Source organism: Arthrobacter sp. A2-55 (genome assembly GCF_025548615.1).
Classification (GTDB): domain Bacteria; phylum Actinomycetota; class Actinomycetes; order Actinomycetales; family Micrococcaceae; genus Specibacter; species Specibacter silviterrae.
Genome location: NZ_JAJLOZ010000025.1, coordinates 1 through 52907, shown reverse-complemented (window position 1 = coordinate 52907; position 52907 = coordinate 1). Strand labels below are relative to the sequence as shown.

Sequence of the window (52907 nt, the reverse complement as noted above, 5' to 3'; positions counted from 1 at the left end):
CACAACCAGCTGTCCCCCTTTGCCAACGGCCCCACAGAAAACGACGCCGCGGAGCACGGGGCCGACACCGGCATCCCCATCCCGTCACGCTTTGGCGCTCCGCTGGCCCGCATCCTGCCCATTCCCACCCGGCAGGGGCACCCGCTGCCGTCCACCTCCGGCGCAGCGGCGGGTCCGGGGGGCCCGGCAGCGGGCTCGGCCGTCCTGGCAGCGGGCTCGCAGGCCGACGCGGCGGGCCCTGTGGTGGCACCTGCGGCCCCGTCCGATGCATCAGCCCAGGGTGGTGAAGCCGGTGCCGTCGACGAGTCCGCCTACGCCGACACGTTCTACGGCCAGATCGGCGGCCACGCCACCTTTGAAAAGATCATCCACGTCTTCTACGAGGGCATCGCTGCCGATCCGCTGCTGCGCGCCATGTACCACGAGGAGGACCTGGGGCCGGCGGAGCGGCGCATGCTGATGTTCATGGAGCAGTACTGGGGCGGGCCGCGCACGTACCTGGAAGAGCGCGGGCATCCCCGCCTGCGCATGCGCCATGTGCCGTTCGCCGTCACGCCCGAGGCCCGCGACCGCTGGCTTGCCGCCATGCGCAAGGGCGTGGACGCCGTGGAGCTGTCGCCGCTGCACGAAGCCACACTCTGGGATTACCTCGAGCGGGCCGCGGCGTCCCTGGTCAACTCACCTTCGGACCCGTCCCAGCGCGCCTGACGGGTCCCGGCCCCAGCAGACGATCCTGTCCGGGGGCGACGGGTCCCGGCGGGCGCCCACTTTCGCCCGTTGGACAGCTATGGCGGGCCAGGCCGGTGCCCGGTCGCCATTGCTGTACTGTCGACGCCGCAGCCACGCAACAACCCGCATTAAGTGTGTTGTCGATGCCTTGGCGGCCCGGCCCGTCCCCGTGGGCCGGCCCTAAAGGACAGCCTTCGGGCGGACCAGGATGTGGCCGCGGGCCGTGCTTAGGCGCATCCACCGGTTGGAGCGGAACACTTCGCCCGTCTCCCCCGGTGCCACGAACCCCAGCGTGTACGCGGCAAAGGCGGCACCGCCTGGCAGTTCGCCGGGCACCCCGTCCATGGGGCGGCCCCATACGGCGGCCCGCGCATTGTTGACAATCAGGGCGCCGGGGTTGACGGGAATGATCTGGCCGATCTCCTGGACGCCGTCGCGAGCCACCTTGATCACATCATCCGCCGACACCACGCCCAGCTGCTCCCAGGCGCCGCGCGGCGCAGTGACGCCAGCCCATGACTCGTTCACCGTCATGGGGGGCACGGGCAGCACCACGTCGCCGTCGTCCATGCGGGCCAGGCGGTCGGCCACGGAGGCCAGGCTCACCGTCACGTCCAGCGTTGCCGGGGCACCAAGGGCCATGGTGCGCAGCCCCAAAATCGTGGGCGTTCCCTCGCCCAGCAGCTTGGCGCGCATCACGCAGACGTACGCGGCGAGCACGTTTCCGGCCCCCTGGAGACGGATGCCGCCGTCGTCCGCGGCCCGGGCCCGGGTCACAAAGGTGCGCAAGTCGGCAACGGTGCCGGCGTCGGCCAGCTGGAGTTCATCGGTGTGGGTTGCGGTGGGCATCAGAGCGCTCCTTGTGTGGCGAGTGTTGCGGCAGCGGGATCCACGGGGCGGCGCCGGAACACCACGGGGCCGCCGCGCCAGGTTTGCAGGGCGTTGCGCTGGGCTTCCGTGAGCCGGACAGGCCGGCCGGTGGTGCGCGAAACCAGCACCATGGACGTGGCTGCCTGGGCGAAAACAACTGAGGTGTCGGCGTCGGTGATGGTGTAGCCAAAGTCGAAGCTGGAGCCGCCCACATGGGTGACCCAAATGTTCACGAAAACGGGTTCCGTGCGGAAGGCGATGGGCGCCAGGTATTCAATCTCGTTGCGGCTCACCAGGGTGAAAAGCCCGTCGCCGATGAGGTCGTTGAAACTGGTGCCGGGCGATTCCGGCGTGCCGAGCGGGGTGTGGATCAGCCGGATGCGGGCGTCCTCCAAATACTGCAGGTAGACAACGTTGTTGACGTGGTTGTACGCGTCAATGTCGCCGAAGCGGACTTGGAGGGAAATTTGGATTGCCTGGGCCATAGGGCCATCATCCCAAATACGCGGCCCGGCACCCAACAGATGCGACCCAGCTCACCTGTTTCATGCCGTGAACCCCATTTGTTCCGGCACGGGACGACATATAGTGTCACGTTTATGAACTCCACGCCGCAAAACGCCACTCCCCTGGACCAGCTGCTGCACATCCTGGACCTGTCCGATGCCGGCGGCGCCCAAACCGATGAGGACATTTTCGTGGGCCCGGGCGAGGCAAATCCCGTCCGGCCGCGGCTGTTTGGCGGGCAGGTGCTGGCCCAGTCGATCATGGCGGCCTCGCGCACCGTGGATGGGGACAGGCTGGTGCACTCCATGCACGGATACTTCCTGCGCCCCGGAGACGCCTCCGCCCCCATCACCTTCGGCGTGGAGCGCCTGCGCGACGGGCGTTCCTTTTCGGCTCGCCGCGCGCACGCCTACCAGGGGGGCGCGCCCATCCTGTCACTGATCGCTTCCTTCCAGGTGCCCGACGGCGGCCTGGAACACCAGGAGCCCATGCCTGCCGGGGTGCCCGGCCCCGAAACACTGCCGACGGCGGCAGACTTGCTGGGCGGCATAGACCACCCGGTGGCGCAGGCCTGGGCCTTCGACCGCCCCTTCGACATCCGCCACGTGGACCCTGACATCTATTTTCAGGCCCCTGCGAGCCATGTGGCCCAACAGGCCGTCTGGATCAAGACGATGGGCCCCATGCCCGACGACCAGAGCCTGCACCGGGCGGCGCTCGCCTATGTCAGCGACTACACGCTGCTGGAGCCGGTGCTGCGCCGGCACGGGCTCAGCTGGGCCACCCCTGGGATGAGTGTGGCCAGCCTGGACCATGCCATGTGGTGGCACCGCCCGCTGCGCGTGGACGACTGGCTGCTCTACGTGGCCGACTCCCCCAGCGCGTCCGGCGCCCGCGGCCTGAGCCACGGCCGGTTTTACAACCGCGACGGCGAACTGGTCGCGTCGGTGGCGCAGGAAGGGATGATCCGGCTGCCGGAGGGCACGCCGGTGGTTGACTGACTTGCCACGTGCCCTAAAACAGCCGTTGAGCCCGGCTTAAACAGTTGAAGGCCGGTCCCTTGGGCAAGGGACCGGCCTTTTCGCTGCTGGTTGCGAGCTAGTCGCGGGTCAGTCGCGTGCTAGTCGCGGGTCAGGCGGCGGTGGGTGACGCGGTGCGGACGGGCTGCGTCAACGCCGAGGCGGGCCACCTTGTCAACCTCGTAGGAATCGAAGTTGCCCTCAAACCAGTGCCAGTTGGCCGGGTTTTCCTCGGTGCCTTCGTAGGCCAGGATGTGGGTGGCCACCCGGTCCAGGAACCAGCGGTCGTGGGAGACCACCACGGCGCAGCCGGGGAATTCGAGCAGCGCGTTTTCCAGGCTGCCGAGGGTTTCAACGTCGAGGTCGTTGGTGGGCTCATCGAGGAGCAGCAAGTTGCCGCCCTGCTTGAGCGTCAGTGCCAGGTTGAGGCGGTTGCGCTCACCGCCGGAAAGCACCCCGGCCTTCTTCTGCTGGTCCGGGCCCTTGAAACCGAAGGCGGCAACGTAGGCGCGGGAGGGCATTTCAACGTTGCCGACCTGGATGTAGTCCAGCCCGTCGGAAACCACTTCCCAAAGGGTCTTGTCGGGGTCGATGCCGCCGCGGCTCTGGTCGGCGTAGGAGATCTTGACGGTCTCGCCCACCTTGAGGGAGCCGCCGTCGAGCTCTTCCAGGCCAACGATGGTCTTGAAGAGCGTGGACTTGCCGACGCCGTTGGGGCCGATGACGCCGACAATGCCGTTGCGCGGCAGGGTGAAGGAGAGTCCGTCGATCAGGACGCGGTCGCCGAAGCCCTTTTGGAGGTTGTTGGCCTCCAGCACCACGCTGCCCAAGCGCGGTCCCGGTGGAATCTGGATTTCCTCGAAGTCGAGCTTGCGGGTGCGGTCGGCCTCTGCTGCCATTTCCTCGTAGCGGGCCAGGCGGGCCTTGGACTTGGTCTGGCGGCCCTTGGCGTTGGAGCGGACCCACTCGAGTTCCTCGGTGAGGCGCCTGGCCAGTTTGGCGTCCTTCTTGCCCTGGACTTCCAGGCGGGCGCGCTTCTTCTCCAGGTACGTGGAGTAGTTGCCCTCGTAGGGGTACAGGTGGCCGCGGTCCACTTCGGCAATCCATTCGGCCACGTGGTCCAGGAAGTAACGGTCGTGGGTGACGGCCAGGACGGCGCCGGCGTAGCTCTTCAGGTGCTGTTCCAGCCAGTTGACGGACTCGGCGTCAAGGTGGTTGGTGGGCTCATCGAGGAGCAGCAGGTCCGGCTTTTGGAGGAGGAGCTTGCACAGGGCAACCCTGCGGCGCTCACCGCCGGAGAGGACGGTGACGTCGGAGTCGCCCGGGGGGCACTGGAGTGCGTCCATGGCCTGCTCGAGCTGGGAGTCAATGTCCCAGGCGTCGGCGGCGTCGATGGCTTCCTGCAGCTTGCCCATCTCTTCAAGGAGGGTGTCAAAGTCAGCGTCGGGGCTGGCCATTTCCTCGGAGATCTCGTTGTAGCGTTGGATCTTGCCGTAGATCTCGCCAACGCCTTCCTGGACGTTGCCCAGGACTGTCTTTTCCTCGTTCAGTGGCGGCTCCTGGAGCAGGATGCCCACGGAGTAGCCGGCACTGAGCCTGGCCTCGCCGTTTGAGGGGGTGTCCAGTCCGGCCATGATCTTCAGGATGGTGGATTTTCCGGCACCATTGGGTCCCACAACGCCAATCTTGGCACCCGGGAAGAAGGACATGCTTACGTTGTCAAGAATGAGTTTGTCGCCAACTGCCTTGCGGGCGTTGGACATCGTGTAAATAAATTCCGCCATACCCCTAAGGCTAATGGGTACCTGCCCTTAACTCACATTCAGGGGCGGCCCGGCTGGCGGGTTAGTGCTGGTCGCCCACGAAGCACATGCCGGTGGCGAGGATGGGCAGGACTGCCACGGAAGCCTTGCCGTCGCGAACCTGCCCGATGACGCACTGCTTGCCGATGGGTGCCGCCGCCTCGATGGCGTCGACGGCCAGGCCCGTTGGCGTTTTGTCGATGGAGATTTCGAGCTTCTCCGATGCGGCGCCGGCCTCCACCATGGCGGCCTTCATCTGGTCTCTGTTGGGGCCGGACGTGGTGCTGCCCAGCTTGGTGAGTGATGCCTTTACCTTGGCGGCCAAGGCATCCGCGGCCGACGGCGGTTCCGTGGCTTTGGCCGTGACTGCCGGCGTCTGGGTGGCTCCGGCCGAATTTGTCGGTGCCGGCTGGCCTCCGGTTGGGACCTGGGAGGCTGCGGCTCCGGCCGAGGAGCCAACAGTGTCGCCAGGGGTTGATTTCCCCGGAAGGAGTGAGCATCCTGTGGTGGCCAGGCTCCCCAGCAGCAACAGAGCGACCATGGCGGCACGAAGACGCCTGCTGGCGTGCTTCATAGATGGGCGGCTGGTTGCAATATCCTCGGTCACTCCGCCATTCTTCCACGGTGCGCCACCACCAGCGGCCAGGCGCTCAGAACGGGGAATCCTCCTGGATTACCTCCCCGGTGGCCTCATCCACCGTCTCGCCATCAGTCATTCCGCTGGTCTGGTCGTCCTGGGCTTCCGGATCGTCTTGATGCTCAGGAGCATCCTGGCCGGCCATGGCAACGGAAACTTCCAGCTTGGCCACCTCAGCGTCAACTTCTTCTGGTGTACCTCCCGGCTGGGAGGCAGGGGTTCCAGCGCGGCCGGTTCCGGTACGCGAATAGTACGCCATGCCAAACTGCAGGTCCGGCCCGATCGTTTCCGCATCAATCTCGACGCTTAGCCCCGGAGTGCCATCCTTGCGAAGGAAGTTCGTCACGTGGAGCTTCCCCATGACGATGATGCGGTCGCCCTTGTGAATGCTGGAAACGGAGTTCTGGGCCAGGGATCGGAAGACATTGATGCGAAACCAATTGGTGTCGCCGTCCACCCACTCGTTGGTGATGGGATCCTGCTTGCGGTGGGTGGAACCCATGCGGAAGTTGCCAAGGACCAGGCCCGTCTGCGTGGTGCGGGTTTCCACGGTGGAGCATACAAAGCCGCGAATGGTGATGGTGTTTGCCATGGGACTGCCTTTCACTGGGCCGCTGCTGCGGCGTTGTTGGTTGGTTCCAGCAAACGCCCCGCTAGAGGCGGGGACCAGTGGGTGCGCACGATTTGTGGACAACACTGCCCTGGTTTGCACCTGTGGAGGAAGAGATACGCAGATAAACCTGATAATTTAGTGGAGGTTCACTCCTGTGGGCCACGCCTCGGTAGCTCAGCGGATAGAGCAGGAGCCTTCTAATCTCTTGGTCGTGGGTTCAATTCCCGCCCGGGGCACCCAAAAGGGCCTCTGACCTGCGGTTATGTTCCGCAGGTCAGAGGCGCTTAAGGCCAAAAACGGGCCAAGTCACGTTTTACTCACGTTTTTGAACGAAAAGTTGGTCACGTTTTTGGCTTGCTTTCGGGGGAAATAGGTTCAATTTCTAGTCACGTTATTGATTTCCCATTGACCATCTCGACTGTTTGTGACTGACATTCCAGACACCATCATTTTGCGCCAAACTTGACCGCCGGCCCGCTCCAAATCCCCTCGTTTCCGTAGCCGATCCACTCCCTGGTACCGCTTTGGTGCTGCCAAAATTGTCACGAATCGGTTGGTCACCCCGCAAGCTGGATGCCGGCGCTTGGGTATCCGAATGTTCCCATCCTGGAGGAGAAATCATGGGGTTTGAATCACCCAATTTCCATGCTTCAACATGGACGCTGATGAGTCGGACACCGTGCGGCGGCATCCGCCGCATCGAGTCAAATCCGTGACGACAGCTGGCGCACTCAGAGTTTGTCTGCTCAATGGCATCTCTCTCGATGGACTCCATAACGCCGCCAATCTTCATGCCGCCAACGATTGGCCACTCTGCAATGTATGTTCTATGTCTGATGGCCAGCGCATACTTGGGCCCCCAAAATCGTGACTTTCGAATGCGGACACGGAGCTCATACTCATGGGGTCGTTTAGGTAGCCGAGGATTTCTAATGGTGGCCAGCAACCTGTACACCATGAAAAATCCGGATTATATGCATCCCTAACCAAATAGTCTTCCGCACCCCTGGATGCGAGAGACTGGTCTAATCCAGCACTTGCTCGTAGAGCGTGCCGTGTTTGCTTGTCATCGTGGACTCGACTGACTTGGCCAGCGCGGAGTCGTGAACCAGAAGACCGAACTCTATGTTGCGGTTTTCTGCGCTGAAGGAGAAGTTGGCGCTGGTCAAGAGCAGGATTTCGTGGTCGATGATGATGAACTTTGCGTGGCTGACGACCTGTTTGCCGGTCGGCAAGATGGCCGATCTGTAGACCGTCGCTCGCTCGAGTTGCGCTTTGATGTTCAGACTGTCGGCCTTGTCACCGTCCACGTAGACGGTGACCGTCACGCCGGGGTGAGCGGTACTTTCCCGGAGCGCGGCCCACATCTGCGAGGTCTTCTCAAAGTTATACGTTGCGCAGGTCACGGACTGCCGGGCGGAGCTTATGAGCCGATGGAACTCACCCGTAAGGCGCCCGTTCTTGGCTTCGTTGCCGGGCATGGTCCAGACAGGAGTAAGATCCCGATGGACGGCCTTGGCTCCAGCCACAGCCTGTAGGACGGCAACCGACCGCTCAACGTCTGTGTGCCCCAGGCCGGCGGCTGCAAGAAGCGCTCCGGCTCGTTCACGGCGGGAGTTGCTGACCGCTCCGAGCGCTTTGGTGATGTGCTGGCCCGCGGCGAGCTGAACGGCAAGTCCCTCGGCTTCGGCAGCTGTGAGGAACTCGCCGAGCGCCGCGAAAGGGTCAGAAGGCATCCACGCTCCCAAAGAAACCGGGGACGGTTGGGCCCATGATGGTCGGCAGGTTGAGCAGGAAGCGCCGATCCAGGAACCGGTTCGACTTCTCGCATGAGGTCTCCGAGACAAAGGTGCAACAGTGGCAAGCGGCGCCATGGAGGAAGTCCTCAGGGTCGCTGGGAGTGCGCACCGCACAAACGGGGTCCGATGAACACCGCGACGCCCTGCGCAGAGCCGAGATAACGAGGCCCTCCAAGCGCGCGGGCTCGGACAATGCGACGAGCCCACCGAGAGTTCCCTCACTGTCAGAGGCTGTGGTGCAGATGAGCAGTCCTGCCGCCGCCTCGCGCTGCGGCCCCGAAGGCCATCCGTATATGCGTTCCGTGAGGCTGGCAGCGCCGTAGCCGCAGGACATTGCCATCTCGCGAATGAGCGTATGGGCGAAGGTGTGCAGGAGCCAGTAGCGCGGGCCAGGCAGCCGGGTGTCGGGGTTTACTGAGGCGGCGGTCTCCGAGAAGCGGCGGGAGAAATTCAGTCGGTGCGCCTGCTTGTGAGCCGTCCATAGCGGGGAGTTGAGGATCTTCTTTTCCCACTCGTCCACAGCTTCCAAGTCGAGCTGGAGGAAGATTCCCTCGCCGCGGTCTTCGGTGGCCGGAACCCAGGCGGGCCTGCCTTTGCGCGTCAGTTTGACGAGGCGGCTGGCAAGATCGTTCACCCTGTCCATCTCGTCAAGCCGGGTAAACCCGAGAACGGCGTTGATCTTTTTCATCCGGTTGACGGCCACGACCCGCTTAACGCGCGGGTGCAGGTTCTGCCCTCGTTGCATCTCAGTGACCATCAGGCCGCTGGAGTTTTGCTGCTGCGGGAACAGGGCCGGCTTTTGCAGGTACCGCCACTCCGGTACAAGCAGCTCCGCCGGGTCCCAGGTGGCGAGCTTCTCCTGGCGTACCTCCTCCGGATCGACGGGCGCGAGCACGTCTGCGACGGCGGCGGCAAGGCTCTGGTCAGAAATATCCTTGAGGTCGATCTTTCCGTCTGCCACGTCCTTGAGGGTGTCCAGATCGGAGGCGTACTTGACGATCTTCTCGATTCCCACCGCAGCGCGTAATTGGTCAGCGAGGGCTTCGGCTTCTTCAGCGTCGGTACGGGGCATGACAATGACCGACTGGGTGGAGGAGAACCAGAGGTTGGATGCCCCCATCATGATCAGGGTGGGACGGGCGCCGCATTCGGCGTCGAAGGCGTTCAAGTGCGGGTGTCGTCCACGGCATTTCTGCGGGAGTTTGTCGCGCCCGGCCGCGCCCTGGGCCTCGGCCATGCCACGGGATGCGCCGCAGGAGGCGCAGCTAATGATAGAGCCGATGCTCTGGCCGATGTTCGCGTCCCGCATCTTCAAGTCAGGCAGCTCGGATTTCGGGCAGGATCCGCCGCGGTGCACCCACAACGTATAAGGGAACTCGTCGAGGTGGCCGTTGGTACAGGTCAGCAGGTGCGGGGCGGGAACGGCGGGGCTCTGGCGCTTCCGTCCGGTTGACACGGCCCGGTTCCTGCCGCGGCCCGGACAGCTCTCGTGAGTGAACTGAGCGAGGTCCGGACGGAAAGGGTGGGTGTTCGTGTAACTGAAACGCGGCAGGGGCCCGAGGTAGTCACAGCCGGTGCAGCGGAACCACTGAGGGAAGGCGCGCGCCGGAACACCGAGGTCGGATCCTTCCTTGGACATCGCGCCCTTCTTCGGCTGCCACGGGAATGGGCGCAGCGAGTCGACCTGAGGTCCCAGGTGGAGGCGTACGACGTTCAGCAGCCGCGGTTCGACGACGGTCGGGATGAACTCCCGGCGCTTCCAGATTGGTTCCCAGTCATCGAGCCCGGCAGGCATGACCGAGAAGCCCGGAAGGTCCATGATGGCGCCGGGGCCATAGGTGTACAACAGCGAAGATGGCCGGGCGGTGCCGACCTTTGCACGGTTCTTGACCGCACTCTCCTCGGCGTCAGTCAGCGGGTCGAGCGCCTGCCCGGGATCGTGGAGCATAGCGGGGATATCGGTCAGATCCGGGTCGTCGGGGGTAATCGTTTCGACCATCATCAGTCGTCCTCTCCCATAGGCAGGGCCCACTGCGGGGCTCCGTTAGGTGCCCGCGCGAACATTCGCTCTGGTAGCGGGCTGACCAGCACGTTGATCTCCGGCTGCACCTCGCGCATGGAGTTGGCAATAACAAAAGGCGCCTCGGAAGACCCGGCCGCCGATGCTCTGGCATTCTCGGGGCTGATGATCAACGGCAGGTACTTGTCGCCATCTCCGGTGCGTTCATACACCAGGGTTTTGCTCATCTCCGCGGCTCGCTTCGCACGCTGGTTCCAGCGGTCGATGCGGTTCACGAGCAGATCGTTTGCGCGCTTGGCAGTGTCCTCGTCCTGCGCAGCGGCCGCGATTCGTGTTTTCAGCCGCTCCGCCAGTGCTTCGAGCGCCTCTGGCTGCTCCTTGATCCGCCAGGCGCTACGTTCCGGAGAGAGCCCGTCAGCGACGGGAGCCTGGAGCACCCGGGCAACACTGACCAGCAACCCGTCGATACCGCGCTCCAGCGATGTCGGCGAATACGGGGTCACCGAGAGCGCCTCGACTTGAGCGTAGAACGTGTCGTGGTAGTTCCGGAACTGCTCGAAATGAGCCAAGTCACGCGGGCGGGCCCAGTTCCCGAGGGCGACCACGAGACCGGGCCGGTCAGAGGGATCGCGGCCGACGCGTGAGGATGCCTGGATGTACTCTGCGGTGTTCTTCGGCTGCCCGACCACGAGCATGAGCCCCAGTCGCTGAACGTCCACTCCGACTTGGAGCATGGAGGTCGCCAGGACGACGTCGAATGGTGAATCTTTCCTGCCGGGAGCTTTCTTGTTGTCGCGGATGGCGGCTATACGGGCTTGGACAGCTGTTGTTGTGTCGAAGTTAGAGTCGAACTCCAATCCGAGCCGGTCCAGCGTTCTGCCGATCTCGGCCGAGGCGATCCGGGATGTTAGCTCGGCGGTGTGCAGGTTGCCGAAAGCTGCGCCATATCGGCGCGGGAAGCCCGAGTCCTTGCGTGGGTTGCTGACCCTGTTCGCCACATCGTCGGCGACGTACCGGGCCATGCCCGCGAGTTCACGGGTGGCGTTGAAGTAGCCGACCAGCGTCATGTACGGGTCCGCAGCGCTTCCGGCCCGATCGAAAAGGAGCTGGCCCGCAAGTAGGAGTACCTCGGCGAGCCGGATTTCTGCGCTCGACAGACGCACACCTTGGGCACTGACACCCAGGTACCGCCGCCCCGGGCTGTCCCGGCTGATCGGAACTTCCTGGGAGAAGTAGGTATCGGCGACATCGAGTACCTGCGGGGGGAAGATCTCGACCTGCCGTCCGTATAGTCCCCGCACCTGATCCTGGGCGTTGCGCACGGTCGCTGTTGAGGCCACGATCAGGGGTCTCACTGGTTTTCCATCCAGTGTTTCCCATGAGGACAGGGTCTCTACTGCGACTTCGAACAGACCGACAGCTGTGCCGAGGGCACCGGTAATCAGGTGCAGCTCGTCTTGGATGATCAGGTCCGGCGGACGAAGCCGGTTGACGGTACGTACGGTCGCCGCAGGGTGCCCGTCCTTGCTCACCGGGTGGGTCGTAGTGATGTCGCAATTGGAGTAGTCCGGGTGGACGTACCCGTGACGTCCGCAGCGGCGGCTAACGTACCCGAAAAGTGCGGCTGCCTCGCCCTCACGGGCAAGCCGGGCGAACTTGTCCACCGTCGCGATCACAAAAGCGGGGGTGAGGCGGTAAATCTCCTCATCGACGGTGAGTACCGGCAGCCCTTCGTCGACAAGGCCGCCCTTGGAGAAGGGGCAGCGAGCTAGGTCGTCGGCGCAGTAAACGAATACCCGACGGACTGTCGCATCGGTCTTGACCTGGGCCGCGGTAATGGGCGTGCCACACCAGGGGCACCGCTGAATTTGGAGGACAGTCAGCCGGTGGGAACCGTATTCGTTGGCCTTGGTAAGCTGCTCGTCCGCTTCCTCGAACCGTTTCGGGCTCACGTCGGTCCCTACCCACAGCCCGATGCGGAATTGCTCGGCTCCCCAAATCTCTTCATTTTCGCGGCGCGCCAGCTCGGCCGCGCACATCAAGGTCGTTGCCCGCTGGAACTGCTGGGCGGTCAGCAGCCGCAGGGTGTACCGCATGAGAACCGCAACGCCATCGCGCCCGTCGAGCTGGCCGTCAGTCGAGGAGACCAGGCCCTGGCGGCGACGGATCGCGAACGTGTAGGCGGCAAGGCCGAGATAGGCCTCGGTCTTGCCACCACCAGTGGGGAAGAACAGCAGCTCAACGCGAGCAAGGTGGTCGGCGCTGCGGGCTTGAGCTGTCGGGTCGGTCAGTGCCCCTAGCTGCATGAGGATGAACGCAAGCTGGAACGGACGCCAGGATGCTGCGCCCGGACCCTTTGCGGCAATTGCTGCCTGTGCCTGCTCGATCGTCACTGTTGGATCAGATGCTCGCAGGGCTGCTACCTGGGAGGCGATGCGCTGATCGTGCATCACGCGGTTCATGAACTGGAAACAGCGCAGCGCTTCAGGATCGCTGGCGATGTGTTCGAGGCCGTCGGCAAGCCGTTGGCGCGCCTGGGCCGCATCCCACAGAACCGCCTCGGCGGTCTCCTGAAGATGCGCCGGAAGGTTCATCGCTGTGGCTTTTTGTTCGTCGAGCCACGCACGGTAGCCGGAAACCAGAGGAGCCAGGCCCGCCGTCAGCCCCTCTGGTGTCACTGTCGAAAGCGCATCCATGGACAGCAGCGCATCTTTTACCGATCGTGCGCGTGTCTGCGGCGTTTCAGCGACAGGAAGCCACGTCGTAGAAACCTCAGCTGCCCGCCGTGAACCAGTGCGCGCCACCCAATCCACTGAGCAGGTGCGACCGATCGCGAATTCCAGGCGGTTGCGGTACTGGAGCTTCAACCGCTTGACCTCGTCGTCATGCTCCGGCCAGTCCTGCTCCAGCGCATCCCGCACCGGGAGAAACACCTCCGCCCCGCCGGCGTTCACGCGGAGCTGGGTTTGGAACAGCCACATGTTCACCGGGATCGGCATCGGCGTCTCCCGGTCATTGCACAGTGCAATCTCCACGAGCACCCGGCCGAACTGCGGATCGTCGTACCGGTCCACCCGCAGGCAGATCGAATCCCGCAATGTTATCGTGGCAGTTTTCCCCGGCGTCAGGTCGGCGAGTCTGATCGTGCGTGGTTCTTCGACGGGAGTGCGCTGGTAGTGGCGGATGGGGCGGCCGGCTTTGGTGGTCTGGTCGGTCTCGACCGTCGAGTACGTACCCCATGATGCGGTGACTGTGAACGAGGCCAGGTCTGCTGGCAGCTGGAATCGCAGGCCCATTGACGCCGGGATCATCAGTCCCTGCTTCGGGCTGCGGTCCTCCGGGTCGTCGTCTTCCGCATCCGCAGTTGTCTCGTCGGCTGCGAATGCCGGAACGCCGCGCTGCTCGCGCGCAGCGTCATCATCCATGCGGGCCTCGACGATGTGCCCGCGCTCCGGGGCGTCTTCGGATGCGCCATCTTTCAAGGCCTTGCCTGTGAGCTTCACTGGCGCGATGTGGCCCACCAGGTACTGAGAACGGGGGCTAATCGACAGAACCTCTTCGGGTCCGTGGATCGGCCCGAGCAGTTCCCGCTCCAGAATGTCGGCCAGGTTCTCGCGCACCATGAATGACGAACCATCGAGCTCATGGTTGAGCTCGTACGGCTTCTGCGGTGGTCGCGTGGTCGTGGTTTCGCTCATGAGAACAGTGTCTCCATTCCCTCGGACGCTGACTTCGTTTTTCTGCCCCTAGTGGTTTTCTTCGGACTTGCAGCCGCCTCTTCAGCCGCTCGCCGATGATTCTCCTCCAACAACCGACGCCTCATTTCATTGCGCTGAGCGGAATCACACGTAAAGCGCACAACGCCTGCCAATTCGTGGAATCCGTGGTGAATATCGAGATCGTTCCACCCATAGCTGGATACGACAGCGGCATCGAGAGCCATCTGCGCCTCTCGAAGACGAGAGATTGAGTACCCGTTCACACTCGGGTCATCGAGCTGGTTGTATAGCTTCGTCGGCGAAGTGATCACTGACAAAGCCTCGTCCCGCGCCGCAATGAATTCGTCCGCAGCTACTAAGAGATTCAGATTCTCGAGATCGGGAAAGGGGAACGTGCGAAGGCACCGTGACACAACATAGTTGCTTGTGGTACCGCGCCCAGTGCGGGTGCGCTCGAACCAGGCGGAATGTAGGCTCGATGAGAGAACGCCCAAGGCCGAAGCCGAAGCTGAGGCGATCACTACGACCTTGTGCGAGAGGACCGGACGGTGATCGTGCATGAACAGGAATACCGGAACGCGTGTGTCTCCCGCCAGCGCTATGAACCGATCCATTTTTTCAGTCTCCTGGAAGAGTTCTTCCCGTTTATCCCAGAATGCCCAGTAACGGTGCTCGTGCACCTGGCTTGTGATTGCATCCCTGGCGGGCTTAACCGTCAAGCGAAGATGCTCGAACAGATTCGGCATGTCCATGCGAAGTAAATCTTCATCAACGTAGGCCCCAACATCGATTACCTTCCGTCCCGATGGAACGCCTGACATTAACGTCTGCCCATTGACGAAGGGTCTCAATGCAAGTTGCTCCGCCTCATTGAGATTTGCCAAAATCGGGGCGTCTGCATCAAGAACGAATCCCTCACCATATGCGTAAATGCCCGCACCGGCAAGGAAAGGAAGCTTCAGTGGCGAGGCCGTAGTAACATTTGCCTCCCCTGCATCATCAAGTGACGGGGATAGCGCCGAGACGACACGGCCATCAAGGATTGGTGACATTGCTGAGTAATCGGAACTTTTTTTCCACGCCCAGATAATCGCGGCACCCGTTGAAGCTTGCCCTGGCCAACGAAATGCCGACACCGCTCGATAAAGCGTGCCTTCTTCCACCAAAATCTGTGTGCTCATCAAAGCAGTGTCGCCCTGCCCAATTCGATCAGTGGCTATAAGCCCGAGAGATCCACCTTCAACGAGAAGTAGCCAAGCTCGGCGAATGAAATGTGCGCTTATGTCTGCCGCACCTTTCAAACCGTTCAAATCTGCCTTGACCCAGGTTTCAATGTTCGAGCCATTTGCGGTTGCGATCTTCTTCCCCGCGAGGAACGGGGGATTCCCGATGACGGCATCGAAGCCGCCGTGACCGACCATGACGTCGGGGGCCTCTAGCACCCAATGCAACGGCTGCCACCGGCGGTAATCGGTCTCCACGGTAGGTGTGAGTCCGTTGTCGATGATCGCGTCGAGCCACGTGCTGTCAGCTTCCTGGTCAAGGGTTCCCTGGTGCGCTTTCTTCACAGCTGCCCGCAGGTTCTCGTATGCCTCATCTAGCGCCCTGCTTGGTTTGCCTCCGTGGGGCAGCCCAGCGGCTATCACACCGTCCGCTATCGCCCGCAAGGATGCGGTGACTTCGTGCAGCTCTCGCAGCTGCCGGCGCTTCGCCGCACTGCTGCGGGCGGGGTCGTCTTCATCGATCTCGGTGGCGAGGCGTTCGCGCAGAGCCACTGCCTTGCGGAGGATGATGTCGATGTCGATGTGGAAGATGTGGAGCATATCGCCGGGAATGACGCGTTTGGTATCGAAGTGGAGTCTACGGAGCTGATCAATATTTGTGAGCCCGAGCAGGGAGTTGCCGAGGAATACTTTGTCGTCGACGAAGGAGAACGGCAGGTCTCGGTCGAGGGATACGAGCCAGAGAGAGAGCTTGCACATCTCAACAGCCATGTCGTTGATGTCGGCGCCGTAGAGACAGTTCGCAACCACCTGCCGGATGGCACGTACGTAAAGGCCCTTACGTTGGGAGTTCGCTAGGTCTTCCTCGGTCCATGCCTCTACCACGCGGTCAGCGAGGTAGCGGGCGGCGGCAACGAGGAACGCTCCTGACCCACAGGCGATATCTGCGATCTTGAGTCCGAGCAGCTCGTCGGAAGACTTCAGCTTCCACTGCTCACTTTCGGCAGTCTGGTGCGGGCCAGGCGAGTAGCACAGCGGCTGTAGGGCACGGAGCACGACCTCTTCCGCCAAGGACTTCGGTGTGTAGTGGGCGCCGGCGTTCCTGCGCGACGGGGTTTCTTTCATCACCAGCCCGCCGGCCACCACAACGAACGGGTGGCCCCGCAAGTCGGGCCGGATGAGGCCAAGCCAGGGCTTGATGCGGTCTCGTAGCGTGTTGTCGTCGCCGACGGTCTGGGTGAGGGCGCTGATTACACTGGGGTCGGCTTTGGCGATGATGGCCTTGGTGATGGCTGCTGCTGAAGACGGGCTCGCGGAGGGCTGGCCCTTCGCGACCCAATCCCTAATCGCGACGGCAAGCTTCTTCGGCTCCGGGTATGTCACGGAGAGTTCTTCGAGTATGGCCAGCGGGATCTCGGGCTCGGCTCCTGTGGTTCCGATAATGCCGAGGGTGGGCTCACTCACACGTGTCGCTGTATAGCCGAGCAGGCCTTCATAGATGTAGCCGATCTGCTCGACGTCGATGTCCCGGAAGGAGATCTGGCGCGCTTCCGCTTTTACCTCGGCCTTTTGCACGGAGCGCAGCACGTGTAGCATCACCCGGTCCGAGACCGTGACGGCGAGGGCGCCCTGCTCAGTTGTATCTGTGAGGAATAAGAACCGTGCCGGGTCGAACAGCGATCCTCCGTAGGCGGGCATGCGCAGGTTCTCGAATGATGCCCCCTTGTAGAGAGCCTGGCTGGTTGCGAGCAGCCGGTGCCAGGTCAGCGAGGTGGCGTCGAGAGCTTCCTCGCTCTCGTCGTTCTCCCGGGCAGTGAGCCGATCGAGTTCACCGGCGATGCCGTAGCCCTGCTCAAACAGCTCCCCGGAAGGAAGAAGGCCTCGTTCCTCGGCGAACAGCAGAAACACTGTCCTCATCATCACGGTGACGGCAGCCTCGTAGGTGTCGTGGTTCCGATCCGGGAGCGGGTCGGGCAGGCCACGGCGTTTAGCCTCGGCAGCGGACTCTGAGAACGACTGAATGAGCAGTTCGACGGCTCGGCGCACCTGCGCGCCGAGGGCCTCTGTGATCTCCTCGGCAGCGGCGATGGATTCTTCGAAAAGAACGGGTAGACGTTCGGCGGGGTCGCCGCCGATGATGTGCTGCCTCCTGATCAGAGTGAGAAACGCGTCGCGGGCGCGGGGCTCCTCAACCCAGGTGAGCGAATCCACGATGCCGGAGGCGGCCATGCTGCCCTCACGGGCACAGACCAGGCCCCACCAGCGACCGTCGGTGACGATTCCGATCTCGACCCTGTTTTCGCGCAACAGTGCCTCACAGCGGTCGACCGGAGTTGCGGCCCACAGGTCGCTGGGGGTCTGCCGCAGTGAGTCCGTCGGGTCGACGACGAGCACAAGAGCGCCAATACCCCCCACGCTGACAAGGGCCCCTTGCGCGGCGACGGTGACCGCGCGGTTGGGCGACTGGACCTCTACGCCGGGGACGATGCCCCATTCCAGTGATTCACCCCAGCCGACGACGTCCCGCAGCACGGTCTCGACCCACTTGTCGCGCTCCGTTCGGTAGCCGCCGAGTCGTATGTCACTGTCGGAGTCCCGGTCAAGGGTTTCCCAGGAGTTCTCAAACGCCTTGCGGGCTTCTACCAGAGTCTCGAATTGGTCTAGGTGAGTAGCCCGGAAGTCGGGGATGCCGTTGGGCCAAACCCTTTTGAGCGGCGGGATGGCGAGAAAGGGCCCGTCTGTGTCGACGAGTTGGAGCCAGGCCCGGTGCAGATCTGTAGCGTTGGTCTTCAGACCAGCGGCCTTCCTGGGTCGCGCCATCAGATCGTCCATCCTTCTGCGTCATCACGGGTGAGGGCGAACACGACCGCCGCGGCCGTGGTGTGAGGCTTGACGTCGGCGTACCGCTCCTTGATTGCGTCAATCTCACGGGCTTCTTCGTCGTCGAGTTCGTCCAGACGGCGTTCCATCGCTTCGATGTCGCGACGGCGCTGGCGCTGCTGTTCGTCGGGCAGGAGCATTGCCGCGGCCTCTTCGTCGGCTCGCCGCAAACGGGCGAGTGATTCGCGGAGGTTCACCCGGAAGGCGGCGAAGATTTCTCCTGCCCGCTGGACATCGGCTTCCTGGCGGCGCGTGAGCTGTTCAAGGACCATATCGTGACGTCGGCCGGCGCGAGCCTGCATAGATTCCTCGAGCCGGACGCGCAGCGGGGCGTCGGGCACGTTCCACAGGTCGCAGAGCTGGTCACGCACGCGCTCGTCCGCCAGAGAGATCTTCTCGAGGTCGAGTGCGTGGTCAAGGGCAGCCTCAGCCTTCTCCTCTGCCATCGCGCGGCGCCCATGCAGGCGGACACCGGCCAAGAACACCTCCTCGTGCAGGCGAATGCCGCCACGCCCGACGAGGACCATACGGGTGACGGCGGCCACGAATGATTCTGGCAGGTCGTCGACCACGACGGCGGTCACGCGGCTGAGCGGTGAGTCGACGCTCCACAGCGAGCGGCGCAAGAGGCGCTGTGCCTTCTGCACGATCGGGTGCCCGAGGTGCACGTACACTAGGTTGCTGCGTCCCTCGGCGGCGTGGGGGTCGAAGGTGATCGGGCGGAAAACCTCCGGTTTCAGGCGTGTCGGCAGACCTTTAAGGGTCGCGCTCCATCCCGCCGAAAGGCTTGGCACATCGAACACATCGGCGTCGGTGTCATGGGCGAAGTCGTGGTTCGGCCTGAGCGGCTGCTGATGGTTGATACGTAAGGCGGTGTCAACCACTCGGCGCAAGTTGGCCGGATCAAGGTGCATTTCGGTGCGTGAGGCGTCATAGCCTTGTTCAAGCTGTGTCAGCCGCGCGTTGAGCTCCATGCCACCGGCCAGGGCTGTGTTGATAGCTTCGTTCGTATCCACGCCCTTCGCCTTCGAGCGCACAGGTGCGCGCTTGCCAAAGTGGCGCTGAATCTCGTCGCCGATGACCTGGTTGACCGAGCCGAGGTCCTGCTCGACGGTTGCGACTTTCTTCGCGATTCGCGCCATGAAGGAAGCGTCGGCCGCGTAGACGGAGGAGTCAGCGGCGGGGGCCAAATGGAAGACCAACGGTTCCTGTTTCTGGCCGTACCGGTCGATGCGGCCGATGCGCTGTTCCAAGCGGGACGGGTTGAACGGGATGTCGAAGTTCACCAGTCGGTGGCAGTGCGTCTGGAGATCGATGCCCTCGCCGGCGGCATCCGTGGCGAGCAGAACCCGCACCGGTTCCTTGGATGGGTCCTCGGTGAACTGCGAACGAATGTACTCGCGGTCCTCAGGCGGGGTGGAGCCTTGGATCACCGCGAGTCTGTCCTTGTATCCGCGCTGGGTCAACACGCGGGTGAGCCAGTCGACAGTATGGGCGTACTCGGTAAACACAACGACGCGCTCGTTTGTCCAGTGCAGGCCGTCCGGACGACAAACTGCGTCAAGGAACCTAAGCAACTCGTCGAGCCGGGAGTCTGCGCGGGACTCGAAGCCCAGTCCCCATTCTATGAGTGCGTTCAGCTGCTGGGGTTCGGCGGCCACCAGCGGATCGGAGCCTTTAGACTGGCGCAGCCGCTCGGCTTCGCCCTGCTCCCAGAGCCCCTCTTCTTCATCCGACTGCCCCTCGCCGAAGACGTCATCGTAGTCGTCATCGGACAGTCCTCGGCCGGCCTTGGCACTGACGTAGCGCGTGAGGGTCTGTCCAAACGCGAATGGGCTGGACAAGAACCGCTTCTTCAGCAGCATGGTGACAATGTCACCGCTCGGCTTGGTGCCGTTGGCCTTGGCGCTCTTGACGACGATCTGGTCCAGGAGCGCGAACATCTCCTGCTCGTCCTCGCGCGGGGTGTAGGGCAGCGCACTTACCTTGCGCTTCTTGAAGTCCTTGCCGGTCAGATCGCTCTTGAGACGGCGGACTGTCACATCCTTCAGTGCCTTGGAATCCAGAAGCGCGCCGCGGGAAAAGCGCCGGGGGTCGATCATCTCCATCAGTGCGGTGAACGATTCAGGGTGCCCATTGTGCGGGGTCGCGGACAGGAAGAGCCGGTGTTCGCACCTTTCCGCAAGCTCCCTCACCGCAATGGTGCGCTGAGTGTCAACCGCATAACCGCGGCCCCCTGCGATCGCCGGAGGTCCGGAAGGGGCAACATGGTGAGCTTCGTCGACGACGAGGATGTCGAATGCGAAGCGTTTCGCCGTCTTTGGACTTTTCACTTGGGAATACACATCACGCAGCAGCCGCTGGGAGCGGACCTGCGGCAGCCAGGCCATGCTCACGATGACACGTGGGAACATCAGGAACGGGTTGGCTTGCAGCCCGTGGGTGCGGCGCACCTGTGCCATCAACTCGGAGTTGACGATCGTGAAGTCGAGCCCGAACTTGTCTCGCATTTCGTCCTGCCACTTCAACGACAAGCTCGGAGGACACACGATCACCGCGGTCCGCGCCCGGTGCCGCAGCAGCAATTCCTGGATCACCAGACCTGCCTCGATGGTCTTCCCCAAGCCGACGTCATCGGCCAGCAGCAGGTTGGTGCGAGGCGCGCCGAGGGCGCGGCGCAGCGGTTCGAGCTGGTACGCCTCGACGTTCGCGCCCGACCAGAACGGAGCTTGATAGCGGTCTGGGTCGGCACTCGTGACCGCACCCCATCGCATAGCGTCCACAAAGCCAGCGAGTCTCGTCGGGTCATCAAACTGCTCGACGTAAATCGTCTCCGGCAGGCCCTGAGCGGGGGTGACTGTGTGACCTACTTCCAGCTCCCACACCACCGAGAGCTGTTCCCCGAGACGGTCCTCATCGAGCGACTGAAGATCAACCACATGTGAAAGCTGCGCAACGGATTCGTCGGCCGGGCTTCGAGGGAGTCCCTGTGCCTGGACGTTGGCCACGGCCCATGTTGACCCTCGAACCTCAACGACTTGGCCAGGCTCCGGCAATGGCGGTGCAGCCACAGTTGACGTTGACACGTGCATGCTCCTAGCTCCGTTGCTCACCCCAGGTGAACCCCGCACGATGCAACGACGGCGCACGAGGTGCATTCATCTAATCACTTTTATAGAAATCTCCGTAAACCAGCCGTTTCGCGGCTATGCAGAGTGAAGTTGTCGTATTTCGAAATCGTTGCTCGATTCCCTGCCCTGAGTGCTGGAGAACAGCGCCGACCGCATCAACGACCTAGACCATGATTCGGTATCCATGGTGGCAACCCCAGTCGCCACCATAGATCAGCCCGAACTGGCGTCCAAAGTGATGGACCCATATGAACACCTGCCGAGCCACGTTGTGCCTTCTGGTACCCCATCATCGCTGGGCGGGCCCTCCACGCAACCAGGGCGCTGCGCGCCGGTCCCTCCTACAAAAATTCTTCCTCGGCGCTCCTGCGTCGCTTATTTCCTCGAAACAATTTTTGCCCCGTGCCCGGTACCCCAAGTTGCCCTCCGGCCCCTAAAACCCAGCGGTGATTCCTCTTACCAGAAGGCACCAACAGAGCAGGCGGCCGCGAACACCCAGCCACCGAACACAAAAGAGGAGCAGGATTATGGAACCGATCAGAATCAGCAGCCCGGCCGACGCCATCAGCTACATGGGCCACAGCCTCGGCTACTGGCCGAAGGAAAGCCTCGTCTGCGTCGCCCTCGAAGGCGCAGCCCTCGGCCCCACTCTCCGGGTGAACCTCCCCGGGACCGAAGACGCCAGCCAGAGCTACGCCGAGCGCGTCGCCCGCGCCGTCGGCATCGACCATGACGCCACCGCCGTTCTCATGGCCCTGTTCACCCACCGGCCCTGGAGCCAGGGACGCCCCAAGCCCTTCGCATCCATGATCCAAGGACTCAAGCACCAGTTCTCGGCTGCCGGGATGCGCGTTCATGACGTGTGGATCGTAGGCCCCGAATCCTTCGCCCCGTACGACGGCGACGATCCAAGGTCCTGCGGGAACGAAACTCCGCTGGAAGCCATCGATTCCAGCGTCCTCAACGCGGAGATGGTCTACCGGGGCAGCCTCATTGAACAGGGCGACACACCCGCCATCCCCGAATTGTTCGCCGCGGTCGACCATGACGCCGTCGAGGCAGCGATGAGGGACATGGCCGCCAACCCGGCAAAGAAGCTCGACGCCGTCTACCGACTCTGGCTGGATCTCCTTGACCGCGGCGCCGAGCCCACCCAGGAGCAGTTGGCCGAGGTCCTCGTCGGGCTGCAGCACGTCGGGCTCAGGGACCAGATCCTCGCCGACATGCCCGGCATCAACCAGCCGATGGCCGCAACACTGTTTGGTGCCACGGAGGAAGCCCCGCAATGGAACCGGATCGACAACTCGGAAAAGCTCCTGAAGCAGTTGCTGACCATCGCCGCCCCGGACCACGCCGCCGCGCCGTTGACGATGCTCGGGCACATCTGCTGGTGGAAGGGCAAGGGAACCGCTGCCGCGAACTACATGAACGTCGCCCTGACCTTCGACCCTGAATACCACCTGGCCAAGCTGCTGGACCAACTGCTCGGCGCCGGCGCCGTCTCCGGCTGGGCACAACACAAAGACACTGCGTACCGGAACCACTGACCCCGGCCACCGGATCCACAAGCAACAGATTCGAATCAAGGCGATACCAATGGACATCACCGTTTACAGCAAGCCAGGCTGCCAGCAATGCAAATTCACCTGCCGCAGCCTGGACCAGGCCGGCATCCCACACACCGTCGTCGACCTGACCACCAACGCCGCCGCCCTCGAATACGTCCAAGACCTCGGCTACTCCCAAGCCCCCGTCGTCGTTGTGAACGACCACCACCACTGGTCAGGATTCGACCCAACCGAAATCGAACGGCTACGCGTCGCAGCCGCAGGCAAACAGACCACGAAGAAGTAAGTACTTCAAGCGAGAAGTCGCAATGACAAGACGCGACGATCTCCGCACACTGTGGACTAGCGAGGTATGTCTGAAGACTGGAGTGCCCCTACCCAGCTGCCCCGGTCACACTTGACCACAAGAAGGGTTGCGCCTCACCCCGGCATGCTGGCAAACCTCCGGACGGCACGTCCGAATACAGAAAATTCCTTGCGGCCCGCAGGCCCCTCGTTGCCGCCTCCAACGCGACGGAAATGAGCCGGCGTCAAGCTGGCGGCGCAGAAACACCCACCGATTGGACCCTTTGACGGGGCCGAAACCCAACCACATTCACCTCATTGTGTCTAACTTTCCGGCTCGTTTTCTGGCGCAAGAATGTCGCGGCCAGATACATATCGCCAGATGATGTGGTCAAGCTTGCTTGGTGTCGTCGGATAGGCCTGAGCAACGGCCTTAATCAGGTCTGCCGTCTGCATCGGGGTGAGTGTCCTACCGCCGCCAACATGCTCTTCCACAAACCTCAAGACCATGCGATCAGGCTTGACTGATTGGAACCCCGCCAAGATCAAAAAGTAGTTAAACGTAACTCCTGAAGACTGACTCGGTAGCTTGCGCCATGCAGTTTTCAGTTCCGTCAGATGTTCGTCGGCCGCATGGGCTACATAAAGATCAGCCATGGTCTTGATGCCCATGGCGTGCAGTTTCTCGGCTGCGCGATAGATAACCTCAGCCTTCAACAACGCTCCGGGGTGAGTGTGGGCCGGCTTACGGTTGTTCACCAAATCAGCCCACTTATCACTCCCACCTATATCCGTGTACGTCCCAATGAGTTCCTTTGTGCCATCGTGCTCGGGCTTCCCGCCCTGTCCTATGCGGTGTGAACAGTAGTTGTTCACGACGTTGATGACGCTTTGGTAATGCGACCCGGTGGAAAATAGAGAGTCGATGATGCAGAGAGCCAAACTATCGCGATAACCTTCGGCCGTGATCCACCGGGATTCGTCACCGAAACGAGTTCGGCAGGCGTCGGTTAGCTGGTCAACCTCGGGCATAATTTCAAGAGTCATACTCGGAGCGTAACAACACGGAGTGACAAATGAGCCAAGGCTTGCCCCTGCGTTGGTCCGTTGCCAGATCGTGGCCCGCCGTTCGGGGGTGCCTAAGGGGGCCTTGACTCTGCATGGAAGGGGCACGTATCCGATTAGCCATCATGGATCTGACAATGAACGACGTCGCCTTCGGGTACGTCCTAGTCCGGGGGTAGTCCCAAACGCCTGTCGTCGTTGTGAACGACCACCACCACTGGTCAGGATTCAACCCCGACGAGATCGAACGACTCAGACTCGCCATCCAATAATCATCACCAACCACGAGATCCGGTGCCGCATGAAGGCCTCATGCGGCACTCTCCCCTGTATCTGATAGAAGCAGTGCACTGCACCTGTTCAACTGACTTCAAGCCAGTTTCATCCATCGCGTTCCGCCAGCGAAATCTCTGTGAGGTCTGTGGCGTTTGTGGCTTGGAGGGACATGCCGCGCGGTCCCGTGCGGCGGGTGGTACCTTCGATCAGAAGTAGCCGGGTGTTGAAGAGGATGGGTGGGGCGACGTTTTCCTGGGCGTCGGCGAAGAAGGTCGCGTCGATGCATCCGGTGCCGTCGTCGATGCTGATGAACACGACGCGTTTGCCGCCGTGCATGGGCGGGGTCTGTGTGGCGACCCTGACTCCGGCGACGCGCACGAAGGTGCCGTTGCGCAGGCCAAGGAGGTCTTTTGCCTTGGTGACTCCAAGCTCGTTCAGGAGGGGTTGGTGGGAGTCCATGAGGTGGTGGGTGACGTCCAAGGAGAGGATGTTCAGCTCGGCCCGGGTGACATCGGTGGGGGTCATTTCCGGTTCGTGGGCGGTCATGTTGGCTGCGTCGATGGCCGGCAAGGGCAGGGCGAGTTGGCCGGGAATCACGTGTGCACGTTTGCTGTGGCTGGTTGCTTGGTTCCATGCCGCCAGGTCCCGCCGGCTCCGGTGATTGTTTCCGGTGTAGAGGGAGTCGAGCGCACCGACCAGGGCCAGGCTCTCAATCGTGGATACGCGGAGCCGGGCGCGTTGTTTGAGGTCGGCCAGGGAATCGAAGGGGCGCTGGTTGATGATCCGTTCGACTTCCTTGGCCTGGATGCCTTTCACATCCGCCAGGGACATGCGGATCCCCAAGCCGCCATCGCCCGCCGGTTCCACGACGTACTCGTCCGTGGAGGTGTTGACGTCCAATGGCAGAATCGGGATGCCGAGCCGGCGGGCCTCGGCCACCAGGAGTCGTTTGGGATACATTCCGGGGTCATGGGTCCACAATCCGGCCAGGAACTGGACCGGGTAGTGAGTCTTGAGCCACGCCGACTCGTAGGTGGGGACGGCAAAAGCGGCCCCGTGGGCGCGGCAAAACCCGAACGAACCAAAGCCCTTAACCACGCCCCATACCCTTTCTATGGCCTCGGGAGTGTAGCCGCGCTGGACGGACTGATCCCGAAAGTACTTTTCGACCGCCGGGAGTTTGTCGTCGTTGCTGAGGTGCCGTCGCAGGACATCGGCGTACGCGAGTCCGCAGCCGGTGAAGATGTCCAGGATGCGCATGAGTTGTTCGTGGAAGACCACGATCCCGTAGGTGCTCCGCAGGACCGGTTCCAGGTCAGGGTGGAGTTGGGCGACGGTTTCCCAGCCGCCGCGCCGGTTCAGGAATGGCTTGACCATGTCGGCCTGCATGGGGCCGGGGCGGAACAGGGAAATGTCGGTGATGAGGTCATCAAAAACGGTCGGTTGGAGCTTGCCGATGAGTTCGCGCTGGCCCGGCGATTCAATCTGAAAACACCCGAGCGTCTGGGTGGAGCGGATGAGCTCAAAGGTCGGCTCATCATCCAGCGGCACAGCCTCCAGATCAATGGCCTGTCCTGTGGTGCGGCAGATTTCAGAGATGGCGTAGGCCATCGCGGACTGCATGCGCACGCCGAGCACATCGAGCTTGATCAGCCCCATGGGGTCCATGTCGTGCTTGTCGTATTGGGACATGGGCAGGCCCATCCCGGAGGGCTGGACCGGGGTGCGATCCAGCAAGGTCGCGGAGCTGAGGATGACACCGCAGGGGTGCATGGAGATGTGCCGCGGCAGCCGGTCCAGGCGCTCGGTGATGTCCACCAGAAGATCCAGCTGCCGGTTGCCCTCGACCCGGTCGGCAAGATCGCGCAGTTCCGGCTTTTCATCCAACGCTTCCCGGAATTCACTCGCGGAGAACCTCCACAAACCCTTAGCGATCCCATCGATATCCCCTGGTGCCATGCCCAGGGCCATTCCGGCGTCCCTGGCGGCACCCCTGGCCCGATACCCGGATTGCATCGACATCAGCGTGACCCGTTCCGGGCCGAAGCGCTCGAAAATGCGGTGGTAGATTTCATGCCTCCGTGCCGACTCCACATCAATGTCAACATCAGGGAGGGTTTGCCTCTCGGTGCTCAGGAACCGCTCAAACAACAGATCGTGCCGGATGGGGTCGACCTGGGAGATGCCCAGGGCATAGTTGACCAGGGAGCCAGCCCCGGAGCCGCGGGCGGCAGAGCGAATCCCCATCTCCCGGATCAAGCGGGTCACCTCCGCCACCGTCAAAAAATAGGAGGAGAAACCGAGCTCGGCAATGGTTCCCATCTCCGCCCGCAGCCGGTCCTCAATCACCATCTGGGATGCGGAGCCGGTCCCCGGGTACCGGCTTCCCACGCCCGCCTTGGCCCGCGCCCAGAGCTCTGCCAGGGGGTCGCCGGTGATGCCGATGATGGAGGCCTCCGGCATGACGGGAAATCCCCAGCCCACATCGGTGACCGGATCAATCCGGCACTTATCCGCCAACGCCTCGGTCTGCGCCAGGAGCGTCCTTGCAGCCCCCGCCCCGAACTGGCCCAACATCGCAATTTCCGAAGCCAGGGCCTTCATGGTTGATACGGGTTTGAGCCACCCCTGGGCAGTAGGCTGAACGCCCACCTCATCCAAACAGGCCAGCGCCCGGGCCGCGTCAAGGACATCCGCGGTGACCGCCCCATCAGGCTCGGCATACCGGACCATGTTCGTGAGCACAGGCGTGATCCCGGACCGGGCAGCCAGGCGCAACATGCGAATGGCGTGCGGATGACTGAGCGGCTGCCCAGGCTCGGAAAGATGCGACACAACCTCAATACACAAGGCCTCGGCCGGCAGCACTGATTGCCAGGCGCGCAACAAGGGCAGACCCTCGCGGCGTGCCCCGACCCGCCGCCCGACATCCGAGAGCGGCCCCAACAACACAGTCCCGACCGGGCCGGACCCGGTCAGCAGATGCGTGGCGATCTCTTCCGGGCTCACCCCGACCGGCGAGTGGGTGTGCGCGGTGGACACCAGCCGGCACAATGCCGCATACCCGGCCCCCTTGTTGTGTCCGTGGGCAAGGACGACGACGCGGCCGGTCACCGCGCCGTCGCCTCCCAGTGTGGCAAGCTCCACGCCAAGGATCGCGTCTATCCCGGCCCGCCGGCAGGCCGCAATGTGTTTGGGAACCCCGTACAGGCCATCACGATCGGTGATGGCCAGGGCGTCGGCGCCGCCATCCCTGGCCGCGGCGGCCAGGGTGTCGGGCCAGTCCACCCCGTAGTGGGCGGAAAAGGCGGAGGCAACATGCAAGTGAATGTGCACCGGTGCTCAGCCAAGGATCCTGGCGAGCCGCCACCCGGAATCCTCGCGGGTCAACTCAAACACGCGCTCCGCCGAACGGCCGCGCCGTGTGGCCGTCAGGCGCCACACCTCAGTCTCGAGAACCTGGGCACCAATGCCTTTGTTGACCCGGTCCTGTTCCGTCCACCAGGGACGGCGCGTGAAGAACCGCATCGGCAGCTCCGTCATCCGATACCGTCCCGACCGCCACGCAAACCCCAACGGACTCCCCGTCGGAGTCGTCCAGACTTCCACACACTCACCAATAACCATCGAACACACCTCTAAAGACAAACTCGTTAATAGAATACGTGTTCGACAATAGAATGCGCCACTGACATCTTCAGACCATCACCCCACCCAGCCAAAAAGAGCGACCCTGCCACCACAGCCCTCCCAGCAATTTCGTCCATACCCACAACCATCCCCTGACGCCAACCCAATGCCATCCCCCACGGCCAATTCGCCCCGCCCACTCGGCGCTGACGCCACCAAAAAATCCTTCACACCGCTGGCACCCGAGCCCGGTGCCGTCACGGCGGGAGGTGACGCCAAGTCATATAGTTTTTGGCCCGGATCACCATGGATCAGTATGCCCATACGAATCTGCCCCGAATGCAACACCACGTTCACAGCTGCCAGTCCGCGGCAGGTCTTTTGCCGACCGGCCTGCGCCCACAGCCGGCGCCAACGCAAGTACCGGAAAACCCGCCAAGACGTGACGACGCCGGGCGCCAACTCGATCGATCGTTCGATGACCGATAGCCAGGAAGCAACGGCAGCGCTCACTGCCCTCTACGAGGCAGCGCTCCGAAAGCTCCGATCCGCGGACCAACGCAAGCTTGCCGCCGTGACGCGATCATTTGAAAGTAGACTGGCCGCCGCCCACGAACAGCTCAACGACAGCGCCCGGACAGCATCACGGGCCACGTCGAAAGCAGACGAACTGGAAGCCGCGGTTGCGCGTCTGCGCAAAGAAAGGGAAGACCTCGCGCTTCGCGAGCGGCAGGCCATGCGAGACCTCCAGCAAGTCGCCGCACGGCTCATGGCCCTGCACGAGGAAACCCACACACGTCTCGATCCTCGGACGGCGGAGATCTTCACCCGCCGCGGCTGGAACACCAGGACGGCAAAGTCATGACCGTCTCCATAGCCCGCCTGTCAACCGAGGCCGGCGTCTCCTACCTTCTCAAGACCACCAGCCACGCCGACGTCGAAACCAAGGACCTGACCGGCTACTACACGAACGCCAGCAATCCCCCGGGACAATGGCTCGGCGCCGGCCTTCCCGGCATTGGAATGGGACCCCACACGACGGTTACCGACGCGGCGGCGAAGGCCCTCTTTGAACGCGGCGAAAACCCCACCACCGGAACTCCCCTCGGCCACAAGCCAAACCAGGCCACGACCGTTACAGGCAGGAACGGCCGGCCCCAGCGCCGCGCCGCTGTCGCCGGCTTCGACCTCACCTTCAGCGTGCCAAAATCCATCTCAGTTCTCTGGGCCCTGGCCAGCGACGAAGATAAGGACCGGGTCATGGCAGCCCACCATGCCGCCCTTGAAGCCACACTGGCCTGGCTGGAAACCACAGCCATCCACACCCGGGCCGGCCACGCCGGAGTCGCCCACATCGGCGTCCACGGCGCCATAGCCGCCGCCTTCGACCATTGGGAGTCCCGCTCCGGCGACCCCCAGCTGCACACCCACGTCATCATCGCCAACAAGGCCCAACGCGTCACCGACGGAGCCTGGACCAGCCTGGACTCGCGCACACTGTACAAGGCCACCGTCACCGCCAGCCAACACTACAACGGACTCCTCTACGACCAACTCGGCCGCGACCTGGGAACCGAGGCCGAAGTCCGCACGCCGGCCAGCGCCACCCACAACTACGGCCTTGAACTCACCGGCGTGGACGATCAACTCATCCGCGAATTTTCCAGCAGGTCCCGGCTGATCGACATTGAAGCAGACCGGCTCATCAAGGACTGGTCCGACACCCACGGTCGCGAACCCAGCGCCGCCATCAAGCTGCAGCTGCGCCAGCAGGCCACCCTGTCCACCCGCACCGCCAAAAATCATGACGTCGTCCCCCTCAATGTCCGCACCCGCCAATGGCGTGAACGGGCCCAAGCCAAAGGGTTCTCCTCCGATGACGTGCTGGCGGCAACCATCAACCGTTCCCACACCCACCCCCTCAGCGCATCCGATGCCAGCGAGGCCTGGATTACGAGCACGGCCGGGCTCGTCAAGGACGTGGTGGCCCGGCGCCGGGCCACCTGGAACCGCTGGAACCTGCTCGCCGAAGCGGAACGGGTGTGCCTGGAAATCCGCTGCGCCACCGCCGCAGACCGCCTCAACCTCATGGAAGCCATCGCCACCTCCGCCGAAACTCAATCCGTAGCGCTCAGCGAATTCCGCTACGGCATCCCCACCACCAACTCCCCCGACCTTTTCTACAACGGCCGCAGCGTCTTCGACCTCGCCAGCGCCCACTTCTTCACCGACGTCTCCACCCTCGCCAACGAGGAAGCCATCATGAACGCGTTCGCGCTCGACGCCGGCCCCCACGTTGAGCGCACGGCCGCCCAGGAAGCCCTCCAGCAATTCGTCACCAGGCATGGCGACCCACTACAGGGGGAACAACGCAGAACCGCCGAAACCGTGCTGGCCAGCGGCAGGCGGCTGGACGCCGTCGTCGGCCCCGCAGGGACAGGCAAGACCACCACCATGAGCGCCGTCAAGGCCCTCTGGGAGGAACACTTCGGGACCGGAACCGTCGTCGGCCTCGCCCCCGCAGCCGCCTCTGCCGACGTCCTCGGACGCGAACTCGGCCTGGCCACCGACAACGTGAGCAAATGGCTCTACGAATCCACCGGACCCGGCGCAGCAATCAGGGCAGGACACTACGCAGACGCCGCAGCAAGGTACCAAGCAGCCTGCCAATCCCCCAGACGCGACACGGAAGCCCGGAAGTCCCAGGAGCGCCTGGCACAGCGCATGAGCGCCCTCACCGCGACACAATCCCGGTGGCAGTTCCGCCCCGACCAGCTCGTCATCATCGATGAAGCATCCATGGTCTCCACCTACCAGCTCGCCGCCCTCCTCGACCAAGCCGACGGCGCCGGGGCGAAGGTCCTGCTCGTCGGGGACCCGGCACAACTGGACTCCATCGACGCCGGCGGCGTGCTCGGCTGGCTGGACAGGACAGGCTGCGCGGAACGACTCACCACCGTCTGGCGGTTCACGAACGAGTGGGAACGCGCCGCCTCCCTCAAACTCCGCAAGGGCGACTACGACGTCATCGCCGACTACGACGCCCACGAGCGCATCAGCAGCGGAAGCTACGACGCCATGGTCGACGACGCCTACAACCACTGGGACGACGACATCCGCACAGGCCGGACATCGATCCTGATCGCCCCCGACAACGACACCGTCGCCATGCTCAACGAACGCGCCCAGGCCGACCGCGTCGGCTCCGGCGCCGTCGACGCGGAAACCACCGTGAAACTCAGCGACGGCCTGAACGCCGGGCGCGGCGACACCATCCTGGCCCGGCGCAACGACCGCCACCTCCTCGACGATACTGGCGACTTCATCCGCAACGGCACCCTCATCACCGTCGCCCATTCACCCAACCTGGAAGGCTCCATCGAAGGCATCCGTTCCGATAACGGAGCAAGAATTCTCCTCAGCGCCAGTTATCTTGCCGAGGCGGTGGAGCTCGGCTACGCCACCACCGCCCACCGCTCCCAAGGAATCACCGTGGACACCGGCCACACCCTGGTCAGCGAAGGCCGCCTCACCCGCGAACTCTTCTACGTCTCCATGACCCGCGGCAAGGCCGGCAACCACGCCTACATCAGCGAACCCGACCCCCACGACCACCACGGCGTTGACCCGTCATCCCTGCCGGACTGGCGACAAATCCTCGGCGCAGTGCTCTCCGTCGAAGGCGCCGAACACACCGCCCACGAAGTCCGCGACGAACAAAAAAACCAGGCCAACGCCCTGTCCCGGCTGCTGGCCGAGCACGACTACCTAGCCCAAATCGCCGCCTCAGACGACGTCACCCGGCTCATCAGAACCCACTCCCCCAACCTTGTCGCCGAGATGCGCAAGTCCCCATCCTGGGGCGCCATGGTCGCCGCCTGGAGACGCGCCGCTGTTACCGACCGGCCCCTGGCGGAACAAACCCTTGTCGACGGGCTGCGACCCACATCCGGTGCCCGCGACGTCGCCGCCGTCGTGCACTCCCGCCTGCAAACCCTCCAGCGGCATGTCCCCGCCACCGCGGCAACGGGGTATGCTCCGGCGACGGTGCCCACCGACCGGGAGGACCTGCGCGAACTCCTCAACGGTGTCGAACAGCGGATCGCCAAACGAATCTCCACGATCTCTGTCCGGGCCCTGGCCAATGAGGCGGACTGGGTGCGCCAGCTCCGGGCTCAATGCGGGCTCCAAGCCAACGATGACAGGTGGAAGGACCTCGTGCGCGACGTTGCCGGTTACCGGGATCGCTGGGACATCGACACCGATTCACTTGCCCTCGGGCCGCCTCCAAGCGCGACTGACTGGCAACAGGCCGACCAACGGGCCCGGATCGAGAACCGAATCACCGCAGCAAGGCATAGCGCACCCACTGCGACCGAGTCTGGGCCGTCGCCGGTTGTCCCGACGGCCGCGCCACATTCACCTCTGCCCGTTGTCGGCCCTTCGCTGTAAAATCGGTCCATAGGCGGAGGTCTCATCATGCGAACGAATCCGATGGTCAAGCCCCAGACGTCCTCCGGCTGGGCGGTCACACTCACCGTAATCAGCTGCGTCTGCGTAGTCGTTGCCATTCGCCTCTTCCTCGGCCAATCCTCCGCATGGGGAGCAGGGCTGGCCCTCATGGCCATCGCCATTGTCCTGGCCGGCGGAGCTGCAGCCATTTGGCTCGTCCAAGTCCACAGGACGAACGTCTGGATTGGCAAAGCCGTCCATCAATGGGAACACTTTGCCGCTGTCAAAAGCCGGCTGGGTGTCACCACGGAGATCACAGTTCTGGACATCCATTCGTTGGACCCAACCGGCACATGGGTCACTATCCGCTGGGACAAATTCGGTCACGTCCAGCGGGCCTGGATGGAAGCCCTCCCTGACGAAATCTGGCGTGGTTCAGTCCTACTGATCTCCCCAGATCCGGCCCAGATCCAAGTGCACGGCCCCTGGCCTGAGATCTACTATCTGATGGCAGTTGACTACCATGCATTCGCATCAGCAGAAGCACTCCCCTACGTCCGGGATCCCAAATATCAGTCTCTCGTCGGGATCAACCAATCCAACGCCTGATTCGGATGCCAGGCCGATGTTTACAGTGACCACAGGCTGTGATCGCCGATATCGCAATCTCCTGTCATTGAGAAGTCTCGTATCCCATGGGTTACGGCACACTTCAGTTACGCGACAATTTCAGGCCCGCTTGTGTCTAACAGCGCTTGGCGCAGACACAACATTGTTGTGTCCGCGCCAAGCGGCGGGTGTTTCGGGTCCGTTCGTCAAAAATATGACCCAATGGCTGGAAACCAAGTAACGTCGCGCGAAAAGACCATTAAGTTGACTGTCCCACGACTGTTTTAGCCGTCGTCACTCATTCTCTCGGCTTCGGAATCAAGACGCTGAGCGTCATGCTGGTAGCTGTCTGCGATGCCTCGCAGTACACGTGCGGTGCGCGGCCATTGAGCGGAAATTTTACTCGCCGCATCCCGGTATTTCTTTTCGAGTTCGCGTTCCTGGTCACCCCCATCGAAGACACCTCGAGTGGTGAACCCCCTTTTGCTGCTCTTGCCGATGTGCAGTCCGGTGTCGAGCCGTGCGTTGCCGATGTTCTCGATGATCTCGCGAACCGGTTCCGCGGGCCAGACGCCGTCGTTACCCACGGGACTTGATGCGAGAACTTGGCCGATCTGTTCATCCCCGATTGCAGTCCGCTTGCTGTCGGAGAAAGCGAGACGGGCACCTCGCACCCAATTAATAAGGTGAGAGCCATCGATGGTGCCGTCTTCGGCGAGGCCTGGGAGAGTATGCCAGTTACGAAGAACACTGTAGGACAGGTGAGCGAAGGCTTTCTCCTGGGCCGTGAGGGACCGCTTTGGTTCGTCATCGCTGCGGAAGAGGGCGTTGATCATGTTTACGAAGTCGCTTGGATCCGTTCCGAGCGCACGGTAGAGCGCCCCGGAGGGTTGGTGATCATGCAGCAGTTCAAAGAACATGAACTCATATGCCGGAAGGTCCTTGTCGTCGTGAAAGTGCTGCTCCATGTATTCCAAGACGTTGCCGACGTAGTAGCTAGTCATGGTCGTGTCGTGGATGGGGCCGGCCCCATTGCGGAGCGCGTTGAGGACAGACTTGATGAGGCCGACGCCCGGCTCCTGATTGTCGTTCAGCATTGCGCTGAGGAGCCCCACGGCGTCCCATGGACGACCGTGCTCCACGAGCAGACCAATGGCTTCTGCTCGCTCATCGGCGGCGGCGTAATGAGGCTGTGCTCGCTCCCAATACGCGGCTTCGAGATCCTTTCCGAGGATGGCAATCTTGGTCCAATATTGCTTCGCAAACGGTACGGCTGCCATGAGCGTCTCCCGTGAGGACGTTTCCTCCAGTGCAGGGCTGGCAAGCGCAGTGCTGAGCCAAGAAAAGCCCTCACCATTAATACTGTCGCTGGCGAAGATCAAAGCGGCATGTCGCAGGTTTTGTTCCCCTGAACTGAGCCAACCGAGGATCGCACTCTCGGGGGCGTCTTGCCTTGACGAAAGCATGTGCCCAATGACGTGCGGAGTTTTCACCTCAACCGTCAGCGCGGCTAACGCGTCCACCCCAAGGGCGAGAACCTCTTCGAGGGCCTCATGTTGCAAATGAGCTAGTTCGACGTTGTACCCTTCTTCTCCCCACTTGAGGTTGGGGATGTGCGCACGCCAGTCAAAGAGGCTCGAGAACCGGCGGGCGTCCTGGGCAGGTGTTAGATCTTCGGCGACAGCGCGAAGGAGCGCCACATCGTCGGAGGGCATGGCCCACTCGGCGTCGGCATACTCTTCGTGTTTGTCTGCCTCGCCGGTCAACGCCTCCCACATCGCATACCGTTCTTCGTCCGTCCAAGTGTGGGCACTGACGACTTCACGTAGCTTTTCAATAACCCGCCGCCGCTCATCGGCAGGGAGCTTGGAGATCTTCAGAACAAGCACCAGCCACCGTTCAACGCTGGCGCCTACGGCACTAATTGCAAGTGCCACCAAGGCGTGAACAAAGCGACCCCAATCGGTATAGCTGACGGACTGCGTAGCTGGAATCCAATCCCGATAAGTGGGTGAGCTCGGGGCGAGAGCGGTCAGGTGATTGTCCGGCCACACTCCCATGATGAGCTTCCACCCAACGTCGGGTTCGCGCTGCAGCAGCCGTTGGATGACCGCGAGCTTGTCGTCGATGGTGGCACCGCTTTGGGAGAGCCAACCCGCGGCGACGATCTGAAGGCTCTCGATCGGACGGTTACTGAGCCGACCACCCGGGTCGAGTGAAGATAGTCGGCCGAGCAGAATCGCCGCGCGCCCAAAGTAGTCCGGTGACCAGCAAAGTGTTTCGATCGCCCACAAGAGACTCGGGTGCGGCGATGAAGGGCCGAACAGGCCGTCCTGCCCTTGATCTTTGAACATTGTTCGAAGAACAGGGTGTGATTGTTCGAGGTCAAGCTCAACTGCGTCCAGAAATACTTCAGGCGCCGCTTCTGCAAATGCGGGGAGGGCGGCGGAAAGTCGAGCCCATGTCGTGCCGGATTCGTCGGCATTTGCACTCGTAAGTAACGCGCGGACGATGTTATTGACGTGAACCTGCATGTAGAGGTCTGCTGGAAGTTCAACATCGCTCACCGCCGCGAGTGCCAGACCGTTTGCGAGACCCTTCTTCAATGATTCGGAGTATGGCGGTGTCGTGCCCTGTGCACTCGCTGTCAATCGAGCAACGGTGTCCATGCCCTGATAGGGGTCAGGTTCGAGCAACACTTCTGGTATCACTTCAGCCCAACGCGCCAGGTCGCTGTCGGTGAGGGCAGGCAGAAGCAGCAGTGCGGCCTCTGCTGGAGACGTTAGCCTCCATGTGCCACCGGAGCGAACAAAGGGGGCATCGCTGCGGCTGGCGAGGCTCTTCAGGAGGCGTTCCATGTCTTCCCGTGATCGCCCCGTCAACTTCTCCAGGGCGGTTAGATCACCGTTTTGGTTTGTCCAAGTCCCGGCTAGTACAAGGGGTGCGAGGATGGCAGCATGCTCAGGCTTGGCGACCCATTCTGGCTTGCGGAATCGTGGCTCGAGTGCGATTGAACGGATGAGCGCAGCAACGCTGCGACGCGCGAGAGCTACCATCCTCTCCGCCTTATTCGAGTCGGAGACCGTTGCCTTCAAGGCGTCGCGGGCGGCAACGCGGTCGATCTTTCGAAGCTCGATGCCCTTCCCTCCGCGAACGACGTCGTCGGGCTCTGCGATCAGGACGATGCGGTGTCCGCCGTTTACCGCCGCCGCGAGATCGGGCGCGCCCTCAAACTGCGGCACGAGGATGAGAGGGATGGCCGACTCGGCCAGTCGGTGCCACGCTCCTGCGTCAGTAACCACGATGGTGCGGTAGAGGAGGTCCTCGTGCGATTCCAATGCAGCGAACACGAACGCCAAGGCGTCGTCCTGCCACTGAGCAATCAGCGTCACGATCGCATCGGTCCGCGCCGCGCCTGTAAGGGCGGCACGCAGCTCAACTGATGCTGCTGAACGCCCGGCGGCGAAGAAGCTTGGCGGAAGAGTAGTCTCGGTGCGCCCCTGGAACGAGTTCCACCAACGATCGATTGCCTGTGCATCGCGAGGCCGGTATCCGAGGCGCTCCGAGATCCAATAGTGCACGGAAGGAGACGCCTGAAGCCAACCTTCAAGGCGGTGCGCATCGATGGCCATAACGTCGGCGAACTTCTTTTCGGCCTTACGGTCTGATGCCCATCTCTTCGCTCCTGCCCAGTTGCGAGGCGTCGCGAACACGAAGACTGCCCCAGCGTCATTTGGGTGTGACAGCACGCGCTTGTCGTAGTCGTCCTGCGCCTTGCCCTTTGAGTTGGCCTCGGTTCCGAACTCGAACCGCAGCTCGCCGGATGGGAGATACGTGCTTCCGGAGGATGTGGCCGTGCCATCCCACCCCGGCGCCGCGCCACCCTCGTGTGAGCGCACATCGACGTTGGTAACGCCGGGCGTCACTGCCAGAAGGCGACGGATCAGTTCCGGGAACGTGCCCTTGGCATCGTCACGCGCTGCCCAACTGGCGAGCTCATTGGCACTGATCAGCTCAGGTCCATCGGTTCGCAGGGCGGGAGCTACTGATGAGGCACTTTCGCCCCGCGCCTTCAGGAGGCGTTCGACTTCGTCGCGGGCGAAACGATGTTGCGAAGATCCGGAGAGCTTGGCTGACACCAATGTGCCTCCCCTCGCCCAGTTCCTGACGGTGTTCTCGTGCACATTTAACAACTTGGCGGTTTCACGAACGTTCAAGAAGGGCTTGAGATCAGATTCATTGTTCACAATAATATTGTAGCATCTTGTGGACTTTGTGGACTTTGTGGACTTTTCCTACTCCTTCTCCTATTTGGAGCGATGGAACCCCGATCGACGCGATGGATGAGTCCGCGAGCTCTGGAGGCAGCGGAGACCGTACGATCTGAGTTCGACCCATCTCGCCGCAGGGCCAGCCAAAATTGTTGGTGAGCCAGTTCAAGGTGTACCGAGGCGTCCGTATCTCACTTTGGAATGCCGCCGAAGTTGAGTCTTGCAACTCTGGAGTTACGAGGTGTCTCACCGTCTGAGCGGACACTCATGCGGTGATGCTCGAATAGTCGCGTGTTCGTTTGCGATGCTCCACAGCGGACAATTCTCACAACTATGTCTCGAAACGTTCTCGAAGAATCAGTGCATCCACCGTTAGTTATGAGACTCTTCGACGCTGCCTTGATCATACTGACCGGCTACGTACGTGTTCCGACGCGGCGCTTGTCCAAAGTTCGGCAACACGAGTTCCTCTAGGCCGCCAGAATACGACGCGAGGGCCTCGATGTGGATCACAGCGTCTTCAGGATGCGAGCTCCACGACCTGAATTTTGCCGAGGGCTCGACGCGCTCGCCAGGGGCTACACCTTCGTGACCACGACGCTGCATTGACTTGGGCGCATCAGCCATAACGTGCTCGCTTTGGCCGGCCGGTCAGCAAGCCGTGGCGGTTTCATCACGACCAGCAATCCTGTATCGGAGGCCAGGAATACCCGAAGACGTTTCTCGCGAGAATCGTATTGACAGATGGCCAGCTGCTGCGGACCTCAGGATTCTATACAGGCTGGGCATCTGGGTAGCCAAGATCTTCGGCGCCATCGATATCGATGAGAACTTCTTTGAGTCATATTATTGTGTTCCACAAAATAAGAAGGAGGCTCCGACGAATCGGAGCCTCCAACACCAACCAATTACCAACCAAGGAAATTTCGAAGGCGCAGAGTCAAGCTATCACGCTCTTGGCGGAGTCATCACTCAGCTTATGGACGACCAACTGACGGCGGTATGCTGGCCGACTTCTGGTCGCCGCAAGGCCACCGCTCATTTCTGGATCACATCCGCAGACCGTTGACAGAAACCCCGGCCACAGAGGGCGCTGACAGCGGCTGGGCAGGTGCGGTTCCCCAAGTAGTAGCCACCCCGGGCTCCGCTTGGTCAGGCCCGTGGGCTGCAACGGACGCACCAAGGTTTGCCTTGGGCGTACGCGCGTAAGAGGACGTTCCGAACCGGAGGTCGGGGCCAACAGTCTCTGCGACGATTCGGCGCGCTTCGTGCTGGGCGCCGTCCTTATCGTAGGACCTGAACTCCAACTCGCCTGCGACCGTGACGGGGTCTCCCTTCTTGAGGGAGGCTGCCACATTTTCGGCCAGGGCCCGGAAGGCGGAGACGTTGTGGAAAACGGGGATGCCGTCGCGCCAGGTGCCGTCGGCTTCCTGGAAGCGCTGGTTGACCGCGACACGCAGCTTGGCGTGGGCGATGCCGGATTCCCCGTAGGAGAGTTCCGGGTCGGCGACGAGGTTGCCGTTGATGCTGACTGGGATTCTGGTGCCCATTTTATTTCCCTACCTTTCTTGGCCCCGGCCGGTGTGTCCTGCCAGGAGACTTGCATGGTTTATGAGATGTCGATCTTCGACGTGATGTCGAGTGCTTGGTGGCCGGTAACTGGCCCGGTGAGGTCGCCGCGTTCGTAGGCAACGGCCATGCTGGCCGTCGCGGGCTTGCCGCCGAGGTTGTCGGGGTCCGTGACTTCGAGGATGGAGCGGCAGGCTGATGTCACGCGGGCCAGGGTGGACCGTGCGATCTCAAGGCGGTTGGTCGGGACCTTCCCGGTTGCCGGGCCGGCTGTGCTGAATTGTTCGACGGCCAATACCTGGTCGGCCCAGCCGGCGAGGTAGCTGCCGGATTGGGCGCTGCGGTCGATGCCGTGGGCGCGCAGCACGGTGTAGGCGACGGACTCTGCTTCGACTTCGGCTAGGCCGCGGTGGTCCAGTCCGCTTCCATAGAGTTGCCCGAGTTTGTCGCCGGGTCCGTGGAGGCAGACGTGGCCGAGTTCGTGGGCCAACACGGCCAGGCGTTGCTCTGGTCCCAGCCAGGCGCCGATCTGGACCTTCTTGTTGGCAAAGTCGGTGTATCCGCTGGACATGCCGTACTGGTTCATGGATTTTTCGACGGTGAATCCGTTGCGCTGCGCAAATTCCACCAGGGAGGGCCAGAGCCCCATGGGTGAGGAGCCCGCGCCCTGCATGGGGCGGGGGATGTAGATGGGCTGCCCCTCCGTTTGGGACACGTCAAAGACTGCCTGGGTCCGCCAACCGACTATCTTTCGCCGGTCTCCTTGCTCGTCGCTTGAGCTGGCGTGCTCCGCACCGCTAGACCCCGTCTTGGCGTCGTCGCCCGGTTCCACGTCCGTGTTTCTGGGTGCTGTCCGCGGTGCGAGGACCCACAGGGCGTGCTCGCCCTTGACGACGTTGCGGCCGTGACGTTCCCATTCTCGGAATCCTGCAACGAGCAGGGGCGACTGCTGCCCGCGTTCTTCCATTTGTGCCATGAGCAGGGCGATGTTGCCGCCGGAGTACCGCCACAGCGTTGCCGAGGTGTCCAGGAGCATGTGCCAGCGCCCGGGGGTGGAGACGGCGTTCTCCAGCAGCGCGTGCAGTTGCTGGGTCAGCGCGGCGAGCCGGTCATCACTGGCCAGACGTGGCCCGGCAGCCCGTGCGCCGGCGGAGTGCTTGCCGCCCGCATCCGGGGTGCCCGTGTGGTTGTTTGCCGTAGGGGCCACGACGGCCGCCTCCCTTGCCTCTAAATCGTTTCCCCGCGTTTGCGGGGTTACTTATCCATGGTCGAAAGTGCCTTCAACCGCATGACCGACGTCCGCGGAATTGCTGGTCGGGATCTGGTGCGGCTCGGCCGCCCAGGCCAGGAAGTCCGGGTCATCGGCGCGCAGGTGACGGGGGTTTGCCTCGCGGTGGGCCTGGAGCCCGACGCAGCCGATGGTCCGGGTTTCCTGCCTGAGGCGTTCGATGGCCAGGGGCAGGCGCTCGTGGAATCCGAGGGGCCCGAACCCGGGGTCGGTTGGTGTGTAGGAGGCCAGTTCAGCCTGTTGCAGGGCGTACAGCTCGGCGACGAGTTCCGGGTGCCGCCACCAGCAGTCCGGGATGACCGACGTTGTCAGCCGGTAGGTGGCAACAAGCCAGGACACCCACCGGGCCAGAGCTGTCCAGGCTTTGGGTGCGGTGACGCTGTCTAGGTCCCGCCACCGGTAGGTGGGGTCGGCCGCTTCGCTGGGCGAGCCGTCCGGGGAGCTGCCCGAGGCAATGTCACTGAAGAGTGCTGCGGCTGTGTCGTCGTCGTCAAACAGGTTCATCGCGGGTCTCCTTGTCCATGGCTTGTTGGTGGATGTGGCCTTGGGCGAGGGCGTCCTCTGCCTCGATCTTGAACCTGCCCAGGGCGGCTGCGTCCCGGCGTTGGTGCCAGCCGCGCAGGTCAAGGAGGATGGGCCGGGTGCGCCGGCCGAGCATCAGGGCCGTCCCCACGGGCAGGCGGCGAATTTCGTGCAGGGCAATGACGGGCAGGTCCCTGACCTGTTCTCCCTCCTGTCGGCCTTGGGATGACCAGGAGTGGGTTCTGTACGTGTGGCGCCGCTCCCCCAGCAGGGAGGCAAGGTCGCGCAGGTCCCTCTCGTCAGAGCCGCCGCCGAAGATTACCTTGATGATGGCGGATTCCCAGATGGTGGAGGCTTCTTCGATGGACCAGCCCGAGCGGGCCTGGGAGAGGGATTGGAGCACGACCATAGTGGAGATCCCGATGCCACCGCCGTCGGAGAGGACGATGGGCAGTCCCGGCCACGGTGAGAGGTTGGCGATTTCATCCAGGATCAGGGACAGGGGCGGATCGAGCCTGCCGCCGGGTGCGGTGAAGGCCATGTCCCTGGCAGCGGCGTCAATGTCGTCAATCAGTGCCGACAGGTAGGGCCCGGCCGCGGCTGAGCCGGACTTGGTCCCGATCAGGTACAGCGTCCCCTTGTCCCGGATGAAGGTTTTGGGATCGAATTCGTCCTCCCGGCTTGCGGGGTCCAGGGCTGCGAGGATCCGGGGTGAGGAGAGGGGTGCGACGGCGGCGGAGACCCCGATCCATGAGTTGGAGGTGTTTCGAGGGTCGTCCTCGAGGATGCCCAACAGGTCCGAATGCCAGCCCAGCGCGGCGCGCGGGCCGTGCAGGATGTCCAGGGCTTCGGTGGCCAGTGTCGGGTTCGATGACCAGCGCCGGAAGGCCTGGATGCCTTCGCCGGAGAGGGCTGCGGCGTGGAGCAGGCATTGGAGGACTATTTGTGCCCGCTTTTGCCAGGCGGCGTTCTCACCGCTCATTTTGGAGTCAGCGGAGATGACCATCGCCCGCCGCACGGCCACGTCGGGGTCCTCACAGCCTCGCACCGGGGACCAGCGCAGGGTAGAGCCCAGACCGGACATGCCCTGCGGGTCAAAGACGGTGACGGGGCGCCCGCCGGAGGCCCGGGCCTGCATGGTGACGGCCAGGTTGTCGGCACGGGTGGACGTCGTCACCACCGCCCCTGGGGCGTCCAGGATGGCGTTGATGACCACGAAGAGCCCCTTCCCGGACCGTGGGGCGCCCTGGATGACCATGGATTCCTCGGTCGAGACGTGGACTTTGGTGCCGCGCGAGGCGCCGAGGCTCCAGGACACGTCAGCCAACGACGGGTGCTTCAGTCCGGGGCGGGTGATCCTGCCCCGTTTCAGGGCGGCCCGCCGGCCAAATTCGCGCACGACTTCGGCCCGTTGGGCCATGCCGTCCCGTCCGAGGATGTCCTGGCGAAGCCATGCCCCGGATTGGCGCCAGCTGCGCCACAGCAGCCAGGCTGCGATGACTCCCACCAGGAGCAGGACCAACACCGGGCCGAGAAGGGCCCAGACGGTGCCGACACCCAGATTGCAGCCCGGTGGGGGTTGCCCGATGGCGGCAAGGTTACCGGTGAACAGTCCGACGGCAGCCACCGGGCTCGGCGGGCCTCCCAGCCCACGCCCGCATTTCCAGTGGGAGGCCACGTTCGCTGCCGCGTATGTCAGGCCGCTGAAGCCGACAAAGGTTGCCCCGCAGACCAGTCCGGTCGTGATGAGGGGTGTGGAGTCTGCGTGGGCGAGGTTCATGGCATCATCCTGTGATCGGTGCTGAAGACTTTGAGTTCGTCGCTGGTGACCTGGTTGGCGACGATGAAGGAGCGGTTGCCGACTTTCCACAGGCCAACCCCTTTGGGGAGTTCCTCGACTTGGGCGCATTCGGCCTCGGTGAGGCCGAGGGCGTCCTTGGTCAGGCGCATGGAGTCGTGTTTTTGGCGGTAGATGATGCGGGTGTCGGCCTCGGTGAGCAGGCCGAGGGCTTTTTGGCGGTGGCCACTGGTGCTGTCGCCGATCTCGTTCAGGTCGGCGACCTTGTGCATGATGAGCAGGTTCGCGATGCCGTAGGTGCGGGCCAGGCGCCACTGTTCACTCATTTTGAGAAGCATGTAGGGGTCCGCGAGCATGCGCCATCCCTCGTCGTAGACGACGATGCGTTTGCCGCCGTCGGGGTTGGTGATGGCTGCTTCCAGCCAGGTGGCCCCGCAGGCGGCGGCCAGGGAGAGGGCTTGTTCGGAGGCGCCGATCAGGGCGGAGGTGTCCATGACCATCATGGGCGCGTCGGCGTCGAAGGAGACGGTGGAGGGTGCGTCGAACATGCCTTCCAGGTCCCCGGAGACGGTGCGCCGCAGGGAGTGGGCGACGGCGCGGCCGCCGTCGGGCCCCACGAGTTCCTGGGTCTCCCTTGAGGGGTTGAGCAGGTGGTCCAGGACCATGGGCAGTGTGGGTGTCGTGTTGGCGGCGACCGCTTCGGTCAGGGCCATGTCCAGGGCGGTGTGTTCGACCGGATGCATCGGGACCCCTTGGCGCATGAGGGAGACGAGGGCGACGAGAAGTTGGCGGCGGCGTTGCCGGACGACGGCCTGCCATTGGGCGTTGGTCAGGTCCCTGGAGCGGGGGCCGGCGTCGAGCGGATTGACCCGGGTGGACCGGCCTGGGCCGACGGAGATGACTTTCCCGCCCACGGCGTTGGCCACGGGGACCCATTCGCCTTTGGGGTCGGAGGCGACGGCGGCCTTCCGGCCCAGGGTGATGGAGCGGGCGACGAAGGATTTGCCGCACATGGACTTCCCCGTCCCCACGGTGCCGATGACCACGATGGAGGGGCCGCTGATGACGCCCTTGTCGTAGAGGACCCAGGGGTCGTAGGAGAACGCGCCGGAGCCGAAAACGTCGCTGCCGATGTAGGTGCCTTCGTGTCCGAGGCCGGATTCGGTGATGAACGGGTACGCGGCGGCGAAGGTCATGGTGGAGGCCCGGTGCGGGGACGGGTGCAGCCGGTGCGGGCCCCTGAACGAGTGCGGCCCGAAGGGCTGCTGCTGGTTGGTGCTGGTGCCTCCTTCCTCGTCGCCGGCCAGCGGCCCCATCCTTGTCCAGAAGGGTTCCTGTCGGCCGGCGACGGTGTGGCCCTGCAGTTGGCGGCGTTGCCGCCGGTCGCTGCGGGACTCATGACTGGGGATGAACGTGATCGCCTGCGGGGTGGTTTTCATTTCAGCCCCCGCCCGAGGGGCAGTCCCCCGGCGATGAAGGCGGGCCACTGCTCGCCCACGAGGAGGCGTAGTTCCACGAAGGCGCTGGCTGCGGCTGATTCGAGTTCCTGCCGGTGGCTGGAGAGTTCCTCCAGGGAGTCAGCGGTGATGGTGATGTAGGCGGCGGGGCGGACGTCGCCGTGCCCGGCGACGATCTCGTCCTCGCGCTGTTGGACTTCCTCTTCCTCGGCCCTTTGTTCGCGGGTGGTGGGGCGGTCAAACTTGGCATTGATCCGCCGCCGGGTTTCGTGGGCTTCGTGGGCGGAGCGGATGTCCTTGAGGGCCTGGTCTGTGGGGATGGCCTTGATGACCTGGGTGACGGTGTGGCGAAAGCTGCCCACGTAGACCAGGGGGTGGAGGAAGCCGGGGAAGACTTTTTGGCGGGGCCATTCCGCGATCCAGAAGGTTTGGTGGAAGCCGCTGTCGGTGCGGAGGTAGGACCAGTGTTCTTCCTGGGCCATGGGGCCGGCCTGGGACGGGTCAACGCCGCTAAAGGTGCCGGTTCGTTGGGAGGTGCGCATGACCGATTCCGGGTCGAACGCTCCGCGGATGGCGGCGGCGAGGCTTCTGTCGCTGAGCCATTCCTCCACGATGACGCCGTGGGTTTTCAGCCCGGTGCGCAGGGCATGGATTTCCGAGCGCAGGGTGGCCTCCAGCCCCGTGGTTCCGCCGCCTGCGTCGTGGATCCGCCGCCGTGCTTTGGTGGTGTCCATGACGAGGGTGAGGAGGATTTCATGGCTGGAGGCTGTTCCGGCGGCGGCGATGAGGTCTTGGTAGGAGCTGTCGCCCCAGCCCGTGGCCGGGGTGCGGCCGCCGCGGGTGGCGGTTTGCTGGTCGTAATAGTCTTGGAGGGCGGTGGCCGGGAACTGGACCGTGTGGTCCTGGATGGCAATTCGGGCAACGGCGGGCCTCTTGGCGAGGGCGGCCTGGACGCGGGACCAGGCTTGGACGGCGTAGGCCTTGTCAGCGTCGTCGAGCAGGGCAAAGGCCCCTGCCGTACAGCGCAGGACGGCGAAGGCCTCACGGGCCTGGGCATCGACGACGAAGCACTCACCGGTGGCGGTGCGGTGGATGGCAAGGGTGGCGAGCCCGCCGGGCAGGACGAGGGTGCCGACCGGGACCGGGTCCTCGGTGGGCAGGAAATAGGTGGTTTGCCCGTTCAGTCGCCGCAGCAGGTACCGGGCGCCCGTGAACGCCCAGAGGGGGTAGGGGGTGCGCTCGTACTGCAGGAAGCCAAAGAGCAGCAGGAACATCCAGGCCGGGCTGGATCCCATGATTGCCCCGGAACCGCCGATGGCCGAGGAGAGGGCGGCGATGAGGATGCCGCCGCAGGCGAGTGCGAGCTGGTACCACTGCAGGCCGATGATCACGCCGCGTCGCTCGTGCCGGGGGAAGCTGACCGGTTGCAGTGCGTTGCTGTTCTCACTCATGGTGCTCTCCCGTTTGTGGCGGTCTGATGGGTGGGTTGCCGGGCCCGGTGGCGGGTGGCCGTGGCTTCGGGACGGATGTTGGGCCGGGGTTTGCCGGGCCGGGGCCCGTCCGGGTTTTGCGACCGGTTCCCGGTGCGGTGTTGCTGCCCGTTGATGGCTCCGGGGATGCCTGTGGGCGCCCTGGGTTCTTCTCCGGCCCGGGCGTTGCTGTTGGGGAAGCCTGGCCGGGCTTCGGGGCGGCGGCCGCCGGCGGTGGCGTGGTGGCGCCGCCTGGGCGTTGTTGGACCTTGGGCGTGTCGGGGGCTGCGCCAGGCTCCGGGCTGGCGTCGGCCGGCTTCTTCACGTGTGCCGTTTCCGGCTTGCTGCTTGACTGGACGACCTTGGGGCTTTTCGCGCTGCTGCTGGTCAGCAGGTGGTGGCTGCGCAGTTGCTGTCCGAGTTGCCGGCCGGCAAAGCGGGAGCTTTGTTGGGCGATGTGTCCGCCCCCTGCGGCTTGGGCGGCGGCGGCCAGTTCGCCGCCGGCGAAGCCGACCAGTTTCAGGGCCATCAGCGGTGCCGCGCAGGCCAGGGCCATGCCGACCGCGCCGGCGGCCATGCCGTCAAAGGACGTCGCGTGTGCGTAGAGTTTCACGGCGACGGCAAGGATCGTCGCCGCCAGGGGTTTTGCCAGCAGCAGGGCCACGACGATCTCGCACCACCGCCCGGCCCAGGACTTGGTCTTCTCCCATGGCATCAGCATCAGGGCGACCGGGGCGACCGCGGCCAGCACGATCAGGGCAAAGGAGCGGAAGATCATCGAGCACATCAGGATGAATGCCAGGACCCAGACAATGAGGGTGGCCATGACGGTAATCAGGATGGTTCCGACAGCCGGGTCCCCCGTCGAAGCCTGCTCTCCGAATGGGGTGGCCATCCATGCCTGCCCGGAGCCGGCCGGGCCGCGCCGGAACCCGAAGAGGCGCATGAAGACCACATAGGGGTCCGGGCCCATGGTGTCCAGCAGGGCGGTGGAGGCGCTGTCGCTGACGTGGGTCAGGGCCTGCATCAAGTACACGGCCCCTCCGACCGCCGGGACGGCGAGGAAGCCGCCGATCAGGGCGCGCCAGATCCGGCGCGGCTGCTGGGCCACCAGGCCGGAGAGAAGTTGGAGGATCATGACCACCACCAGGGGCGTCATCATGACGATGACCCACCAGCCGGTCAGCCCGTGCACGGCGGTCCATTGGGAGGCGTCGACGTTGGAGACGCCGAAGGCCCCGGAGATGAAGGACCACAGCCAGGAGGCGATGCTCTCCAAGATTCCGGCAAAGAACCCACCAAGGATTGAGGTGGCGCTGTCCTTGGCGGCGGAGGCGATTCCGCAGCCCAGGGGCCACCATCCCCCGAGGGTGCATTCCAGTGCTGGCATGACGGTTGCTCAGAAGCCCAGGTGGAAGGCGGTTTGCGACCACAGGATGTAGCCGTTGATCCCGCCGAGGATCGCGGCGACCGGGCCGGTCCACAGCAGGATCATGCCACCTCCTGAGGCGAGCCGGGATGACTGGCTGAGTTTTCCGGCGAGCAGCATGGCCGCGCCGATGATGGCGACGATGGCGATCACGATGAAGGCCCCGACGAGGATTCCTCCGCCGATTTGTTTCAGGGAGTCCAGGAACGGGAAGTTGCTGTTGGGGACGATTCCAGGGTCCACGGGCGCGAAATTCATGACACTACTCCATCCGGACGGTGAAGGCAGACGGTGCGTTTGCCTCTTCCCTTCCATGCCCGATTTCGACTCCGCCGCATGACCTGGGTGCCCATTTGCCGCTCGGTTGCTATTTTTTGCCCAGGACGGTGAAGTACCGGGTTCCGGTGTTCCAGCTGACGGGGTGGAGGAGTGTGCCGACGGATGGGTTCAGGGCGCTGTACATCATGCCGTTGCCGGCGTAGATGCCGATGTGGGCCCAGTGGTTCGGACCGTCCGGGTTCTGGACGACGAGGTCGCCGGGCTGCGGCGTGGACGTGGGCCGGCCTGCCTGCCATTGTTCGGTGCGGGGCAGCCGGATCCCGGCCTGGGCGTAGATCCACTGCACATAGCCGGAGCAGTCCCAGGCCTTGAATTGCGTCCCGCCCCAGATGTAGCTGCCACCCACGCCCTCCCGGGCGTAGCGGAGAATCGCCGTCCGGGTTGCACCCAGATGTGCGGGAATTGCCGGTGGCGAAGAATTGTCTGGGGGTCCCGGTGCCGGGCACGCCTGCAGGCCTGCGGTTCCGCCGGCGGCGTTGAGGAGGGCTGCCGCCGTGGGCGCCCAGCGTTTGTAGAGTTCGGGGAAGGCTGATGCCTGCACGGCTTGGGCCGCCGCTCCCAGTGTCATGGACTCCCACCCGGGGATGTCAAGCAGCCCGCGCGGTGAGCCGTGGTTGGGGCCCTGGGGGCCACCGAAGAAGGCTTCGGCGTTGTAGGCCGGTGTCATCAGTTGCCGGGCACTGCCCCACCCGGCACTGGGCCGCTGCTGAGCCGAGCCCAGGGAGTCGTGGTCGGAGCCCAGGCCGTCGTTGGGCATGGACAGGGACTCCGGGACGGTAGGGTTGGCCAGCATCCGCAGCCCCGATTCCTGGAGGGCGACCATCAGGGAGATCTCGATCCCCCGGGCCGGCACCCCCAGGTTTGATCCCACGGAGATATAGCTCACCGCGATGCGCTGCTGGCGCTCGTCAAGGGTCAGGGGGATGCCGTCGGGTCCCGGCAGCGTCAGGTCCGCCGTGCCGTTGGCCGGCGGGACGGCCTGTCGGGACACTTTGCCCGCGGCCGCGGTGTCTCGGGAGGCCGCAAAACATGCCGTGTTTGGGTCGGCGAGGCGGGCAGTGAGAAGGCTGGCGCCGCCGGCCGCGGCTGCCATTCCCACGGGCACCAACACGACCAGGGCGGCCAGGGCGCGTTGGATCAGTCGGGCTTTCGCGATCGTGGCCAGGGCCGCCGCGGGCATCAGTAGACGATTCTGCTGGCAGTGGTGGTGAAGCCGACAAGCACGCACCGATTCGACGGCGCTGTTGCTGCCGGCGGGCAGTTCACCATGACACTGACCGGGACGCTGTAGGGGGTGGCATGGGGGTCCGTCGTCGAGCGGTCCGTCACGCTCAGTGTCACGGTGCAGACGTGCAGTCCCTTCCAGGGCGCTGGATGGTCCCTGACCTGGGCCAGCTGCCCATCACAACTCGACTGGACGGCCGTGGCGGTGCGGTAGGCCTTGTAGGCCGTGAGTTGCGCGAAGGCGGCGGCGTTGATGCCGGTCCCCTCGAACTCGTGGGTGTAGACAGTGAGCGGGTTCGACCCGTCGGCCAAGACCACCCACCAGCTGCGCACGCGCGCATACACCTGCGTGTAGGTCGACGTGCGGCTGTCCCAGGTGTACAGCGCCTCGGCTGTGGCCACGGCGTACTTCTTGAAATCGAGAGTCTGGGGCTCCCCCGGCGACACGACAGAGGCGGCCATTGGAGTGGTCGGTGCAGCTGTGGGTCCCGGCCCTTGGGCCGCTGCTGTTTGGCCCACCGGGATTTGAGAAGGTGGGGGTTGGGAAGTTGGGACACCGGCGGCCCGTTGGGGTGTGGCGGTTCCCGGTGACAGACACAATGCCGCAACCACGACTGCGATGACGCCCAGGAGTACGATCAGGAACCACTGTCGCCGGGAACGGGGCAGGTAGCTTTTCCATGCTGTTGGTCCGCGCATTGGAGACCTCCTTTACCCGTCCATGCGGCCCAGGAGCAAACGCCGCATGACCCGGCCGCAGCGGAACCGGAGCGGCCCTCTCAAGCCACGCCACGCCGTCGTGCCATCAAGACAACACGGGTGTTGTCTGCCGCTTTCAAATTGTCAGTACGTCCAAGCCCCCGGAACGCAAGAAGGCCGGGTGCAGCGACGCTGTTGGCTTGGGGACTATGAGGCTACGGCCTGGGGCGGCTGCGACATCCCGATGACTTTCAGTGCCGCCAGGTAGAGTGCCCTGGCACGTCCGGTCTGCACGGCGACGTATCTCGGCGTGACGTTGGTCTTGGCGCCAATGACGCGTAGGGCGGCGAGACGTTCCGGTCCGCTCAACCCGGGAACAACGATTGTTGCCGCGATGGCCCGGTGCAGTTCAGTGGGCAGGCATTTCGAGGCACTCACGGCCATTGCGTCGGCATTTGCTTTGTCGCAATCCACCACGGCCAGCGCGTTCCTGACCGTGATGGCCACTTGGCGCACGAAATTCAAATCCCTGTGCGCCCGGCGATAGGCCGGGGTGTCGGCACGGTCGGCCACGGCGGTTGCCGCGCCTTGACTGTCGTCATATTCATCCAAAAGAAGGAACATGGCTGACCCCCAGGCTTCCTCGCCGGCACACATCCGTGTCAGCTTCAGGACGTCCAGGGCCCATTCCCGATCGGCAACCCCGGAAGGCTCCGCCACAACGTCCTGCGGCCGATCGACGCTCGGTTGGTCGTCGGATTCCGCCGAGAACAGGGGAACGGCGTAGCGGGCAGCGGCCTTCGCGATGTGGGCCGCACACACGTGGTTGGCAATGCCCTGAACCCACGCCCCGAAGCGGACGCCCGGCAGCGGCCGGTACCGTCCCCGCGACACACCGGACCACACTGCGAGGCGGATGTCCTGCAGTACGTCCTCGAGCTCGTGGGGGAACCCAGCCCTGGCCAGGCGGGAACGAACAAACTGGGAAATATCGCCCACGGCCGTCATGACATCTTCACCACCAATATCTGGACCGTGAGCCTTGGAACCGGGCCTGAAATCGTCCGGAAGTTGGTCTTTGCGGTGGGGCCTTCGATTTGACGGGTAAGAGACCATCATCGTCTTCGTTCACGAGAAACTGCACACTATTTGGGGTAGGCCACCACACTGTCCAAAGGGAGCGACTGCATTGCGACCACGGTAGGGATCCCAGTTGCGCACCAAAATCCCAGAGAGGATATAAACCAGTGTCAGTTCATGGATTCCTGATGTCAACCCCTACTATGTCATTCTGTGGATAAATGGTGCAGAATTGAACCATGCCTAAGATCACGCACCCCGTAGACCTGGCCTGGACGGCCGATGTCGAAGCGTCAATCGAGGCGTTCGGCAATCGGGCGCGCCTCGAAATCATCCGGTATCTGGAAGGAAGCGGGCCGGTCCCGCGCGGGGACATCGTTGAAGCCGTCAGTGCCAGCGAGGCAAGCGTTGCCCAGCACCTGATTGCGCTTGAAAAAACGGGGGCCGTCGTCGTGGACATCGTCCAGGGCCGCCGGCACGGCAGGTCACCGCGCTATTCAGTGGCTGAAGAGCGCATCAAGGAACTATTGGACGCCCATCAGGACTATCTCCTTAATCGGCGGCCGGCCCTTCCCCAGGATGCAGGGCAATATCCTGATCCAAGTAGTCAACGATGATCTCCAAAGTCTCCGGCGAGACGTCACCGAGAGTCTTTGCCGCAAATGACTTGACCCTGGCGGCCCGCAGCGACTTGATGAACTCGAGCTGCCGGCCGACCATCTCAGGAGTCTCGACATCCTCGACACTGAGCAAATACTCGGGATCCACGTTGAAATAGTCAGCCAGTGCGGTCAACAGCGGCCGGTCCTGGACCAGGCGACCATTGCCATCCTTCATGTAGGACCACCGCGCCCGGGACAATCCCACCCCACGAACAGTCATCGCGGCACGAATTTCCGGAAAAGTCAGTGCCTCACCTCTCTCCGCGACAGCGACGTCAAGCAAAAGATGAAGCTTTCGAGCAAGCTCGCCCTGGGGCGTGCGCCTAGCCTCGTTGCCCGCCGTGGACGATTCCTGGTCCGCCATGTGTCTCCAATCCGATACTCGGAAGTGCTTCAAGTATGGTCCGGCCCCTCGAACGCTTCAAGAAGCCACTGCGTTGGAATGATTCGCGAAACACGCCCTGCTGTTGCGCGTCGCTGTGGATGACCGTGGGTAGGCGCGTTGCGTGCCCATGAACTTTTTGTGAATGGTTTTTCCTGTGGGCTCTTGACGTTGTTCATTGGCGGCGTCAGGCTGACGACAGCCCTTGATCCTAAATAGCGAACGACCCGGTGCCAGTTTCTAAGGCCGCACCAGGTCGCTCTAACGCGAAACGAGTCGCGCTGTGCTCACGGTAAGCCACGATCCTGCCGCTGTCGAATCCCAGCTCATCGCGCGTGATCTTGTTTGTCCGCGGTGCCCGGGCCGGCTTCGGCCGTGGGGCTTTGCCAGGGCAAGGACCATCCGTGAAGGTACGTCCCTTGTGGTGAATTGTGCGGTGACGCCGCGCAGGGGACGGTGTTGTGGTTGCGGTGCCACCCATGTCCTGCTGCCTGCGTTGTTGGCTGCACGCCGGGCTGATGCTGCCGCGGTGATCGCCTACGCGATCGAGCTGAGTACTGTTGGCGGTTTGGGTCACCGGAGGATCGCCGCGGTGGTGGATCGCCCGGCAACGACCGTCCGGGACTGGCTACGGACCTTTACCGCCAATGCCCCGGCCATTTTTGCTGCGTTCACCGCACGGGTGCACCGCGCCACGGCCCAGGCCCTGGGGTTCTGGCCTGCACCGGCACCCACGCCTGCGGCCAACGCACTGGGCATGCTTTTGGCCCATGCCCAGGTGCTGGCAGGCGAACACTCCTCCGGGCAGGGCGTGGTGGTCAGCATGCCGTGGCACTATGCCGCCCTGGCCGGGCACGGGCCGTGGTTCTTCAGCACCACCGGTTGGCCCGGCCCGGTGCAACGCCAGCCCGCCCTGCCGGCGGGGCGGTAAAGCGGCAAGGGTTGGATGCACGTGCCGCCCCCGGCTTCCCGGGTGGCGGCATGGTCCCTGATTCCACTCCTTTTGAAAGGACTGCCCTGATCATGAGTGCTTCCGCCCACCTGCCTGCCGGGCCCCTGTGCGCCCCGCCGGTATTAGCCGCCATCGCTTCCCCGGTGCCCGCCTCTATAACTCCGCGCGCGACCACGCCGTTGATGCGCAAGGAACATCGGGAAAAGATCGCCTTGTTCCGCTACCAGGTCATTAGGGCCGCTGCGGACCCGTCCCTGAGCACCCGCCAGCGCGGGCCTTTGGTGAAGGAAATCGCCGCGACCGAGCACCTGTGGCCCTTTGGCGGGACCCGCCGCTATTCCAGGGAGACACTGGACCGCTGGATCAAAGCCTGGCGGGACGGCGGATTCGACGCCCTCAAACCCGACGAGCGTTCCTGTGGCCCGGTGACGGACGCCCGTATCCTGCTGCTGGCCGAATCCCTCAAACGGGAGAAACCCAACCGGACCGCGGCCCAGGTCAAACGGATCATCACCGAAACCCTGGGGCAGGCCCCGTCGGAGACAACGCTGCTGCGCCACTTTCGGGCCAAGAACATTTCCACCGGCATCAGGGCAATGGCCACCGGCCGCTTCGAAACGGACCACTGCAATGAAATCTGGGTCGGCGACGCGCTCCACGGGCCCCGCATCGGAGGGAGGAAGACGTATTTGTTCGCGTTCCTTGACGACCATTCCCGCATGGTCACCGCCGCCCGCTGGGCGTATGCCGAGGACGCCATACGGCTCTCAGCGGTGTTGCGCCCGGCCGTGCAAACCCACGGCGTCCCCGGGACCGCCTACCTCGACAACGGAGCGGCCATGTCTGATAAGTCCCTGGCACGGACCTGCGCGAAACTAGGGATCCACCTGACTCACTCGGCCCCCTACAGGCCCCAAGGCAGGGGAAAAATT

General features: G+C 63.6%; 36 protein-coding genes and 1 tRNA gene. 11 read left to right on the top strand and 26 right to left on the bottom strand.

The features are described 5' to 3' along the window. The first annotated feature begins 243 nt into the window (after positions 1–243). Positions 244–708, top strand: a complete 465-nt coding sequence (locus LPN03_RS08920; RefSeq protein ID WP_262453957.1) for a globin — start codon at positions 244–246, stop codon at positions 706–708. Positions 709–909: 201 nt separating this feature from the next. Here LPN03_RS08920 and LPN03_RS08915 read toward each other — a convergent pair whose 3' ends face one another. Both LPN03_RS08915 and LPN03_RS08910 read right to left on the bottom strand, forming a co-directional pair. Continuing rightward, positions 910–1578 carry a hypothetical protein gene (locus LPN03_RS08915; RefSeq protein ID WP_262453956.1) on the bottom strand — a complete coding sequence of 223 codons (669 nt, stop codon included), beginning with the start codon at positions 1576–1578 and terminating at the stop codon, positions 910–912. After that, complete coding sequence (locus LPN03_RS08910; RefSeq protein WP_262453955.1) at positions 1578–2084, bottom strand: acyl-CoA thioesterase; 507 nt, start codon at positions 2082–2084, stop codon at positions 1578–1580. The genes LPN03_RS08915 and LPN03_RS08910 overlap by 1 nt, the downstream gene beginning before the upstream one ends. Before the next feature lie 114 nt (positions 2085–2198). On the opposite strand from LPN03_RS08910, the gene LPN03_RS08905 reads away from it, so the two are divergent. Continuing rightward, positions 2199–3107 carry an acyl-CoA thioesterase gene (locus LPN03_RS08905; RefSeq protein WP_262453954.1) on the top strand — a complete coding sequence of 303 codons (909 nt, stop codon included), beginning with the start codon at positions 2199–2201 and terminating at the stop codon, positions 3105–3107. 119 nt (positions 3108–3226) lie between these two features. Here LPN03_RS08905 and ettA read toward each other — a convergent pair whose 3' ends face one another. The 3 genes from ettA to LPN03_RS08890 all read right to left on the bottom strand — a co-directional run bounded on the left by ettA (position 3227) and on the right by LPN03_RS08890 (position 6156). Beyond that, positions 3227–4909 carry an energy-dependent translational throttle protein EttA gene (ettA, locus tag LPN03_RS08900; protein ID WP_165180510.1) on the bottom strand — a complete coding sequence of 561 codons (1683 nt, stop codon included), beginning with the start codon at positions 4907–4909 and terminating at the stop codon, positions 3227–3229. A gap of 61 nt (positions 4910–4970) precedes the next feature. Further along, positions 4971–5468, bottom strand: a complete 498-nt coding sequence (locus LPN03_RS08895; protein ID WP_262453953.1) for a DUF6993 domain-containing protein — start codon at positions 5466–5468, stop codon at positions 4971–4973. 109 nt (positions 5469–5577) lie between these two features. Continuing rightward, the gene (locus tag LPN03_RS08890; protein WP_262453952.1) at positions 5578–6156 is read right to left on the bottom strand and encodes a single-stranded DNA-binding protein; all 579 of its coding nucleotides are present in this window, start codon (positions 6154–6156) and stop codon (positions 5578–5580) included. 184 nt (positions 6157–6340) lie between these two features. On the opposite strand from LPN03_RS08890, the gene LPN03_RS08885 reads away from it, so the two are divergent. Beyond that, a tRNA-Arg gene (locus LPN03_RS08885) sits at positions 6341–6413 on the top strand. A 789-nt stretch (positions 6414–7202) separates the two neighbouring features. Here LPN03_RS08885 and drmC read toward each other — a convergent pair. Genes drmC through drmD form a run of 5 tightly spaced genes read right to left on the bottom strand, consistent with a single transcriptional unit; the run spans position 7203 to position 20910 of the window. Continuing rightward, the gene (gene drmC, locus LPN03_RS08880) at positions 7203–7913 is read right to left on the bottom strand and encodes a DISARM system phospholipase D-like protein DrmC (protein ID WP_262453951.1); all 711 of its coding nucleotides are present in this window, start codon (positions 7911–7913) and stop codon (positions 7203–7205) included. Further along, positions 7903–9978 (bottom strand): DUF1998 domain-containing protein, encoded by a 2076-nt coding sequence (gene drmB, locus LPN03_RS08875; protein ID WP_262453949.1) that lies wholly within the window; start codon positions 9976–9978, stop codon positions 7903–7905. The genes drmC and drmB overlap by 11 nt, the downstream gene beginning before the upstream one ends. Then, a complete protein-coding gene (gene drmA, locus LPN03_RS08870) occupies positions 9978–13694 on the bottom strand; it encodes a DISARM system helicase DrmA (protein WP_262453947.1) in 3717 nt (1238 codons plus the stop codon). The genes drmB and drmA overlap by 1 nt, the downstream gene beginning before the upstream one ends. Beyond that, positions 13691–17770, bottom strand: a complete 4080-nt coding sequence (locus tag LPN03_RS08865; protein ID WP_262453946.1) for an Eco57I restriction-modification methylase domain-containing protein — start codon at positions 17768–17770, stop codon at positions 13691–13693. Before LPN03_RS08865 ends, drmA begins: the two co-directional genes overlap by 4 nt. Further along, the gene (drmD, locus tag LPN03_RS08860) at positions 17758–20910 is read right to left on the bottom strand and encodes a DISARM system SNF2-like helicase DrmD (protein WP_262453945.1); all 3153 of its coding nucleotides are present in this window, start codon (positions 20908–20910) and stop codon (positions 17758–17760) included. The genes LPN03_RS08865 and drmD overlap by 13 nt, the downstream gene beginning before the upstream one ends. A gap of 566 nt (positions 20911–21476) precedes the next feature. Here drmD and LPN03_RS08855 point away from each other — a divergent pair. After that, positions 21477–22496 (top strand): DUF4192 domain-containing protein, encoded by a 1020-nt coding sequence (locus LPN03_RS08855; RefSeq protein WP_262453944.1) that lies wholly within the window; start codon positions 21477–21479, stop codon positions 22494–22496. 49 nt (positions 22497–22545) lie between these two features. Then, entirely contained in the window at positions 22546–22803 is a 258-nt protein-coding gene (locus LPN03_RS08850; RefSeq protein WP_262453943.1) for a glutaredoxin family protein, read from the top strand. Positions 22804–23126: 323 nt separating this feature from the next. Here the strand turns inward: LPN03_RS08850 and LPN03_RS08845 are convergent, their stop codons facing one another. The 3 genes from LPN03_RS08845 to LPN03_RS08835 form a co-directional block, all read right to left on the bottom strand. Continuing rightward, positions 23127–23849: a hypothetical protein gene (locus tag LPN03_RS08845; protein WP_262453942.1), complete on the bottom strand. Its 723-nt coding sequence runs from the start codon at positions 23847–23849 to the stop codon at positions 23127–23129. Positions 23850–24248: 399 nt separating this feature from the next. Beyond that, positions 24249–27479, bottom strand: coding sequence for a DNA polymerase III subunit alpha (locus LPN03_RS08840; protein WP_262453941.1), 3231 nt, complete (start codon positions 27477–27479; stop codon positions 24249–24251). Between the two features lie 6 nt (positions 27480–27485). Further along, positions 27486–27686, bottom strand: coding sequence for a hypothetical protein (locus LPN03_RS08835; protein ID WP_410468573.1), 201 nt, complete (start codon positions 27684–27686; stop codon positions 27486–27488). A 565-nt stretch (positions 27687–28251) separates the two neighbouring features. On the opposite strand from LPN03_RS08835, the gene LPN03_RS08830 reads away from it, so the two are divergent. The 3 genes from LPN03_RS08830 to LPN03_RS08820 all read left to right on the top strand — a co-directional run bounded on the left by LPN03_RS08830 (position 28252) and on the right by LPN03_RS08820 (position 32834). Next, a complete protein-coding gene (locus tag LPN03_RS08830; protein WP_262453938.1) occupies positions 28252–28638 on the top strand; it encodes a hypothetical protein in 387 nt (128 codons plus the stop codon). Next, positions 28635–32225, top strand: a complete 3591-nt coding sequence (mobF, locus tag LPN03_RS08825) for a MobF family relaxase (protein ID WP_262453937.1) — start codon at positions 28635–28637, stop codon at positions 32223–32225. Before LPN03_RS08830 ends, mobF begins: the two co-directional genes overlap by 4 nt. A gap of 168 nt (positions 32226–32393) precedes the next feature. Continuing rightward, positions 32394–32834 carry a hypothetical protein gene (locus LPN03_RS08820; RefSeq protein ID WP_262453936.1) on the top strand — a complete coding sequence of 147 codons (441 nt, stop codon included), beginning with the start codon at positions 32394–32396 and terminating at the stop codon, positions 32832–32834. Between the two features lie 284 nt (positions 32835–33118). Here the strand turns inward: LPN03_RS08820 and LPN03_RS08815 are convergent, their stop codons facing one another. From LPN03_RS08815 to LPN03_RS08760, 12 genes are all read right to left on the bottom strand, one after another. Next, complete coding sequence (locus LPN03_RS08815; RefSeq protein ID WP_262453935.1) at positions 33119–37081, bottom strand: helix-turn-helix domain-containing protein; 3963 nt, start codon at positions 37079–37081, stop codon at positions 33119–33121. 1073 nt (positions 37082–38154) lie between these two features. Further along, positions 38155–38655, bottom strand: coding sequence for a single-stranded DNA-binding protein (locus tag LPN03_RS08810; protein WP_262453933.1), 501 nt, complete (start codon positions 38653–38655; stop codon positions 38155–38157). A gap of 59 nt (positions 38656–38714) precedes the next feature. Next, positions 38715–39881, bottom strand: coding sequence for an ArdC-like ssDNA-binding domain-containing protein (locus tag LPN03_RS08805; protein ID WP_262453932.1), 1167 nt, complete (start codon positions 39879–39881; stop codon positions 38715–38717). Positions 39882–39932: 51 nt separating this feature from the next. Continuing rightward, positions 39933–40466 carry a hypothetical protein gene (locus LPN03_RS08800; protein WP_262453931.1) on the bottom strand — a complete coding sequence of 178 codons (534 nt, stop codon included), beginning with the start codon at positions 40464–40466 and terminating at the stop codon, positions 39933–39935. Further along, entirely contained in the window at positions 40453–42264 is a 1812-nt protein-coding gene (locus LPN03_RS08795) for a type IV secretory system conjugative DNA transfer family protein (protein ID WP_262453930.1), read from the bottom strand. Before LPN03_RS08795 ends, LPN03_RS08800 begins: the two co-directional genes overlap by 14 nt. Then, the gene (locus tag LPN03_RS08790; RefSeq protein ID WP_262453929.1) at positions 42261–43721 is read right to left on the bottom strand and encodes an ATP-binding protein; all 1461 of its coding nucleotides are present in this window, start codon (positions 43719–43721) and stop codon (positions 42261–42263) included. The genes LPN03_RS08795 and LPN03_RS08790 overlap by 4 nt, the downstream gene beginning before the upstream one ends. Beyond that, positions 43718–45190 (bottom strand): SCO6880 family protein, encoded by a 1473-nt coding sequence (locus LPN03_RS08785; RefSeq protein ID WP_262453928.1) that lies wholly within the window; start codon positions 45188–45190, stop codon positions 43718–43720. The genes LPN03_RS08790 and LPN03_RS08785 overlap by 4 nt, the downstream gene beginning before the upstream one ends. Further along, positions 45183–46598: a type IV secretion system protein gene (locus tag LPN03_RS08780; RefSeq protein ID WP_262453927.1), complete on the bottom strand. Its 1416-nt coding sequence runs from the start codon at positions 46596–46598 to the stop codon at positions 45183–45185. The genes LPN03_RS08785 and LPN03_RS08780 overlap by 8 nt, the downstream gene beginning before the upstream one ends. Before the next feature lie 9 nt (positions 46599–46607). After that, the gene (locus LPN03_RS08775) at positions 46608–46895 is read right to left on the bottom strand and encodes a hypothetical protein (RefSeq protein ID WP_165183043.1); all 288 of its coding nucleotides are present in this window, start codon (positions 46893–46895) and stop codon (positions 46608–46610) included. Positions 46896–47004: 109 nt separating this feature from the next. Beyond that, entirely contained in the window at positions 47005–48156 is a 1152-nt protein-coding gene (locus LPN03_RS20790) for a C40 family peptidase (RefSeq protein ID WP_316255759.1), read from the bottom strand. Next, positions 48156–48662 carry a hypothetical protein gene (locus LPN03_RS08765; RefSeq protein ID WP_262453926.1) on the bottom strand — a complete coding sequence of 169 codons (507 nt, stop codon included), beginning with the start codon at positions 48660–48662 and terminating at the stop codon, positions 48156–48158. Before LPN03_RS08765 ends, LPN03_RS20790 begins: the two co-directional genes overlap by 1 nt. 444 nt (positions 48663–49106) lie before the next feature. Continuing rightward, positions 49107–49907 carry a sigma factor gene (locus LPN03_RS08760; protein WP_262453925.1) on the bottom strand — a complete coding sequence of 267 codons (801 nt, stop codon included), beginning with the start codon at positions 49905–49907 and terminating at the stop codon, positions 49107–49109. A 311-nt stretch (positions 49908–50218) separates the two neighbouring features. Here LPN03_RS08760 and LPN03_RS08755 point away from each other — a divergent pair, with 311 nt between their 5' ends. Then, positions 50219–50596, top strand: coding sequence for an ArsR/SmtB family transcription factor (locus LPN03_RS08755; protein WP_262453924.1), 378 nt, complete (start codon positions 50219–50221; stop codon positions 50594–50596). On the opposite strand, the gene LPN03_RS08750 is transcribed toward LPN03_RS08755, so the two are convergent. Further along, complete coding sequence (locus LPN03_RS08750) at positions 50532–51005, bottom strand: hypothetical protein (RefSeq protein WP_262453923.1); 474 nt, start codon at positions 51003–51005, stop codon at positions 50532–50534. The genes LPN03_RS08755 and LPN03_RS08750 overlap by 65 nt on opposite strands. A 517-nt stretch (positions 51006–51522) precedes the next feature. Here LPN03_RS08750 and LPN03_RS08745 point away from each other — a divergent pair. Together LPN03_RS08745 and LPN03_RS08740 are read left to right on the top strand one after the other, a co-directional pair. Next, positions 51523–51954 (top strand): hypothetical protein, encoded by a 432-nt coding sequence (locus tag LPN03_RS08745; RefSeq protein ID WP_262453922.1) that lies wholly within the window; start codon positions 51523–51525, stop codon positions 51952–51954. Positions 51955–52046: 92 nt separating this feature from the next. Then, positions 52047–52907 (top strand): DDE-type integrase/transposase/recombinase (locus LPN03_RS08740; RefSeq protein ID WP_262453921.1); only part of this gene is annotated, 861 nt, incomplete at its 3' end.

What these genes read in the sequence shown, in the direction of transcription:
- LPN03_RS08830 (WP_262453938.1), top strand. Translation starts at nt 28,252, where the DNA reads ATGACCGATAGCCAGGAAGCAACGGCAGCGCTCACTGCCCTCTACGAG.
- drmB (WP_262453949.1), bottom strand. Translation starts at nt 9,978, where the DNA reads ATGATGGTCGAAACGATTACCCCCGACGACCCGGATCTGACCGATATC.
- LPN03_RS08790 (WP_262453929.1), bottom strand. Translation starts at nt 43,721, where the DNA reads ATGAAAACCACCCCGCAGGCGATCACGTTCATCCCCAGTCATGAGTCC.
- LPN03_RS08865 (WP_262453946.1), bottom strand. Translation starts at nt 17,770, where the DNA reads ATGGACGATCTGATGGCGCGACCCAGGAAGGCCGCTGGTCTGAAGACC.
- drmC (WP_262453951.1), bottom strand. Translation starts at nt 7,913, where the DNA reads ATGCCTTCTGACCCTTTCGCGGCGCTCGGCGAGTTCCTCACAGCTGCC.
- ettA (WP_165180510.1), bottom strand. Translation starts at nt 4,909, where the DNA reads ATGGCGGAATTTATTTACACGATGTCCAACGCCCGCAAGGCAGTTGGC.
- LPN03_RS08820 (WP_262453936.1), top strand. Translation starts at nt 32,394, where the DNA reads ATGGCCATCGCCATTGTCCTGGCCGGCGGAGCTGCAGCCATTTGGCTC.
- LPN03_RS08850 (WP_262453943.1), top strand. Translation starts at nt 22,546, where the DNA reads ATGGACATCACCGTTTACAGCAAGCCAGGCTGCCAGCAATGCAAATTC.
- drmA (WP_262453947.1), bottom strand. Translation starts at nt 13,694, where the DNA reads ATGAGCGAAACCACGACCACGCGACCACCGCAGAAGCCGTACGAGCTC.
- LPN03_RS08905 (WP_262453954.1), top strand. Translation starts at nt 2,199, where the DNA reads ATGAACTCCACGCCGCAAAACGCCACTCCCCTGGACCAGCTGCTGCAC.
- LPN03_RS08775 (WP_165183043.1), bottom strand. Translation starts at nt 46,895, where the DNA reads ATGAATTTCGCGCCCGTGGACCCTGGAATCGTCCCCAACAGCAACTTC.
- LPN03_RS08750 (WP_262453923.1), bottom strand. Translation starts at nt 51,005, where the DNA reads ATGGCGGACCAGGAATCGTCCACGGCGGGCAACGAGGCTAGGCGCACG.
- LPN03_RS08755 (WP_262453924.1), top strand. Translation starts at nt 50,219, where the DNA reads ATGCCTAAGATCACGCACCCCGTAGACCTGGCCTGGACGGCCGATGTC.
- LPN03_RS08785 (WP_262453928.1), bottom strand. Translation starts at nt 45,190, where the DNA reads ATGAGTGAGAACAGCAACGCACTGCAACCGGTCAGCTTCCCCCGGCAC.
- LPN03_RS08845 (WP_262453942.1), bottom strand. Translation starts at nt 23,849, where the DNA reads ATGACTCTTGAAATTATGCCCGAGGTTGACCAGCTAACCGACGCCTGC.
- LPN03_RS08910 (WP_262453955.1), bottom strand. Translation starts at nt 2,084, where the DNA reads ATGGCCCAGGCAATCCAAATTTCCCTCCAAGTCCGCTTCGGCGACATT.
- LPN03_RS08895 (WP_262453953.1), bottom strand. Translation starts at nt 5,468, where the DNA reads ATGGTCGCTCTGTTGCTGCTGGGGAGCCTGGCCACCACAGGATGCTCA.
- LPN03_RS08760 (WP_262453925.1), bottom strand. Translation starts at nt 49,907, where the DNA reads ATGACGGCCGTGGGCGATATTTCCCAGTTTGTTCGTTCCCGCCTGGCC.
- LPN03_RS08780 (WP_262453927.1), bottom strand. Translation starts at nt 46,598, where the DNA reads ATGCCAGCACTGGAATGCACCCTCGGGGGATGGTGGCCCCTGGGCTGC.
- LPN03_RS08915 (WP_262453956.1), bottom strand. Translation starts at nt 1,578, where the DNA reads ATGCCCACCGCAACCCACACCGATGAACTCCAGCTGGCCGACGCCGGC.
- LPN03_RS08800 (WP_262453931.1), bottom strand. Translation starts at nt 40,466, where the DNA reads ATGAACCTGTTTGACGACGACGACACAGCCGCAGCACTCTTCAGTGAC.
- LPN03_RS08835 (WP_410468573.1), bottom strand. Translation starts at nt 27,686, where the DNA reads ATGACGGAGCTGCCGATGCGGTTCTTCACGCGCCGTCCCTGGTGGACG.
- LPN03_RS20790 (WP_316255759.1), bottom strand. Translation starts at nt 48,156, where the DNA reads ATGCCCGCGGCGGCCCTGGCCACGATCGCGAAAGCCCGACTGATCCAA.
- drmD (WP_262453945.1), bottom strand. Translation starts at nt 20,910, where the DNA reads ATGCACGTGTCAACGTCAACTGTGGCTGCACCGCCATTGCCGGAGCCT.
- LPN03_RS08795 (WP_262453930.1), bottom strand. Translation starts at nt 42,264, where the DNA reads ATGAACCTCGCCCACGCAGACTCCACACCCCTCATCACGACCGGACTG.
- LPN03_RS08810 (WP_262453933.1), bottom strand. Translation starts at nt 38,655, where the DNA reads ATGGGCACCAGAATCCCAGTCAGCATCAACGGCAACCTCGTCGCCGAC.
- LPN03_RS08855 (WP_262453944.1), top strand. Translation starts at nt 21,477, where the DNA reads ATGGAACCGATCAGAATCAGCAGCCCGGCCGACGCCATCAGCTACATG.
- mobF (WP_262453937.1), top strand. Translation starts at nt 28,635, where the DNA reads ATGACCGTCTCCATAGCCCGCCTGTCAACCGAGGCCGGCGTCTCCTAC.
- LPN03_RS08765 (WP_262453926.1), bottom strand. Translation starts at nt 48,662, where the DNA reads ATGGCCGCCTCTGTCGTGTCGCCGGGGGAGCCCCAGACTCTCGATTTC.
- LPN03_RS08890 (WP_262453952.1), bottom strand. Translation starts at nt 6,156, where the DNA reads ATGGCAAACACCATCACCATTCGCGGCTTTGTATGCTCCACCGTGGAA.